General features: G+C 66.6%; 58 protein-coding genes (1 of these 58 running past the window's edge). 25 read left to right on the top strand and 33 right to left on the bottom strand.

Annotated elements, in window-relative coordinates:
• Together ACFC0O_RS15835 and ACFC0O_RS15830 are read right to left on the bottom strand one after the other, a co-directional pair.
• Positions 1 to 136: the start of a nuclear transport factor 2 family protein gene (locus tag ACFC0O_RS15835; RefSeq protein WP_375958303.1), read on the bottom strand. The gene continues 248 nt to the left of window position 1, outside the view; 136 of the gene's 384 nt are visible here — the first part of the coding sequence; the start codon lies at positions 134 to 136; the stop codon falls past the left edge of the window.
• A gap of 16 nt (positions 137 to 152) precedes the next feature.
• A complete protein-coding gene (locus tag ACFC0O_RS15830; protein ID WP_375958301.1) occupies positions 153 to 689 on the bottom strand; it encodes a MarR family winged helix-turn-helix transcriptional regulator in 537 nt (178 codons plus the stop codon).
• Positions 690 to 812: 123 nt separating this feature from the next.
• Here ACFC0O_RS15830 and ACFC0O_RS15825 point away from each other — a divergent pair, with 123 nt between their 5' ends.
• Positions 813 to 1,160 carry an antibiotic biosynthesis monooxygenase gene (locus ACFC0O_RS15825; RefSeq protein WP_364645071.1) on the top strand — a complete coding sequence of 116 codons (348 nt, stop codon included), beginning with the start codon at positions 813 to 815 and terminating at the stop codon, positions 1,158 to 1,160.
• Positions 1,161 to 1,167: 7 nt separating this feature from the next.
• Here ACFC0O_RS15825 and ACFC0O_RS15820 read toward each other — a convergent pair whose 3' ends face one another.
• Positions 1,168 to 1,974, bottom strand: coding sequence for a LysR family transcriptional regulator (locus ACFC0O_RS15820; protein ID WP_375958299.1), 807 nt, complete (start codon positions 1,972 to 1,974; stop codon positions 1,168 to 1,170).
• Positions 1,975 to 2,041: 67 nt separating this feature from the next.
• Between ACFC0O_RS15820 and ACFC0O_RS15815 the strand changes: the two genes are divergently transcribed.
• The gene (locus tag ACFC0O_RS15815; RefSeq protein WP_375958297.1) at positions 2,042 to 2,935 is read left to right on the top strand and encodes an NAD(P)H-binding protein; all 894 of its coding nucleotides are present in this window, start codon (positions 2,042 to 2,044) and stop codon (positions 2,933 to 2,935) included.
• A 61-nt stretch (positions 2,936 to 2,996) separates the two neighbouring features.
• On the opposite strand, the gene ACFC0O_RS15810 is transcribed toward ACFC0O_RS15815, so the two are convergent.
• Positions 2,997 to 3,341, bottom strand: a complete 345-nt coding sequence (locus ACFC0O_RS15810; protein ID WP_375958295.1) for a hypothetical protein — start codon at positions 3,339 to 3,341, stop codon at positions 2,997 to 2,999.
• A gap of 76 nt (positions 3,342 to 3,417) precedes the next feature.
• On the opposite strand from ACFC0O_RS15810, the gene ACFC0O_RS15805 reads away from it, so the two are divergent.
• Genes ACFC0O_RS15805 through ACFC0O_RS15795 form a run of 3 tightly spaced genes read left to right on the top strand, consistent with a single transcriptional unit; the run spans position 3,418 to position 4,743 of the window.
• On the top strand, positions 3,418 to 3,729 hold the full coding sequence (locus tag ACFC0O_RS15805) for an ArsR/SmtB family transcription factor (protein WP_375958293.1): 312 nt from the start codon (positions 3,418 to 3,420) through the stop codon (positions 3,727 to 3,729).
• Positions 3,726 to 4,265 carry an SRPBCC domain-containing protein gene (locus tag ACFC0O_RS15800; protein WP_375958291.1) on the top strand — a complete coding sequence of 180 codons (540 nt, stop codon included), beginning with the start codon at positions 3,726 to 3,728 and terminating at the stop codon, positions 4,263 to 4,265. The genes ACFC0O_RS15805 and ACFC0O_RS15800 overlap by 4 nt, the downstream gene beginning before the upstream one ends.
• Before the next feature lie 46 nt (positions 4,266 to 4,311).
• Positions 4,312 to 4,743: a hypothetical protein gene (locus tag ACFC0O_RS15795; RefSeq protein WP_375958290.1), complete on the top strand. Its 432-nt coding sequence runs from the start codon at positions 4,312 to 4,314 to the stop codon at positions 4,741 to 4,743.
• A gap of 349 nt (positions 4,744 to 5,092) precedes the next feature.
• Here the strand turns inward: ACFC0O_RS15795 and ACFC0O_RS15790 are convergent, their stop codons facing one another.
• From ACFC0O_RS15790 to ACFC0O_RS15770, 5 genes are read right to left on the bottom strand one after another with little or no spacing between them, the layout of a single operon-like run.
• Entirely contained in the window at positions 5,093 to 5,635 is a 543-nt protein-coding gene (locus tag ACFC0O_RS15790) for a carboxymuconolactone decarboxylase family protein (protein WP_375958288.1), read from the bottom strand.
• Positions 5,632 to 5,925: an FAD-dependent monooxygenase gene (locus ACFC0O_RS15785; protein ID WP_375958286.1), complete on the bottom strand. Its 294-nt coding sequence runs from the start codon at positions 5,923 to 5,925 to the stop codon at positions 5,632 to 5,634. Before ACFC0O_RS15785 ends, ACFC0O_RS15790 begins: the two co-directional genes overlap by 4 nt.
• Positions 5,926 to 5,969: 44 nt before the next feature.
• Positions 5,970 to 7,601, bottom strand: a complete 1,632-nt coding sequence (locus ACFC0O_RS15780; protein ID WP_375958284.1) for a bifunctional 3-(3-hydroxy-phenyl)propionate/3-hydroxycinnamic acid hydroxylase — start codon at positions 7,599 to 7,601, stop codon at positions 5,970 to 5,972.
• Positions 7,602 to 7,617: 16 nt separating this feature from the next.
• A complete protein-coding gene (locus ACFC0O_RS15775; RefSeq protein WP_375958282.1) occupies positions 7,618 to 8,541 on the bottom strand; it encodes a VOC family protein in 924 nt (307 codons plus the stop codon).
• 31 nt (positions 8,542 to 8,572) lie between these two features.
• Positions 8,573 to 9,427, bottom strand: coding sequence for a fumarylacetoacetate hydrolase family protein (locus ACFC0O_RS15770; RefSeq protein ID WP_375958280.1), 855 nt, complete (start codon positions 9,425 to 9,427; stop codon positions 8,573 to 8,575).
• Positions 9,428 to 9,546: 119 nt separating this feature from the next.
• Here ACFC0O_RS15770 and ACFC0O_RS15765 point away from each other — a divergent pair, with 119 nt between their 5' ends.
• From ACFC0O_RS15765 to ACFC0O_RS15755, 3 genes are read left to right on the top strand one after another with little or no spacing between them, the layout of a single operon-like run.
• Complete coding sequence (locus ACFC0O_RS15765) at positions 9,547 to 10,248, top strand: GntR family transcriptional regulator (RefSeq protein WP_375958278.1); 702 nt, start codon at positions 9,547 to 9,549, stop codon at positions 10,246 to 10,248.
• Positions 10,249 to 10,264: 16 nt separating this feature from the next.
• Entirely contained in the window at positions 10,265 to 11,023 is a 759-nt protein-coding gene (locus tag ACFC0O_RS15760) for a CoA transferase subunit A (RefSeq protein ID WP_375960734.1), read from the top strand.
• A gap of 35 nt (positions 11,024 to 11,058) precedes the next feature.
• Positions 11,059 to 11,784 (top strand): 3-oxoacid CoA-transferase subunit B, encoded by a 726-nt coding sequence (locus ACFC0O_RS15755; RefSeq protein ID WP_375958276.1) that lies wholly within the window; start codon positions 11,059 to 11,061, stop codon positions 11,782 to 11,784.
• On the opposite strand, the gene ACFC0O_RS15750 is transcribed toward ACFC0O_RS15755, so the two are convergent.
• From ACFC0O_RS15750 to ACFC0O_RS15740, 3 genes are all read right to left on the bottom strand, one after another.
• Positions 11,686 to 12,228 (bottom strand): hypothetical protein, encoded by a 543-nt coding sequence (locus tag ACFC0O_RS15750; RefSeq protein ID WP_375958274.1) that lies wholly within the window; start codon positions 12,226 to 12,228, stop codon positions 11,686 to 11,688. The genes ACFC0O_RS15755 and ACFC0O_RS15750 overlap by 99 nt on opposite strands.
• A 109-nt stretch (positions 12,229 to 12,337) precedes the next feature.
• A complete protein-coding gene (locus tag ACFC0O_RS15745; RefSeq protein WP_375958272.1) occupies positions 12,338 to 12,553 on the bottom strand; it encodes a hypothetical protein in 216 nt (71 codons plus the stop codon).
• Positions 12,550 to 13,188, bottom strand: a complete 639-nt coding sequence (locus tag ACFC0O_RS15740) for a TetR/AcrR family transcriptional regulator (RefSeq protein WP_375958270.1) — start codon at positions 13,186 to 13,188, stop codon at positions 12,550 to 12,552. The genes ACFC0O_RS15745 and ACFC0O_RS15740 overlap by 4 nt, the downstream gene beginning before the upstream one ends.
• Before the next feature lie 67 nt (positions 13,189 to 13,255).
• Between ACFC0O_RS15740 and ACFC0O_RS15735 the strand changes: the two genes are divergently transcribed.
• Positions 13,256 to 13,675 (top strand): hypothetical protein, encoded by a 420-nt coding sequence (locus tag ACFC0O_RS15735; RefSeq protein WP_375958268.1) that lies wholly within the window; start codon positions 13,256 to 13,258, stop codon positions 13,673 to 13,675.
• Here the strand turns inward: ACFC0O_RS15735 and ACFC0O_RS15730 are convergent.
• Positions 13,666 to 14,394 (bottom strand): hypothetical protein, encoded by a 729-nt coding sequence (locus ACFC0O_RS15730; RefSeq protein WP_375958266.1) that lies wholly within the window; start codon positions 14,392 to 14,394, stop codon positions 13,666 to 13,668. The genes ACFC0O_RS15735 and ACFC0O_RS15730 overlap by 10 nt on opposite strands.
• Complete coding sequence (locus tag ACFC0O_RS15725) at positions 14,391 to 18,362, bottom strand: hypothetical protein (RefSeq protein ID WP_375958264.1); 3,972 nt, start codon at positions 18,360 to 18,362, stop codon at positions 14,391 to 14,393. Before ACFC0O_RS15725 ends, ACFC0O_RS15730 begins: the two co-directional genes overlap by 4 nt.
• A gap of 177 nt (positions 18,363 to 18,539) precedes the next feature.
• Here ACFC0O_RS15725 and ACFC0O_RS15720 point away from each other — a divergent pair, with 177 nt between their 5' ends.
• Complete coding sequence (locus ACFC0O_RS15720; RefSeq protein WP_375958262.1) at positions 18,540 to 19,394, top strand: hypothetical protein; 855 nt, start codon at positions 18,540 to 18,542, stop codon at positions 19,392 to 19,394.
• 248 nt (positions 19,395 to 19,642) lie between these two features.
• A complete protein-coding gene (locus ACFC0O_RS15715; RefSeq protein WP_375958260.1) occupies positions 19,643 to 21,166 on the top strand; it encodes a catalase in 1,524 nt (507 codons plus the stop codon).
• Between the two features lie 15 nt (positions 21,167 to 21,181).
• On the opposite strand, the gene ACFC0O_RS15710 is transcribed toward ACFC0O_RS15715, so the two are convergent.
• Genes ACFC0O_RS15710 through ACFC0O_RS15695 form a run of 4 tightly spaced genes read right to left on the bottom strand, consistent with a single transcriptional unit; the run spans position 21,182 to position 25,817 of the window.
• The gene (locus ACFC0O_RS15710) at positions 21,182 to 22,513 is read right to left on the bottom strand and encodes an alpha/beta hydrolase (protein ID WP_375958258.1); all 1,332 of its coding nucleotides are present in this window, start codon (positions 22,511 to 22,513) and stop codon (positions 21,182 to 21,184) included.
• Positions 22,514 to 22,563: 50 nt separating this feature from the next.
• Positions 22,564 to 23,832 (bottom strand): MFS transporter, encoded by a 1,269-nt coding sequence (locus ACFC0O_RS15705; protein ID WP_375958256.1) that lies wholly within the window; start codon positions 23,830 to 23,832, stop codon positions 22,564 to 22,566.
• A gap of 29 nt (positions 23,833 to 23,861) precedes the next feature.
• Positions 23,862 to 24,806, bottom strand: a complete 945-nt coding sequence (locus ACFC0O_RS15700; RefSeq protein ID WP_375958254.1) for an alpha/beta hydrolase fold domain-containing protein — start codon at positions 24,804 to 24,806, stop codon at positions 23,862 to 23,864.
• A 12-nt stretch (positions 24,807 to 24,818) separates the two neighbouring features.
• Complete coding sequence (locus ACFC0O_RS15695; protein WP_375958252.1) at positions 24,819 to 25,817, bottom strand: alpha/beta hydrolase fold domain-containing protein; 999 nt, start codon at positions 25,815 to 25,817, stop codon at positions 24,819 to 24,821.
• 104 nt (positions 25,818 to 25,921) lie between these two features.
• On the opposite strand from ACFC0O_RS15695, the gene ACFC0O_RS15690 reads away from it, so the two are divergent.
• The 6 genes from ACFC0O_RS15690 (at position 25,922) to ACFC0O_RS15665 (ending at position 33,375) form a co-directional block, all read left to right on the top strand.
• Positions 25,922 to 26,923 (top strand): LacI family DNA-binding transcriptional regulator, encoded by a 1,002-nt coding sequence (locus tag ACFC0O_RS15690; protein WP_375958250.1) that lies wholly within the window; start codon positions 25,922 to 25,924, stop codon positions 26,921 to 26,923.
• 175 nt (positions 26,924 to 27,098) lie between these two features.
• Complete coding sequence (locus ACFC0O_RS15685; RefSeq protein ID WP_375958248.1) at positions 27,099 to 27,242, top strand: hypothetical protein; 144 nt, start codon at positions 27,099 to 27,101, stop codon at positions 27,240 to 27,242.
• Positions 27,243 to 27,283: 41 nt separating this feature from the next.
• Positions 27,284 to 27,604, top strand: coding sequence for a hypothetical protein (locus ACFC0O_RS15680; protein WP_375958246.1), 321 nt, complete (start codon positions 27,284 to 27,286; stop codon positions 27,602 to 27,604).
• Between the two features lie 305 nt (positions 27,605 to 27,909).
• Complete coding sequence (locus tag ACFC0O_RS15675) at positions 27,910 to 32,067, top strand: SpoIIE family protein phosphatase (RefSeq protein WP_375958244.1); 4,158 nt, start codon at positions 27,910 to 27,912, stop codon at positions 32,065 to 32,067.
• A complete protein-coding gene (locus ACFC0O_RS15670; protein ID WP_375958242.1) occupies positions 32,064 to 32,372 on the top strand; it encodes an STAS domain-containing protein in 309 nt (102 codons plus the stop codon). Before ACFC0O_RS15675 ends, ACFC0O_RS15670 begins: the two co-directional genes overlap by 4 nt.
• 163 nt (positions 32,373 to 32,535) lie before the next feature.
• A complete protein-coding gene (locus ACFC0O_RS15665; RefSeq protein WP_375958240.1) occupies positions 32,536 to 33,375 on the top strand; it encodes an alpha/beta fold hydrolase in 840 nt (279 codons plus the stop codon).
• A 21-nt stretch (positions 33,376 to 33,396) separates the two neighbouring features.
• Here the strand turns inward: ACFC0O_RS15665 and ACFC0O_RS15660 are convergent, their stop codons facing one another.
• The 7 genes from ACFC0O_RS15660 to ACFC0O_RS15630 all read right to left on the bottom strand — a co-directional run bounded on the left by ACFC0O_RS15660 (position 33,397) and on the right by ACFC0O_RS15630 (position 40,161).
• Entirely contained in the window at positions 33,397 to 34,593 is a 1,197-nt protein-coding gene (locus tag ACFC0O_RS15660) for an EF-hand domain-containing protein (protein ID WP_375958238.1), read from the bottom strand.
• 494 nt (positions 34,594 to 35,087) lie between these two features.
• Entirely contained in the window at positions 35,088 to 36,578 is a 1,491-nt protein-coding gene (locus tag ACFC0O_RS15655; protein WP_375958236.1) for a patatin-like phospholipase family protein, read from the bottom strand.
• A gap of 28 nt (positions 36,579 to 36,606) precedes the next feature.
• Positions 36,607 to 37,623 (bottom strand): 1-acyl-sn-glycerol-3-phosphate acyltransferase, encoded by a 1,017-nt coding sequence (locus ACFC0O_RS15650; RefSeq protein WP_375958234.1) that lies wholly within the window; start codon positions 37,621 to 37,623, stop codon positions 36,607 to 36,609.
• An 85-nt stretch (positions 37,624 to 37,708) separates the two neighbouring features.
• Positions 37,709 to 38,350 carry a hypothetical protein gene (locus tag ACFC0O_RS15645; protein WP_375958232.1) on the bottom strand — a complete coding sequence of 214 codons (642 nt, stop codon included), beginning with the start codon at positions 38,348 to 38,350 and terminating at the stop codon, positions 37,709 to 37,711.
• A 142-nt stretch (positions 38,351 to 38,492) separates the two neighbouring features.
• Positions 38,493 to 39,044, bottom strand: a complete 552-nt coding sequence (locus ACFC0O_RS15640; RefSeq protein WP_375958230.1) for a MepB family protein — start codon at positions 39,042 to 39,044, stop codon at positions 38,493 to 38,495.
• A 524-nt stretch (positions 39,045 to 39,568) separates the two neighbouring features.
• Positions 39,569 to 39,979, bottom strand: coding sequence for a hypothetical protein (locus ACFC0O_RS15635; protein WP_375958228.1), 411 nt, complete (start codon positions 39,977 to 39,979; stop codon positions 39,569 to 39,571).
• Positions 39,980 to 39,981: 2 nt separating this feature from the next.
• Positions 39,982 to 40,161 carry a hypothetical protein gene (locus tag ACFC0O_RS15630; RefSeq protein WP_375958226.1) on the bottom strand — a complete coding sequence of 60 codons (180 nt, stop codon included), beginning with the start codon at positions 40,159 to 40,161 and terminating at the stop codon, positions 39,982 to 39,984.
• A gap of 231 nt (positions 40,162 to 40,392) precedes the next feature.
• Between ACFC0O_RS15630 and ACFC0O_RS15625 the strand changes: the two genes are divergently transcribed.
• Positions 40,393 to 40,947 carry an AAA family ATPase gene (locus ACFC0O_RS15625; protein ID WP_375958224.1) on the top strand — a complete coding sequence of 185 codons (555 nt, stop codon included), beginning with the start codon at positions 40,393 to 40,395 and terminating at the stop codon, positions 40,945 to 40,947.
• Positions 40,948 to 40,955: 8 nt separating this feature from the next.
• Here the strand turns inward: ACFC0O_RS15625 and ACFC0O_RS15620 are convergent, their stop codons facing one another.
• Positions 40,956 to 41,330: an inorganic diphosphatase gene (locus ACFC0O_RS15620; RefSeq protein ID WP_375958222.1), complete on the bottom strand. Its 375-nt coding sequence runs from the start codon at positions 41,328 to 41,330 to the stop codon at positions 40,956 to 40,958.
• A gap of 339 nt (positions 41,331 to 41,669) precedes the next feature.
• Between ACFC0O_RS15620 and ACFC0O_RS15615 the strand changes: the two genes are divergently transcribed.
• A complete protein-coding gene (locus ACFC0O_RS15615) occupies positions 41,670 to 41,813 on the top strand; it encodes a hypothetical protein (RefSeq protein WP_375958220.1) in 144 nt (47 codons plus the stop codon).
• A 674-nt stretch (positions 41,814 to 42,487) separates the two neighbouring features.
• Here the strand turns inward: ACFC0O_RS15615 and ACFC0O_RS15610 are convergent.
• From ACFC0O_RS15610 to ACFC0O_RS15600, 3 genes are read right to left on the bottom strand one after another with little or no spacing between them, the layout of a single operon-like run.
• On the bottom strand, positions 42,488 to 43,336 hold the full coding sequence (locus ACFC0O_RS15610) for a helix-turn-helix domain-containing protein (protein ID WP_375958218.1): 849 nt from the start codon (positions 43,334 to 43,336) through the stop codon (positions 42,488 to 42,490).
• Positions 43,333 to 43,851: a DUF6879 family protein gene (locus ACFC0O_RS15605; RefSeq protein WP_375958216.1), complete on the bottom strand. Its 519-nt coding sequence runs from the start codon at positions 43,849 to 43,851 to the stop codon at positions 43,333 to 43,335. The genes ACFC0O_RS15610 and ACFC0O_RS15605 overlap by 4 nt, the downstream gene beginning before the upstream one ends.
• Complete coding sequence (locus tag ACFC0O_RS15600; protein WP_375958214.1) at positions 43,832 to 44,203, bottom strand: hypothetical protein; 372 nt, start codon at positions 44,201 to 44,203, stop codon at positions 43,832 to 43,834. The genes ACFC0O_RS15605 and ACFC0O_RS15600 overlap by 20 nt, the downstream gene beginning before the upstream one ends.
• 787 nt (positions 44,204 to 44,990) lie before the next feature.
• Between ACFC0O_RS15600 and ACFC0O_RS15595 the strand changes: the two genes are divergently transcribed.
• The 5 genes from ACFC0O_RS15595 (at position 44,991) to ACFC0O_RS15575 (ending at position 50,863) form a co-directional block, all read left to right on the top strand.
• A complete protein-coding gene (locus ACFC0O_RS15595) occupies positions 44,991 to 45,572 on the top strand; it encodes a TetR/AcrR family transcriptional regulator (protein WP_375958213.1) in 582 nt (193 codons plus the stop codon).
• A complete protein-coding gene (locus ACFC0O_RS15590; RefSeq protein WP_375958211.1) occupies positions 45,569 to 46,765 on the top strand; it encodes an NADH:flavin oxidoreductase in 1,197 nt (398 codons plus the stop codon). Before ACFC0O_RS15595 ends, ACFC0O_RS15590 begins: the two co-directional genes overlap by 4 nt.
• A gap of 44 nt (positions 46,766 to 46,809) precedes the next feature.
• Positions 46,810 to 47,550 (top strand): SDR family oxidoreductase, encoded by a 741-nt coding sequence (locus ACFC0O_RS15585; protein WP_364644918.1) that lies wholly within the window; start codon positions 46,810 to 46,812, stop codon positions 47,548 to 47,550.
• Between the two features lie 128 nt (positions 47,551 to 47,678).
• Positions 47,679 to 49,781: a serine/threonine-protein kinase gene (locus ACFC0O_RS15580; protein WP_375958209.1), complete on the top strand. Its 2,103-nt coding sequence runs from the start codon at positions 47,679 to 47,681 to the stop codon at positions 49,779 to 49,781.
• A 554-nt stretch (positions 49,782 to 50,335) separates the two neighbouring features.
• On the top strand, positions 50,336 to 50,863 hold the full coding sequence (locus ACFC0O_RS15575) for a hypothetical protein (protein ID WP_375958207.1): 528 nt from the start codon (positions 50,336 to 50,338) through the stop codon (positions 50,861 to 50,863).
• A gap of 30 nt (positions 50,864 to 50,893) precedes the next feature.
• On the opposite strand, the gene ACFC0O_RS15570 is transcribed toward ACFC0O_RS15575, so the two are convergent.
• The 3 genes from ACFC0O_RS15570 to ACFC0O_RS15560 form a co-directional block, all read right to left on the bottom strand.
• Positions 50,894 to 52,198: a hypothetical protein gene (locus ACFC0O_RS15570; protein ID WP_375958205.1), complete on the bottom strand. Its 1,305-nt coding sequence runs from the start codon at positions 52,196 to 52,198 to the stop codon at positions 50,894 to 50,896.
• Positions 52,199 to 52,277: 79 nt separating this feature from the next.
• Positions 52,278 to 52,712, bottom strand: coding sequence for a hypothetical protein (locus ACFC0O_RS15565; protein ID WP_375958203.1), 435 nt, complete (start codon positions 52,710 to 52,712; stop codon positions 52,278 to 52,280).
• Between the two features lie 324 nt (positions 52,713 to 53,036).
• Positions 53,037 to 53,612, bottom strand: a complete 576-nt coding sequence (locus tag ACFC0O_RS15560) for a dihydrofolate reductase family protein (RefSeq protein ID WP_375958201.1) — start codon at positions 53,610 to 53,612, stop codon at positions 53,037 to 53,039.
• Between the two features lie 72 nt (positions 53,613 to 53,684).
• On the opposite strand from ACFC0O_RS15560, the gene ACFC0O_RS15555 reads away from it, so the two are divergent.
• Positions 53,685 to 54,176 (top strand): TetR/AcrR family transcriptional regulator, encoded by a 492-nt coding sequence (locus ACFC0O_RS15555; protein WP_375958199.1) that lies wholly within the window; start codon positions 53,685 to 53,687, stop codon positions 54,174 to 54,176.
• 288 nt (positions 54,177 to 54,464) lie between these two features.
• Here ACFC0O_RS15555 and ACFC0O_RS15550 read toward each other — a convergent pair whose 3' ends face one another.
• On the bottom strand, positions 54,465 to 55,304 hold the full coding sequence (locus ACFC0O_RS15550) for a helix-turn-helix domain-containing protein (RefSeq protein ID WP_375958197.1): 840 nt from the start codon (positions 55,302 to 55,304) through the stop codon (positions 54,465 to 54,467).
• Between the last annotated feature and the right edge of the window lie 282 nt (positions 55,305 to 55,586).

The following is a 55,586-nucleotide window of genomic DNA, read 5'->3' as shown; positions in this document are numbered from 1 at the left end:
GACTGTCGGATTCGATGAATGGGCTGCGGAAGGAGAAATCTGGCGCCAGCTGTTCGGCCGCGGCGGGGATGTCGGCGCGCAAACGTGCGCGGTGGTATGCCTGGACGATGTCGCGAGTGGATGGGATGGTGGGCATGGTTTCCTTTGTGGCGCTATGACGTTGAGGGTTCGGAGTTGTCGAGGTAGTGCTGGATTCGGCGTTGGTTCTGTACCACCCGCAGGGACAGGTGGCGTAGCTGGGCGAGGTCGTCGGGGGTGAATCCGGCGAAGATGGCTGCCATGGCTCGGCGGGTCGGTTCGCGGAAGGATTCGAGCCATTCGTGGCCGGCCGGGGTGATGGCGACTCGGACGCCGCGTCGATCGTGTGGGTCGGGGGTGCGTTCGGCCAGGTCTTTGGCGGCGAGGGTGTCGACCAGGCCGGTGATATTGCGGGAGCTGACTCCGCACATTCGCGCCAGTTCACCGATGCTCAGGTCGTGATCGGAAACCGCCAGTCGTCCAAGGACATCCAGGGCTCCGGTGCTGAGTCCGCGGCCGCCCGCGCCGCTGGTTCGCAGCTTGTCCACGGCCTGCCAGGCCAGTCGCAGCGCGGCGGCGGCTTCCATCGCGCTGTCTTGCCCGTCGGCGAGTACGTGCATCGACTGCCGGACGCCGGGGTCGTAGATGAGGCCGTCGTCGCCGCTGGCCATGCCGGAATCAGAAGTATGTACGTCATTCATTATGTATGACTACGCTATTGGCTCGGCGACCGCGCTGCAACCCGAAGTCGCACAGCCCGTTGATCTTCGGCCGTGGCGTTGATGGAATGGGGCATGAGCTTTTTCGTGCGAGCGCGGTTCGATGTCCGGGAAGGTCGGCAGGCGGAATTCGAGGAGGCCGCGCTCGCCTTGCGTGCGCAGGCGGCCGAGGAGCCCGAAACCCTCACGTATCGATGGTTTTCCACGGTGCCGGGAAGCTATGTGGCCCTCGAGGAGTATGTCGATTCCGATGCCGCGCAGGCACATAACGAGCGGGGCGCGAAATGGCTCGAGAGCGTGTTCGACTGTGCTGAGCTGGTGTCGGCCGAGATCTACGGACCGACGGGAGCGTGGCTGCGCGAGTGGGCGGCCGAGCGGCCACAGGTGACGCTGTTCCCGGAATTCGGTTCCGAGACCGCGTAATCCACGCCTAACGGCGCAGCATCGCCAGGGCGATATCGAGGAATTCGCTCACCAGCTTGTCGCGGTTGTCCGCGGCCACCACCAGGCAGGTTTCGGTGCCGGGGGCGTCGGTGACCGGGCGGTGCGCCAGGTCGGGGCGGACGTAGGCGCGGGCGACGCTGACCGGGACCAGCACCAGTCCGTGTCCCGAGGCGACGAGTTCGAACTTCTCCTCCAGCGAGGTGGTCTTGCGTTTGGCGATATCGAGCATCGGCTCGGTGTCGAGGTCGGCCATGGTGAGTTCGGTGCGCGCGGCCAGCGGGTGCGCGGCGGGCATGCACACGACCCGGGGTTCGATATCGACCGGGATGACGCGCATGCCGGATTCGTCGAAAGGCCGTCGCAGGTAACCGATTCGGGCGCGGCCGTCGCGCAGTGGCGCGTCGCCTTCGCGCCAGCGCGCCGGGACCACGTCGGTCTCCACCTCGGGGTGGCGCCGGGAGAATTCCCGGATCGCTTCGGAGACATGGAGTCCGGTGGAGAAGGCGACCACGAGGCGGCGTACGCCGAGGTCGGCATCCTGCACGCGCCGCACGGCGGTGTCGACGGTGTCGAAGATCCGCTGTGCCTCGCGGTAGAGCTGTTCCCCGGCGGCGGTCAGCTCGACGCTGCGGGTGGTGCGCACCAGCAGTTCGCAGTCGAGCTCGTGCTCGAACGCCTTGATCTGACGGCTCAGGACGGGCTGGGCGATGAAGAGCTTGTCCGCGGCCCGGCCGAAATGCCTGTGCTCGGCCACCGCGGCGAAGTAGCGGAGCTTGCGCAGATCCAGATCCATACCCTCAGGGTATCAATTGATGGAAAGGGTCTTGGACGGCGCGGGGTTCTCTCAGCAGACTCGAATCATGATCGTCATTACCTCTCCCACCGGGAGCATCGGCAGTCAAGTTCTGCGCAACCTGCTCGAAAACCCCACTCACACTGAGGAATTGCGCGTCGTCGCGCGCGATCCCGACAGGCTCCCCGCGCAGGTTCGCGCCCGCGCGGAGATCGTCGCCGGATCACATCGCGATCCCGACACCGTGGACCGCGCCTTCGCCGGTGCGGACGCGGTGCTGTGGCTCATCCCGCCGGATATGCGGGCCCCGAGCCTGGAGGCCGCGTTCTCCGGATTCACCAGCGCGGCGGCGAAGGCGTTCACCGCCCACCAGGTCGGGCACGTCGTGGGCATTTCGGCGTTGGGTCGCGGGACTGCCGTGGCCGGTACCGCCGGGCATGTGACGGGGTCGCTGGCGATGGACGATCTCATCGCGAGCACGGGTGTAGCCTATCGGGCGCTGGCGAACCCGTCCTTCATGGATAACCTGCTCTGGCAGGCGATTTCGATCCGGGATGCGGGCGTCTTCACCGGCACCACGCCCGCCGACTTCGCGGCCCCGATGGTCGCCACCCGCGATATCGCCGCCGCGGCCGCGCGCCTGCTCGTGGATCGCTCGTGGTCCGGCACCGGCGAGGTCGCGCTGCTGGGGCCGCAGGATCTGTCGCCGAACGATATGGCGCACACGCTGTCCGAGGCGCTCGGTCGCGAAATCCGTTATGAGCGAGAGTCTCTCGACGACTTCCGTGCCACTCTCGCCGCGCGAGGGGCCAGCGCGGCGATCGCGACCGCGTTTGTCGACATGATGCGCGCCAAGAACGAAGGCTTGGACAACGGCGTACTGCGCACCGAGGCGACCGCGAGTCCGACGAGCTTCCGCGAATGGTGTGAATTGGTTCTCGTCCCGGCCGTCCAGGGCTGAACGTCCAGAGCGCTGACGAACGCCCTGTGGTCGGCGAGCCGATGTCGTCGACGCTCGGATGTCAGTGCTGCAGTTCGGGAATCGGCTGCTCTTCCAGGACGACGATCTCGCACTGCTCGGCCCAGTGCAGGTGGTGGTGATCGCCGACCAGCTCGAGCGCCTCGTCCATGGACTCGGCCTGCAGGATGGACATGCCGATCACGCCGCTGTCGGTCTCGGAGGTGCCCGTCGGGGTGATGCGGCGGGCGTTGCCGAGGGGCTTGCCGCCGTCGACGAGGCCGGTGCCGATGCGCCGGCTCCATTCGACCCACAGCTGCATGCCTTCCGCGGCTTCGGCGGGTGTGGCCTGGGCAAATCGTTGCGCGACCGACAGGGGTGCGAGGTACAGGACTATGTATCGCTTCATGGTCCGGAACGATAGGTGACCAAAAGGTCACATGTCAACGGTCATGTGACCTTTTGGTCTCGTATAGGGTGGAGGTGTGGACGAGGACGCGGTGTTCAAGGCGCTGGCCGATCCCACCCGGCGGCACCTGCTGGACGCGTTGTTCGCCCGGGACGGGCAGACGCTGACCGAGCTGGAGACCGGGGTGGAGATGACCCGGTTCGGCATCAGCAAGCATTTGCGCCTGCTCGAGGATGCGGGCCTGGTGACCGTGGCGCGCAGCGGGCGCAAGAAGCTGCACTATCTGAACCCCGTGCCCATCCGGCTGATCCACGATCGCTGGATCGACAAATTCACCGAACAGCAGATCACCGCGCTGGCCGATCTGAAGAAGGATCTGGAATCGTGAGCCTGGACGATATCCGCTCGCGCGCCCGCCCGGAGACGACCCAGATCCATCGCGTCATCATTGCCGCACCGGCGCAACGCATTTGGGCCGCGATCACCGATCCGGACTGGACTGTGCGCTACGGCTTCGGCGGCCGCAGCGTCATCGAACCTCGAATCGGCGGGGCCTTCACGGTTTTCGCGCCCTCCGGGCCCCGGCAGATCGACGCCGCACCTGTGATCATCATTCGCGGCACGGTGACCGACTACGATCCGCCGACTCTGCTGGCCGCGCGCATCCGGTTCCTGGGCGATGAGAATCTCGTCGCGGAACCGGAAACATACTTACGCTACGAGATTCGCGACCGTGGCGATGACACCTGCGCCCTCACGATCATCCACGACGTCTCCGGTGCACCGCTGATCTCGGTCCTGATCTCGGGCGACCTCGAACCCGAAGGCTTCGGCGGCGGTTACCCCTTCATGCTCAGCGACCTCAAATCCCTCCTGGAGACCGGTCACTCGCTCCCGGTGAGCCGCCCCGGCCGCAAGGACTGATCCACCCGGCACGAAACCCGGTGTGGTGTGTGCCAGGATTCCCCCAGTGTCCCTCGAATTCTTCAACGGCCTGTCCGGTACGTTGCGCATCACCCTCACCGAGCCTCCCGAGCCCATCTCGCCGACCCTGTCGAACCAGCGCACCACCGCAACGGCCGAGATCGCCGACATGACTCTCGCGGTACAGGTGTGGCACGACGACAACGCGGACTTCCGCGACCCCACCGCCGACGAACTACAGCAGGTGGTGCTGACCACGCCCGAACTCACCCTGCGCGGGCTGGGAGACCCGGTCACCCACCGCGCTCCCAACGGCCAATGGTTCACCGTCTCAGACCTGCTCGACGCGATCGTGCAGACCGAACGCGCCACCCGGCACCACACGTCCTGGTTCGACGGAATCGACGTGCACCACATCTTCTTCGAAGGCATCGGGTTCGGCAGCGATGGAGTCGGGGAGATCTACTGGGGGTCGTGAGGGGTCACGAATGGATGGGCCGGCGACACCGATCCCGAAGGCGGGGACCGTGCAGGTGATCGCGGGGTGTATCGAGGACGGTGAGCGCCGGTGAGGGTTCCCAGCCAATTGCCAGGCTCGGCAGGGGATTTAGTGAGGACGGGGGCGCGAGAGTGGTCGTGTCGGTCGTGGTGCGACCGGCCGGGCATCGTGGTGTTCGACTCCGCAGGAAGCGGTGCCCGTTCGAGTCGGCGGATCGATGTCGCACTGCCCGTGACGTTCGCCGTGCTCGATGAGTGGCCGGGTGGGATGCCGCCTTGCCCGGCCACTTCCGAGTCGACCCTGCAGGCGAATGCCGTTGTGCGAGTCGTTAATCGCGCAGTTCGGGTGCGCCGATGCCGAAGATGCCCATGAGTTGGGACAGGGTTCGGTAGTAACCGGCGAGCGTTGTCACCTCGATGACCGAGGCTCGGTCCAGGATGTCGGTGGCGGGTAGGTCGGCGGGGGTGGTGAGGGGGTGGGTGGTGAGTTGTGCGGACAGGGTGGCGATCGCTTGTTCTCGGGGGTCGGGGGTGGTGAAGGTTCCTTCGCGCAGGGCGGTGAGTTCGGTGTCGGTCAGGCCGATGGCGCGGCCGACGGCTTCGTGGGCGTAGCGTTCGAAATCGCTTGCGGTGCAGCGGGCTACGGTGAGGATGGCGATTTCGCGTTCGCGGGCGGTCAGGGCGGTGTGGTAGCGCAGGGCGGCGCCGAGTTCTTGCAGGGGGCCGCCGATGTCGGGGACTTCGACCATGAGACCGAAGGGCCCTTGAAGGTGGCCTTGCGCGTCGAGCAGGGGGAAGTGCTGGGGGCCGGTGGAGCGTTGGCCGTGCACTATGGCCTGGTAGACCGCGCGTTGCTGGGGTGTCAGGGTCATGGTTGTGCAACGTACCGGCGGGCGGTGGTCAGGTAGCTGCGGCCCTGGGCGTCCTTGGAGGTGACGGTGATTCGCACGCCGTTGTCGTCGACGGCGGTGACTTCGCGACCGAAGCGGATGTCGATTCCGTGTTCCCCGGCCCAGGCGGGCACGGGGGAATTCGGGTCGAGGGGGTGTTTGTCCAGGATGCGGACGCGGGCACCGCGGGAGGCGATCTCGGCGGCCGCGGTGAGGCCGGGCGGGTCGGCGCCCACGACGATGACATCGACGTCGAAGGTGTTGTAGCCCATGATGTTTCTCCTGTCGATAGGACGGGGCTCGGAGGCCTCCGGCGCTACCGGGGCTCGGTGCTGGGATGCAGGAGTTCGGCGAGGGCTCCGGTGACCGGGGCGGTGGTGCGGTAGGCGGGGCGCAGGTGGGCGCGGAGTTCGTCGATGAGGTCGCCGAGGGCGGGTGGGGTGGGGGCGCTTGCGTAGAGGTAGAAGTCCGGGCGCAGGATGGCCGCGACGGCGTGGTGTTCGCGGAGCCAGGGCAGGTAGGCGTTGTCGAGGTCGGCGAAGGTGCCGTAGCGGCCGTCGGTGCTCAATTGCAGGACGGTGGCTTCGATTTCGTCGAGGAAGGCCCATTGGTCGTCGGTGAGGACGATGTCGGCGACGGGGCCGTCGGTGAGGATTTTGAAGCCGGAGCCGGCGATATCGTCGAGTAGACCGATGGCCTGGCCTTGGGAGATGCGGTGCTGGGGGACGAGTTGGCCGACGCCGGGGGCCAGGGTGCCGTCGGGTTCGCGGTGCAGCACGCCGTGGCCCAGCACCGGTGGGGCGCCCGCGGGCAGGACCCGGGCGGGATCGGCGTCACCGGCGATCATGCGCAGATCGCGTTGTGCGGCAACGTGTTCGTCCAGGACGCAGATGACTTCGCCCAGGGCGATGGACATCTCGATCGCGTGGCGCACGTGCGCGGAGCGTTCGGTGGAGTAGGTGTCCAGCAGTGCCGGGTCGGCGATGTTGTGCAGGACCAGGTTCAGTTTCCAGGACAGGTTCAGTGCGTCGCGCAGGCCCGAGCACATGCCCTGTCCGGCGAACGGCGGCATGAGGTGCGCGGCGTCCCCGGCCAGCAGTAGTCGTCCCGCGCGCCAGGTGTCCACGCAGCGGGCTTGGAAGGTGTAGACGGTGTGGCGTTCGATGCCGGTGTTGGCGGGGGTGCGGCCCCACGGCTCGAGCAGTCGCCATGCCGTCTCGGTGGTGTTGAGATCGGCGACGGTTTCGGTGGGCAGGCGCATGAATTCCCACCGGCGTCTGCCGGGTCCGCCCGAGACGATGGTGGTGGGGCGGGCCGGATCGCACAGTTGCCAGTTCATCGGCGACCAGCGCAGATCGTCGTGCGGGAGGGTGTCGACGATGAGCCAGTCGAAGAAGAAGCCCAGATCGGTGATCGGCACGCCCATGGCGCGGCGTACGAAACTGTTCGCGCCGTCCGCGCCGATCACCCAGCGCGCGGCGAACGCTCGCTCGCCGTCGGCGCTGCCCGCGGTGATCTCGACGTGTTCGCCATGTTCGGCGAGGTCGATGACCTCGTGCCCGCGCAGCACGGTAACCGAGGAGATCCCCTCCGCGACCTGCGCCAGTACGCGTTCGAGGTCGGGTTGGGAGAAGAAATTGGCTGTGGGCCAGCCGCTTTCGCCGGTGCCGCTCCAGTCGATGCGCAGCAGCGACTCTCCCGCGCGGTTGCGCCATTCGTAGAAGTCGGGCACCGGGTCGGTGATGGCCATGACCTGCTCGGCGACGCCGGCGGCTTGGAAGATGCGCCCGATCTCGTGATCGAAGTGCACCGCACGGGGTTTGGGGTAGGGCTCGGGCCAGCGTTCCAGGACCAGCACATCGTGACCCGCCCGGCCCAGCAGGATGGCCAGCAGTTGTCCGACCGGACCGAAGCCCACTACGGCGACATCGTGAATCTTGTTCGGCATCAGTGGTTCTCCCCGTTCAGCCCGCGTGGTGGGCGCCGGTCATGAGGGCCGCGAGGTCCTCGGGGTGCAGGAACGAGGGCGGGGGCGGGGGTCCCCAGTTGAACAGCCCTTGCGCGCCGTGGAAGACCTCGGGTTTCCAGAGTTGGTCATCGACGATGGCGTCCATGTCGGAGTAGTACTCGCTGAAGTTCCCGGCCGGATCCTTGAGGTACCAGAAGAAATTGGACCCCGCATGATGACGGCCCAGACCCCACACGTGGCGTTCGGGATTGCCCTCGAGCATGGCGGTGGCTCCGCGTCCGACCTCGTCGATGTCCTGGACCTGCCAGGAGGTGTGGTGCAGGAAGTTGACCGGGGCGCGCAGCACCAGCACGTTGTGGTGATCGGTCGAGCAGCGCAGGAACGCGCCCTCACCTTTGATCTCGTCGCTGAGTTTGAAACCCAGACCGTCGCGCAGGAATCGGCGGGTGGCCTCGTAGTCGACCGAGCCCATCACCACGTGCCCGAGCTTGCGCGGGCGTACCGGCCCGGTGCGCAGTACCCCGGGCGCGCGAGCCCCGACGCGTTCGAGGCGACCGGGTCCGTTGTAGGCGGTGGCGGGGGTTTCGGATTGGATGAGCCGCGCGGCCACACGCACCACGGCGGTGAATCCGGCGATCGGTTCCACGGTGGTGAGCGCGTCGGGGGTGCGGGTCACCGGCAGGTCGAGGCGGCGCAGGCGCGCGGTGATGGCGTCGAGATCATCGGGATCGTCTGCGCCCAAGGTGATTTCGACCAGCCGCCGGGTGGGCGTGCAGACCAGGCGCAGCTGGTCGCCGCCGTCGCGGGTGCCCAGCCAGCCATCCGGGCGCGGGGCGAGGCCGAAATCGGTGTAGTAGTCGCGGGTGAGGTTCGGGTCGGGCACCCCGATGGTGACCGAGGACAGTGCGTGCAGCGCCATGGTCCGGCTCCTTCAAAAACGTTGTGCGGGTTCAGTGCTCGGCGACCATGACGTGCCGCATCTGCCCGACGCCGCGCACGTAGCTGACCAGTTCGTCCCCCGGGGCCAGATAGCGTTCGGGGGTGCGGCCCAGGCCCACGCCCGCGGGGGTGCCGGTGAAGATGACATCGCCGGGGCTCAGCGCGGTGATGGCGGACAGGCGCGCGATGAGTTCGCCCACGGGGAAGACCATGTCGCGGGTGCGGCCCTTCTGCATCTGCTCACCGTTGATCAGGCAGCCCAGTTCGATGTCGTCGGGATTGTCGAACTCGTCGGGGGTGACCAGCAGCGGGCCGATGGGACCGAAACCGGGGAAGGACTTGCCCATGCTGAACTGCGGTGCCGGGCCCACGCGCTGGCGGTCGCGTTCGGAAAGGTCCTGTCCCACAGAGAGTCCCGCGACATACGCCCAGCCGTCGGCGGCGGCGACCCGGTGGGCGGGGCGACCGATCACGACGACGAGTTCGACCTCCCAGTCGACCTTGCCCGGGGGCAGGGTCACGGTGCCGTAGGGCCCGGCCAGGCACGAGGCGAACTTGGTGAACACCGGCGGCTCCTCGGGCACCGCGAACGCGGATTCGGCGGCGTGGTCGGCGTAGTTGAGGCCGATGGCGAAGATCTGGCGTGGCGCGGGGGCGGGATTGCCGAACTCCTCGGGCGCGATATCGGCCAGTGGCACACCGGAGTTGGGGTCGAGGTCCGCGCAGAACCGCACCAGCTCATCCCAGCGCGCGTAGGCGTCCGCGATCGCGGGACCGAAGGTGCCACCGCTGGCCTGCTCGATATCCACGATCCGGTCGGCGGTGGTGACCAGGGACAGTCGATCGGAAATGGTGGCGAATCGCACGAGGGAACTCCTGTTTCGAGAATGCGGCCCGAACCGGGCCTGTGCACTGGATCACTTTCGAAAGTAGACGTATAGTTTCGATTCTGCAAGATTGTTTCGTATAGTGATACCGTGTTTGCATGGCGAAGAGTGGCGGAACGACCCGTACCGATGGCATCTACCAGGCGTTACGAGCCGACATCCTGGGCGGGCGCCTGGTACCGGGCGAGCGGCTGAAATTCCCGGACCTGTCCGAGCGGTACAAGGTCAGCGTCGGGGCCACGCGTGAGGCGCTGACGAAACTGACCGCCGAGGGCTTGGTGAGCACCAAAGCCCATCAGGGCTATGTGGTGCGCCCGCTCTCGCATCAGGATCTGGCCGATCTGACCCAGGCCCGGGTCGAGGTCGAATCCCTGGTGCTCAAGCTCTCGGTGCAGGACGGTGATCTGCAATGGGAATCCAATGCCGTTGCCGCACACCACCTGCTCGAGCGCACCCCGTTCCGGGATGCGGCCGATCCGGACCATCCCACCGATGAGTGGTCCGCCGCGCACGCGGCGTTCCATATCGCGCTGCTCAATGGCTGCGGCAATCGCCGCCTGCTCGAGACCGCGCGGGCGCTGCGCCAGGAGGCCGAGCTGTATCTGCAGTGGTCGGTCTCGTTCGGCAATGAACCCGACCGGGATCTGCCCGCCGAGCATCGCGCGCTGCTCGACGCGGCGGTGGGCCGCGATGCCGCACTGGCACAGGAGCTTTTGCGCGATCACATCGCGCACACCGCGCAGCTGTTGATCAGTTGCGCACCCGATCAACCGAATTCGGCGGAGGCCGATATCGAGTAGAAGGAGAACGTCCGTGATGGACAAGACGATCACCGATCCGGCGGCCGCGATCGCCGATATCGCTCACGGGGCATCGCTGGCCGTGGGCGGTTTCGGATTGTGCGGTATCCCCGAAACCCTCATCGAGGCACTCGAATCGGCCGGGGTGGGCGATCTGGATGTCGTGTCCAACAATTGCGGAGTCGACGACTGGGGGCTGGGGCGACTGCTGGGGGCGGGGCGCATCCGGCGGGTGACGGCCTCCTATGTCGGGGAGAACAAGGAATTCGCGCGCCAGTATCTGGCCGGTGAGCTCGAGGTCGAGCTCACCCCGCAGGGCAGCCTGGCCGAGCGCCTGCGCGCCGGGGGATGCGGTATCCCGGCGTTTTACACCCCCGCGGGTCTGGGCACACCGGTCGCCGATGGGTCAATGCCGTTGCGCTACAGCGCCGATGGCTCGGTGGGCGTGCACGCGCCCGCCAAGGAGGTGCGCGCGTTCGCGGGCCGCGATTATCTGCTCGAGCACGCGATCACCACCGACTACGCGCTGGTGCACGCCGCGATCGGCGATCGGCACGGCAATCTCGTATTCCATGCTTCGGCAGGCAATTTCAATGCCCTGTGCGCTATGGCGGGCCGGATCACCATCGCCGAGGTGGAGCGCCTGGTCGAGCCGGGGGAGATTCCCGCCGATCAGGTGCATGTGCCCGGGGTGTTCGTGCAGCGCGTGGTGCCGGTCGCGGCAAGCGACAAGCGCATCGAGAAACTCACTGTGCGCCAGCCGATCTCGGCCTGATTCACCATCCCTTCCGACCTATTCGAGGAATACCCATGCCCTGGACCCGCCATGAGATGGCCGCCCGCGCCGCCGCCGAACTCGCCGACGGCCAATACGTCAACCTCGGGATCGGGCTGCCGACCCTGGTCCCCAACTATGTCCCCGACGGCATCACCGTGGTGCTGCACAGCGAGAACGGCATCCTGGGCGTCGGACCGTATCCGATTGCCGGACAGCAGGATCCGGATCTGATCAATGCCGGGAAGGAAACGGTCACCCTGCGTCCGGGCGCGAGCTATATCGATTCGGCGCTCTCGTTCGGCATCATTCGCGGCGGGCATCTGGATGTGGCGATCCTGGGCGCGATCCAGGTCTCGGCCACGGGTGATCTGGCCAACTGGTCGATCCCGGGCAAGATGATCAAGGGCATGGGCGGGGCCATGGATCTGGTGCACGGCGCGCGCCGGGTGATCGTGCTGACCGAGCACACCGCCAAGGACGGCACGCCCAAGATCGTCGAGCAGTGCACGCTGCCGTTGACCGGGGTGGGCGTGGTGCATCGCATCATCACCGACCTGGCCGTGCTGGAGGTGACCGACAACGGTTTGGTCCTGGTCGAACTCGCCCCCGAGGTCACCGAAGAGCAGGTCCGTGCCCGCACCGGCGCCGCGGTGCGCACCTCAGACCATGGCGCGCACGTGGACGGTGACCGCGGTGTCGGTACCGGTGATCAGCACCGTGCGGGCCGCACGCAACTCGCTCAGGAGCAACTGTTGTGAGGCGGCGCAGTCGATGCCGAGTTCTGATACCACCCCCAGGAGAGAGCGGGCCGCAAGGTCTGCGCAAGTGACGGGCCGGGCGGCGGGTTGGTCGGCGGTCTCGGGCGGCTGGGCCCGGAAAACTGTTGGGTACCGGTCGAATTCGGCGGCCGGACCGGTGAACGACCCTCGATAGGAGCAGGTATTGAGGGTTGTTCCGACATTGCAGATCGTGGTCATTCGCACCAATGGCCAATTGCCGGGGATGTGCAGGTGGAAGTATCGGGCCAGATCGGCTCTGGCTTGACCTTCGGCCAGTTCGGTTGTCACATACTTGTCGTCGACCGTCACGTCGAGTTTGGACAGCATCGACACACAGCCTGTGACAACGACTGCCATCACCAGCGCGAAAAGTGCCGCCACCCCGACGCAGGTGTATGCCAGCGCCCTGGCTCGACGCCGCATCACCGCACCGGTTGACACATGCTCTCGTGTAGCCGATCCCACCCCGACCCCCTTCTTTTCCGCACCCTACCAACGAATTGGCCGCGGTCCGAGGCGGGAGATACCCCGCTTACACTGCGGCTGCGGAGAATTCGACGACCACGTCGTACAGGCCGGTGCTGGAGGTGACCGGGGTGGTCCGGTCGTCGCGGGCGGTGGCGGCCTGGTTCTCGAAGGCGGGGTCGGCGGTGGCCGCGTCCCAGGCCTCTCGGGTGTCCCAGTGGGAGACGTTGATGAAGGTGATGGGGGAGGCGGGCGCGGCTTCCGGGGTGGGGTGGGCGGTCATGAAAGCTCCTGGGGGGTCGCGGAATTCGGGTGGTCGGTGCGATCCAGGCCGGCGGCCAGGGCGCGTGCGGCGTCGGCGAAGTACTGCTCGTCGGCGTCGGGGGCCAGGCCGAGGATGACGCCCTGGGTCAGGCCGACGAACAGTGCGCGCAGCGCGGTGGCCAGGCGCTGGGCCTGTGCCGGGGTCACGGTGTGCGCGTTGTGGGATCGGCCGGTGAACAGTGCGGTCAGGTGATGTTCCTGCGCGCGGATGGATTCGGCGAGCTGGGTGCCGAGGTCGGGGTCGTGAACGGCCATGTCCAGCAACGTGATTTGCAGGGTCAGGCCCGAGAGGGCGTCGGGGGCGTCGCAACTGCGGCGGTAATAGCGGGCGAAGGCCTCGACCGCGCCGAGCAGGTCCATCTCGGCGGTGATCGCCTGTTCGATCTCGGTGTAGTGCGGGCTCAGGTAGTCGGTGATCATCGCGACCACCAGGCCGTTCTTACTGCCGAACAGGGAGTAGATCGCGCCGGTGGTCACCTCGGCGCGCGCGGCGATCTCCTCGAGCTTGGCGCGGTAGCCGTCGCGGGACACGATCCCGAACGCGGCATCGAGCAGCGCGCGCCGATTGCGTTCCTTGGTCTCCGCCCTCGTCATTCGCATAATTTGATTATTACCGTAATCTGATTATGGAACAAGGTGGCAGGCTTCAGGAGGAACGGTCATGACACTGACCAGGGAATCGACTCCGCTGATGACGGCGGGAATCGTCGCCGACGGAGTGTTCAAGGTGCTGCTGGGAGCGGGCGCGCTGCTCGGCGCAGGACCGCTGGGTGATCTGCTCGACGTGCCGGTGTGGCTGCTGATCGTCGCGGGTGTCGCGCTGATGAGCGGTGGCGCAGTGGAGATCCGGTATGTGAGCAAACGTCCGGCGCGAGTGTTCACACCGTTCATGGTGGCTTACGACAGCGGCTGGGCACTCACGGCGATCGCTGGGCAGGTGCTGGCGCGACAAGGCAGCAGCTCCGGCGGTGAGATCTGGGTCGGATACCAGGTCATCGCACCCATTGTCTTTGCCGCACTACTGATTTCGTCTTCGCCCGGACCGGATCGGGCCGCGGAACTCCTGGCCGATCACAGGTGAAAGCCTGCGCCGATGCCGCCGCGGCGGTCGAGGTCGGCCAGGATGGCGGGCAGGGATGTGCCTGCGCCCCAGGACCATTGGTTGCCGATGAGGGTGTCGCCCATGACCACCGGGGAGCCGGAGTCGCCCGGGTATACCGGGACTGTGGTGAGCAGGTAGGGGCCGGCGGTGGTGAGGGTGTGTCCGCAGGTGCGGGCGCTGGTGGCGCCTTGTTTGCAGACCGAGGTGCCGGTGGGGGGTGGGGCGCCCAGGGTGCGGATGGTGGTGTCGCCGACGGTGGCGACCGGTTCGACCTGGGTTTTGTCGAAGACGATGACCGCGTAGTCCAGGCCGGGGCCATTGGGGCCGGGCCCGACGGGGTTGCCGCCGCTGATGTAGTCGACTCGGCCCAGTTGATGCAGGTCGCGGGCTTTTGCACCCGGGGTGAGGGCTTCGGATTCGAGTAGGACCAGATCGCCCGGCCATTGATGGTCGCCGTCGTATTCGCAGTGCGCGTTGGTCAATCCGATCAGGTTGTCCGCGGCGTCGTAGCCGATGGCGGTGAGTGTGCATACGAAGATGATCGAATGGTCGGTGAGCGCCGCGCCGCGCAGCAGGGCCAGGCCGGTGCCGCCGCCGACGTGGGCGCGCGGGCGCGGGGTGTCCGCGGTGGCCGCGGCAGTGCCGGTGAGGGTGAGCAGGGCCGCGACAGACAGGGCCCACATACGGTGTCGGGTCACGACGCTCCTGGGCATGGTGGCTGGTAGGGGAGTCGGGGTAGGTGTGCGGCCCAGATCTCGCGGGTCAGCACGCCACGAGTCACAGCGCAGATGCGTTGGCGCGCATGGTTTTCGTCCAGATCCCAGATGCTCATGACGCTGTTGCCGACGCCGATCAGTCGCCCGCCGGCGGGGTCGAAACTCACATTCCAGGTGGTGCGGCTGGGCATGGTGAGGGTTTGTCCGATGGGGCGCGGGTGCGCGCGGTCGCGAAAGTCCCACAGCCGCACCGTGGAATCGGCGCCCGCGGTGGCCATGAGGGTGCCGTCGGGGCTGAAGTCGACGGACTGGATATTGAACGCGTGCCCGATGATCGGCTCCGTGAGCGGGTGGGTGCGTGCGGGATCGCTGATATCCCAGACGCGAAAAGTGTTCGCGGACAAGGTGACCATGGTGCGCTCGTCGAGGGTGAGACCGAATCCGGCCGGGGGGTGCGCGGGATCGCCGGTGATGCGGTGGATCTCGCTGGCGCTGCCGCGATGGGAGATATCCCAGAGTTTGATCAAGTACTCCGGATCACCCGCGGCGTTCTTATCCGGGGCCAGGGACACCAAGAGGCGGCCGCTGTGCGGGACGGCCACCGCCGCCAAACCGGTGGGGGCCGAACCCACATCGATCGCGGGACCCAGGGCGACCGGATGCGCGGGATCGGACAGATCCCACAGGCGCGCGTCCCACAGCGACTGCAGGGTGATCATGAGGCGCCCGCCTTGGCCGAACCAGCCCCCGATCGCGTCGGGGAAACGCGATAGCTGGCGGATGTGCGCGGGATCGCTGGCGTCGAGCAGTTGCACACCCTGGTGCGGTCCGGCGGTGGTGATCGTCAGGCGGCCGTCATCGCTGAGTGAGGGGGTGGCGGCCAGGTCCCGGCCGGGGCCGGGGCCGAGATCGGCGAGCAGGCGCACCGAGCGGCGATCGCCGATGTCCCACAACTCGATTCGGCCGTCCACCACGCTGGTGACCATGGTGCCGACCGCGCTCATGGCCCCGGAATTGGCGGACCAGCCGATGCGGCCGCCGATCACCGCGGGCGGCAGCGACCACAGGCGCAGTCCACCCTGCGCGCCGCCGACCGCGACGGTGTGCCCGTCCGCGGCGAACGCCACGGCGCTGGGGCTGTCGCGGCAGGGTTGAAAACTGTTGGCGTTGCGGCACGGTGGCGACGGGGCGGCCAGCGGTTCACCCAGGCGGGTGGGGTGGGCGCGGTCCACGACGGTCCACAGCGTGACCGCGTCACGGTCGCCGGTGGCCAAGATGGTGCCCTCGGAATCGAAAGCGAGCGAGCGCAGTTCGGATTTGGTGGCGACGACCAGCGGGCTGCCGAGCTGGGTGGGCTGGGCGGTGCTCAGGTCCCACAGGGTGAGGGTGGCGTCGGCGTTCCCGGTGGCCACGAACGCGTCATCGCCGCCACCGACCGCCAGGGTGCGACCGTCGCGACTCAACGCCATCGCTTGAATCTGCGGGCCCGGCACCGCGATCGGTGCGCCCACCGCGGCGGGAACCGGGCCGGGGGAGAACAGTCGCACGGTATGCGCGCCCGCCACCACCAGCTGTCCGGTCGGTGCGAAGGCGAGTGCGGTCACCGGATCGGCAGCGGGCAGGTGCGCGGACACGGTGGGGGCGGCGGGGTTCTCGATACGCCACAGGGCCACGGCCGCACCGTCACTCACGGCCAAGGTCTTGCCGTCCGGGCTCATGGCGAGCGCGGTGATCGTGCCCGCCGCCGGGGAGGACAGCTGCCGCGGATGCGCCGGGTCGGTGAGGTTCCAGAGCCGGATCTCGGTGCCGCACGCGGCGGCCAGCAGTGTGCCGTCGGGGCTGAATGCCGTTGCGGTGGAACCGTTCACGCACGCCAGCGGCGCTCCCAGGGGTGTGGTGCGGGACGGGTCGGCCACATCCCACAGTCGCACGGTGCCGTCTCGGCCGGCCGTGGCCAGCACGCGCCCGTCGGGTCGGTAGGTCACCTGTGTCACCGCGTCCTGGTGTCCGGGCAGGGGTGCGGCCAGGGGCAGGTTCTGGGTGCGTAGCAGGCGCGAGCGGATATCGGGATCGCCGGGATGCAGGCGATCGGCGACCAGGTCGAGCTGGGCCGAGAGGGAGGGATCGGTGGCGCGCACACTGTCGGCCTCGGCCAAAATGGCCACCAGATCGGCATTGTCGCGTTCCTGAGCCGAGAGCCGGGTCTGGGCGTACGCCGCCACACCCAGGACCAGCACACCGACACCCAGCAGCGCGAGCACGGTGCGGGTGGCCACGGCGAGGCGGCGGGTACGGGTGCGGGTGGCCTGTGCGGCGGTGAGGAATTCACCGATCACCCCGGTAGGCGTGCCGCCCACCTGCTCGGCGGTGCTCAACCGCGCACCCTGATACAGCAGCGCCGGATCGCGGTGTGTGCCAGCCCATTCGGCGGCATCGAGTTCCAGGCGCTGGCGGATCAGATGATCGACGCGGCCTTCATCGATCCAGGCGCGCAGGCGCGGCCACGCCTCGAGCACGATTTCGTGGGTGAACCAGACGATTTCGCGTGCGGGCGCACCGTCGGGCTCACCGTCCGTCGCGGGGGAGGTGCCCGGTGTGGTTCGGTCGGTTGTGGCGTCGGCGGTGATGAGTCGGGCATCGATCAGCCGGGTCAGGGCGGTGTGCGCGTCCTCGGAATCGCCGGTGCGGGTGAGCAATTCGGTGCGCGGTACGCGTCGGCGGGTATCGCGGCTGTCCACTCCGACGGTCACCAGATGCAGTAGCAGTTCCTTGGCCGCGCTCTGTTCGCCCGGTGTCAGGCTCTGCCATGCTTGTTCGGCGGTGGCGGCGACCGATCCGGCGACCCCGCCGGCTTTGCGATATCCCGCGACCGTGAGGCGCGCCCCGGTGCGATGCTGCCAGGTCGCGGCCATGACATGGGAGAAGAGGGGCAGGCCGCCGGGGTCGTAGCTGTGGCGGTCATGTCCGGCGCCCATTCCGCACAGTTCGGTCAGCACAAGTTCGGGCAGTCCCGGTTCGAAGTTCAATCCCGTGACGCGGGCGGGTCCGGCGATCGCTTCGCTCAGCTCATCGGTGCGCATCGGGCCCAGGGCGTAGCAGCGCGCGTTGATCGCGTCCTCGAGGACCGGATAGGCCAGGCATTGCGGATAGAAGTCCGCGCGTACCGCCACGATCACCGCGGTGCCGGTGCGTTCGTGCAGGGCGGCGATCTGTGCCAGGAAGTCCTCGCGTTCGGGTTCATCGCGGCAGAGGGTGAACGTCTCCTCGAATTGGTCGATCACCACCAGGTCCAGGCGCGCGGCCTGCGGCGAATCCACCAGCTCGGCCAGGGTCTTGCTCGGGCGCACGCCGGGAGTCATGGTGCCCACCCGCCATTGCCGGTCGGTGCGCAGCGCCGGGATCACCCCCGCGTGCAGCACCGAGGACTTCCCGGCACCCGATGCCCCGATGAGCACCACCGGTCCCGGGTCGGGACCAGTGACCGTCCGGCGCACCAGCTCTGCGATCTCGGCGCTCGCGCGGGTGCGGCCGAAGAACCACTCCCGGTCGTCGGGGCCGTAGGCGGCTAATCCCAGATAGGGACACGCGGTGTCGACTTCGGTGCCGCGGGCTTGGGCCGCGCGCCAAATGACGCGCCACGCAGTCACTTTGGTCAACTCGGGCGCGGGGTCACCCGCGGTGGTCGCCTTCTCGATGAGGGTGAGCAGGACCGGAAGTAGCGAATCGAAGTCGGCCGGAACGGCTTTGCCCGAACGCCAGTCGCTGATTCGCTGCATCGTGGCCGGGCTACCCGTGCCTGTTCCCGCCATCCGGGCCGCGGCACCCGAGGCGACGACCCGCAGCGTCGGATTGCCCGCCGCTTCGAACAATGCGGTCAATCGCTCCGCGAACACCCTGCGCGGCGCCACACCGGCGCGCCGCCTCGGGACCTCGCCCGCACCGCTCGACACGCGCCCATGATCTCCCGAAACCGGTGCCACACCAAACCGTTCGAGACCGTACTGTGCGCGAATACGTCACCTGAGCTGCATAACCTCGAATCTGTGGGGTCTGGCAGGACTCGAGGTGCTCGCCTCGGGCGAGATGATTATTCGCCGCCACCCCAGCGCGCGCTGGGGTGGCGCGGTGTGCTGGGTGAGATTGCCGCGAACCTGGGCATCGCGGTGGCGATGTGCCTGGGGTGGTCGCTCGTGGTCGTCGCGGTGGGTCTGGTGATCGGGCCCGCCAGTCGCGGCGCCACGCACGAGACCGAGGGTTGCGTGTTGATCGCTGCCTCGCCCGGAATGCTCGATCTGGACAGCACTTTCGTGTTCACCGCGACCGTGGACAGCCGCACGTGTGCTCTGCAGTCCGCCTTGAGCAGGCAGGCGTTGCGGGTTCAGGATGTGCCCGCCGGGCGGACGGTGGAGCTCGAATTGACCGCGCGCACAGAACTGTTGGTCCGTGCGCGCGGATCCTCGGGCACATCGCTGCTCGGGCAGCGCTCGACGAGCTGGACGTGGGAGCTTCGACCGAGTGTGGCCACTTCGTATGAGCTGTCGCTGGTGGTCATCGTGCGCGATGGCGACACCGGCGTGGTCGTCGACGAGAGCGAGCCGCTCTACCTGTGGTTCGATGCGGTGCCGTCGAATCTGCGGATCGTGGCGACCTCGTGGGACCGGCTCGGCACGATTCCCGGTGCGATCGCGGCGCTGGTCGCGCTGCTGGTGATCGCGGGTCCACTGTGGCTGCGGGTCCCCGCGCCCGCGCTGCCGGGGACGCGGGCACCGGAGTCGGCGATACGGATCGATGAGAGTCAGGGTGCGGCGCGCCAGTGCGCCGCGTGCAGGGGGACGATCGATCGGGGTGTGGCGTCCGGAGCGCCGCGCGCGCCCGCTACTTGCGGCGGCGGTATTCGGCGATTTCGCGGGCGCGGAAGTCCATATTGTCGCGGTTGTGGAAGAACCCGAATACGCCCGCTGTCGCAATGCCCGCGAGAATGAGCATGGTCATGATGTACCGCCCTTCGTCGTTCGGAATCAGCAGACCTGTGCAGAGCGTAGGTGCGTGCGCGGCCGGTGGGCAATGAGATGGGATCGACGGCACAACCGCTCGTGAGCAGCTCACATAGGGCATCGACTGTGACGTGCGCCTACCGGGAGGGCGAGAAATAGTTCCCGAATCCGATTCGACTCCGCCGCAGCGGGCATATGCCAGTCAGTCCGGAAATACAGCGGTGCGGAGGAGGAACATGTCCGAGCGACGCGAGTACACGACCGATGACGCCGGGATCCCGGTCCCCAGTGACGAGCATTCCCTGACGGTCGGGCCCGATGGGCCGATCCTGTTGCACGATGCCTATCTGATCGAGAAGATGGCGCAGTTCAATCGCGAGCGCGTGCCCGAGCGCCAGCCGCACGCCAAGGGCGGCGGTGCGTTCGGGGAGTTCGAGGTGACCGCGGACGTGAGCGCGTACACGCGCGCCGATGTGTTCCAGCCGGGGAAGAAAACCGAAGTCCTGGCGAGATTCTCCACGGTGGCCGGGGAGCGCGGCAGCCCGGACACCTGGCGTGATCCGCGTGGCTTCGCGCTCAAGTTCTATACCGAGCAGGGCAATTTCGACATGGTCGGCAACAACACCCCGGTGTTCTTCGTGCGCGACCCGATGAAATTCCAGGACTTCATCCGTTCGCAGAAGCGGCGCGCGGACAACAATCTGCGCGATCACGATATGCAGTGGGACTTCTGGACCTTGTCACCGGAGTCTGCGCATCAGGTGACCTGGTTGATGGGCGACCGCGGTATTCCGCGCACCTGGCGGCATATGAACGGGTATTCCAGCCATACCTATCTCTGGTATAACGCTGCCGGAGAACGTTTCTGGGTGAAATACCATTTCAAGACCGATCAGGGTATCGAGTTCTTCACCCAGGACGAGGCCGATCAGATGGCCGCCATCGACACCGACTATCACACCCGGGATCTGTTCGAGCACATCGCCGGTGGCCAATTCCCGAGCTGGACGCTGCACATGCAGATCATGCCGTTCGAGCAGGCCACGACCTACCGGTTCAATCCGTTCGATCTGACCAAGGTGTGGCCGCACGCGGACTATCCACTCATCGAGGTGGGCCGAATGACGTTGAACCGCAACCCTTCCGACTATCACACCGAGATCGAGCAGGCCGCGTTCGAACCCAGCAACTCCGTGCCCGGCACCGGACCCAGTCCGGACAAGATGCTGCTGGGGCGCTGGTTCTCCTATCCGGACGCGCACCGGCATCGCATCGGCGCCAATTACAAACTGCTGCCGGTGAATTCGCCGCACGCCGCACCCGCGCACTCGTATTCCAAAGACGGCCAGATGCGGTACACCAATGTCTCGGACCCGGTGTACGTGCCCAATTCCAAGGGCGGCCCGCACGCCGATCCGCAGGTCTCCGGGCCGGTGGTCGGCTGGCACAACGATGGTGAGATGGTGCGCACCGCATACACGTTGCGCGCCGAGGACGACGATTGGGGCCAGGCCCGCACCATGGTCCGCGAGGTCCTCGACGATGCCGCGCGCGAGCGCCTGGTCGACAATATCGTCGGCCATCTGCTCAACGGTGTCAGCGCCCCGGTGCTGACCCGCGCGTTCGAGTACTGGCGCAATGTCGACAAGGAACTCGGGGATCGGATCGAGGCGGGCGTGCGAGCCAAGGCGGACGAGCTCGATCCCAAGGCCGAGCAACAGTCCAATCCGGCGCGCACCTCGGCTCAGCACAAGGCGTGAGCCGGTCGGGGCTGGTCAGCGGTGCAGGATCCGTACCTCGGCCGAGCGCACCGGGGTGCTCGCGCCGGGGGTGAATTGCTGCTGCGCATTGGCGGGGCCGAGGTCGACGGTGAGGGTGAGTCGGCCGTGTTCGTCCCTGCTCACCGCGGTGGGTTGTCCGTCGACGGTGACCGTGGGCAGCGCTGGCGCGGGGGCGAGCGCGGGTGTGGTGATCGTGGTGGTGCCCGAGCCGGTGAGAGTGAATCCGTCGGCGTCGGCCGAGCCGAGTTCGAGGAACTCGACCGCGCGAGTCGGATCCGCGCGCACGGACCAGCCCCGGATCTCGAATGCCGGGTCGATCGAACGAAAATCGAAGGACCGCAGCGTCGGTGGCGGATCGGTGAAGACCTGTTCGAACCGTGCGATGGCGTGGCGCATCTCGGTTTCGAACAGTGCGACACCGTGGCATCCCCATGCCAGCTCCATCCAGCGATGGGCGATGCCCAGATCGGTCAGCACGGTGTGCATGCTGCGGCTCGCGGGGTTGATGATGCCGCCTTCGACGGGGCATCCCAGCGATGCCTCGAGCTGGGTTTCCCCACCGGCGGGGTCGTAGACGCCGTTGCCGGTGTAGAGCTGCAGGTCCAGTCCGGCGAGGTTGGCGGCCAGATCGGCGGGATTGTGTCCGCGCCACCGGATTTCCTGATCCGCGCGGGATCCGTAGATCGCGTCACCGACCCCGCCCTGTAGCAGCGGGGACTGGGACAGCACGGTCCAGGTGGCGGGGGTGTTGATGTCGACATCGCCGGAAAGGCTTGCCACGGCGGCGAATCGGTCGGGGTGGCGGGCGCTGAGCATCATGGCCCCGAATCCGCCCATGGATTCGCCCATGATCGCGCGGTGCGCGCGATCGGGCACGGTGCGGAAGGTCGCGTCGATCAGCGCGATGAGCTGGCCGGTGACGAATGATTCGTACTTGGGCGCGAACGTGCCCGGGGCGCCCAGCCAGTCCGACCAGTAGCCCGCGTCGCCCCGGGGTGAGACGACCAGCGACGGATAGGACTCGGTGACGGCCTCGCCGTTGTAGGAGCGGAAGGTGGTTTCGTCGTGCGCGGTTCCGCCCAGGTAATAGGTCACCGGCCAGCGCCGCGCGCTCTCGGCGGCATAGTCGAGCGGCAGGGTGACCTCCACCGGGACCGGGGCGGCGAAGGCATCGGTGGCCACGGTGAGCCGCAGCGTGCGCGGTGTCAGCCACTGCTGGTCGATGATCACCGCATCCGCCGCGGGTGGTTGCGCGGGTGCGGGCACGACGGTGCACGCGAGCGCCACACCCGTCAGCGCGGCACCGATCCACCCGCGTGAACGCACCGAAACCGTTGCGCCCCTGCGATTTTCCGTAGTTGTTCGAATTCTGGTCATCAGCGCACCGTCCGTATCGGAAGTACGACGAGCCCACCGAGCACCGCCGCGACAATGGCGCCGATGAACAGCGCGGAATAGTTGGGCCCGGCGTTGCCGAGCGCGAGCAGCGGTGTGGCCGACAGCGGGAGCAACAGTTGCGGCAGTTGATAGGACAGGGCGATGACCGCGAGCCCGGCTCCGGCTCCGGTCTCGGCGGAATCGGGCAGCAGCTCGGTCATCATGGCAACATCGACGCAGACGAACGCGCCCTGCCCCATACCGACCAGCGCGATGCCGAGGGTGAACACGACCAGTTCCTGCGCGGACATGGTGACCAGCAGACCCAGTGCGGTGAACAGCGCCGAGCAGTACACGATCGGTTTCCGCCGTCCGGTGCGGTCGGAGAGCCAGCTGAACACCACGCTGGTGAGCACGCTGGCGGCGAACATGACCCCGATGACCGCGCCCTGGGTGGTGGTCGCGTCGGCATCGCTTAGGCCGAGGCGGTCGGTGAGCAGATACAGCAGATAGGTCGCCACCGAGACCAGTGACAGCGTCACCAGCAGTCGGCACAGCCACGCCCAGGCGAAATCGGAATGACGGATCGGATTGATCCAATAGCTGCGCAGCAGGCTCTGCCAGCCGATCGGCACCGGTTCGGTGCGCACGATATCGTGCAGCACCGCCACCATGGCGAGGCTGGTGAGCAGCGCGAGCAGCGCCGGGATACCGAACCAGAGCACCGCGTTATCCGGCAGCGCGCCGATCATCCAGCTGCCCAGCGCGGGCGCGAGCGCGGTGCTCATCCCGAACGCCGCGGCGACCCTGGCCCGGATGCGGGCGCGGATCTGTTCTGCCAGCAGGGCGTTGAGCGCCATGGTGGTGGCACCGAAACCGGCTTGGGTGATGGCCCATCCGGCGATCACGGCGGGCACGCTCGGGGCGACCGCGAGCACGGCCATGCCGATCGTGCTGACGATGGCGCCGCCGAGGATGAACGGGCGGCGCCTGCCCGCCCGGGAGGTGGACACGTCGCTGATGCGGCCGAGCGGGGCCGAGACCGCGATGATCACGATGCCGCCGACGGCGACGGTCAGCGAGAGGGTGTGGGCTTTGTCGGCGGGATCGAGTTCGGCCAGGCGCAGCGGGATACTGACGAACCCCGCGGACAACGCGGCCAGTGCGGCGCCGAAGTAGGCCAGTACCAGCGTGGGCAGGAAGAGCCGGGACTGCGCGCGGGCCGGGGGATCGGCGGCGGTGGCAGGCATCGATTCGGTTTCAGACATCATTGTCTTCCCATGGGTGGAGCGGATTTTCAGTTGTGCAGGTCGCGCAGTGCGGCCACCACGGCCGCGTGCGCGGTGCGGGCGGTAGGCGAGACGCGCTCGAAGAGCGCGCCGTTGTGCGGCAGGCCCAGCAGCTCGATCGCCGAGACCGGCACCCCGGCCTGAGCCAGCGCCGCGGCGTAGCGTGCGCCGTCGTGGCGAAGCGGGTCGCAGCCGGCGGTGACGATGTAGGTCGGCGGCTGACCGGTGAGATCTGGTGCGCGCAAAGGAGATACGAGCGGATCGCGCCAGAGCTCGGGGTCGGGCAGATACCAGCGCAGCACCGTTGCCAGCGACGCAAGTTCGGCCTCGCCGACATCGCCGACCTCACGCTCGGCCGGATCGGCGGTCAGATCCAGGAAGGGCACTTCCAGAATCTGCTGGGTGAGATGATGTTGTGCGCGTTCACGATTGAGCAGTGCCAGCGCCGCGGCGAGATTGCCGCCCGCGGATTGCCCCCACAGTCCCACGCGCGCGGGATCGATCCCGAGCGAATCCGCCTCGCGCAGTAGCCATTCCAGCGCGGCATAGCCCTGCTCGAGCGCGGCAGGGAAAGGATGTTCGGGGGCGGGGGCGTAGTCCACGGCCGCGACGATCACCTCGGCGTGCGCTGCGCGACGGGCACACTGGGCCTGGGTGGCGGGGTGGTGCAGTCCGCCCTGGATGAATCCGCCACCGTAGAAGAACAACGACACCGGCAGCACCGCCGCGTCGGTGTCGGGGTAGTACAGGCGCACCGTGACATCGGGATGGTCCTGGACCGCGACGCGATGGTCGCGGGTGCGCAGCGCCGGGCCGGGCAGGCCGATGTGCGGGAAGATCGCCTGCTCGAATTCCCAAGCCCGCGTGCGTTGTTCGTGCGGGTCGGTCGAGGGTTCGGGCAGGGCGATGCCCAGTTCGGTGAAGGCGCGAACGATGGCGGCATCGAGGGGCATGACGGAGTCCGATCAGAGGGTTGCGGGCACGGTCGGTTCGCAGCGGCTGCGCAGGAACATCGCGATGCGGTCCTGCCATTGCCGGGCGGTCGCGGAGGTCTCGGTGATCGCGGCACTGCCGTGCAGTTGGCCTGGGGCACACCAGGTCTGCACCGGGACACCCGCGGCGGCCAGGCGCGCGGCATAGGCGATTCCGCAGTCGCGCAGCGGGTCGAGTTCGGCGGTGATGATCAGCGCGGGCGGCAGATTCGTCAGGTCGGGTACGAGCGCGGGCGCGGTCCAGCCGCGCGGCGGCGCGGCGCCGAGGTAGTCGGTGCGCAGGGTGGCCAGTTCGGCGAGGTTGTTGAGATCGGCGTAGGCCCGGTAGGACTCGTCGTTCTCGATATCGAAGCTCGCCGCGGGCACCTCGAGCACCTGATGATCGAGCCGGATGCCGCGCTCGCGCGCATGGATCGCGACCAGGGCCGCGAGATTGCCGCCCGCGGACGCGCCGCCCACCCCCACGTGCGCGGGATCGATGCCGAACTCGGGTGCGGTGTCCAGCAGCCAGCTCAGCGCGTCGATACCGTCCTCGAGCCCGGCGGGGAACCGATGTTCGGGTGCGAGACGGTAGTCGACGTCGAAGATGTCCATGCCGGCAGCGACCGCGCGGGTACGCCAGAGTCGATCGTTGATCGATTCACGCACGCTGCCCAGCACGAAACCGCCGCCGTGGAAGCCCAGATGCGCGCGCCGGGCCCGGTCGGTGACCGGTGGCCGGTAGTGCACGACGGTGATGTACTCGGCGCGGGTGGGCACCGAATACTCGGTGACCGCACAGTCTTTCGGGCCGGGGGTGGTGAATCGCTCGGCGAGCGCATCGGACAGTTCCCGCGCCGCCGCGCGGCGCTCGGTCCAGTCCGGGGAGGTCAATCCGGGCAGGTCGGCCATGATTCGCAGGTTCGCCGCGAGCCATTCGATGACGGGCGGCTCGCATCCCGCCGATTCGGCCGAACGGAGGTAATCTGTCATTCAATCCCTATCGAAGTGCTTCTACGAAGGACTCTATTACCGAAGGTGATGTGCGTCAACACACGCGAATCGGGCACGCTGGGGCCATGGAATAGGGTGAGAATGTGGGGCAGACGGGCGTGACGATCTATCAGGTAGCCGAGGCGGCGGGGGTGAGCATCTCCACGGTGTCGCTCGCGCTCAACCACCCCGATCGGGTCAAACCCGCCACGCGCGAACGGATCATCGACGTCGCCGGCGAGCTCGGATATCGCCCCGGCGCGACCGCGTCCGAACGCGCCCGCAAACGCGTCGGCCGGATCGCGGTACTGGCCCCGTTCAGCAGTTATGAGAGTTACCGCGCCCGGCTGATCGGAATCCTGGACACCTTCGGACCCGACGACGTCGAAATCGTCGTCTACGACGCGCCCTCGGCAGCGCAAACCAGCACCCCGCTACTGGAAACGCTGCCCGTGCGCGGTGACGTGGACGGGCTGTTGATCATGGGCGTGCCGCTGGGCGAACAGGGCGCGGACCGATTGCAGCGCTGGGGTCCGCCCACCGTGCTGGTGGATTCGGCGCATCCGGGGTTCAGCTCGGTCACCTTCGATGACGAACAGGCCGGATACGAGCTGACCACCCATCTGCTCGACCGCGGCCATCAGCGACTGGCCTATCTGCACGAACCGCAGCGCGCGGGCGGTTTCGTCTCCGCGGCGATGCTGCGGCGCGAGGGAATACAGCGCGCGCTGCGCACCGCCGGGAAAGGCGAGTTCGAGGAACTGGTGTTGTCGGACAACCACTTCGACGCGGCGCGGGAGTTCGCGGCCGAGTTCGTCACCCGCGCGGACCATCCGTCCGCGGTCATCGCCCACCACGATGTGCTGGCCGCGGGGTTCCTGGCCGGTCTGCGCGCGGGCGGGGTCGCGGTGCCCGGCACGGTCGCGGTGGCGGGGTTCGACGACGGCCCGCTCGCCCAGGGCCTGGCGCTGACCACCATCCGCCAGCAGTTCGCCGACTCCGGGCGGCGCGCGTCGGAAATACTGCGCGCGCTGATCGAGACCGGCCGCCACGCACCCACCCGCACACTACTGCTCCCGGAATTGATCATCCGCGAAACTGCTTGAGCAGCACGTGATCCGGGCAGTCGGGCGCTACCCGCGGTGCCACAGTGATGTCGCCGAGACCGGCTTGGCGCCGATGCCGACCGCACGAGCCACTGACCAATCCTTCGCGATGGGCAGTGACTGATCATGAAATGAGTCGGGCGAGCTGGCGATCTCCTGGGTTACCATCGAAGCCGTGACCATGAGCACGTCGAGCAGCGCTACCGTACTGGCTGCCTGGTACCACGACAACGGGCTGGACAGCGATGACGCCTATGCGGCGCTGGCCGCTGAAGATGCGGCCGCGTTCGCCGAGATCGACGCCGACGCCGCCCGGTGACCTTCCCTCATGCTGATGCCGCCCGCCCGCGGCAGGGTGAGGTGTGGGCGTTCACGCCCTCGATCGCTGGTCGCGATGCCCCCTCGTCTCTGGGCCCGGATCTGGTTCTGGTGGTGTCCAATTCGCGTGACAACGCGGCACTGCCGCATGTGGCGGTGTTGGCCTTGGCCGGAGCACCGGCAACCGATCTGACGGTCTTGATGGAAGCGGGCGATCCACGACCGGGAATGACGGTGGATGTGACGAAGAATCGAACCATCCCGAAACGGTGGCTCGTCAGCTGCGAAGGCAGCATCACCCGCAAGAAGATGCGTGAGGTCTTCGCCGCTGAAATCCAATATCGTTGCCCTGAACCGGAATAGACCGCGCCGATTCAGCTGGTCGGCGAATTACGCTGCACCGCAAGCGCTGCGGGCCAGATCGCGGAGCCTGGTGTGTGCGGGTCGGTGTCCTTGTCGTCGATTCCGTTGCCCCACACGATGTTCGGACCGCACATGCGCGCGCCCGCGCCTGCCGAGCTCACTGCGGATCGGCGGGTCGAACCTTCGTGTCCGCAGTCGGCCGCTCACCGATATCCCCAGGTCGAGGCGGTCTTTGTCTGGTAGCATCCGCGCGGGAACGCCAGCGCAGGCTGCACGAGAACGAGGGAACCGAGGACGGGAACGCGGTGGTATCGGCGGAGTCGTTCGGTGTCGACGATGAGGTAGGTCCGGATCTGGCGGTCGTGGACTGGGCCGCGACCCCGCTGGGTGTGCCGGCGAAGTGGCCGCAGAGTTTGCGGACCGCGGTGGATATTCTGCTGTCGTCACGGTTTTCGATGTGGATGGCGTGGGGTCCGGAGCTGACGTTCTTCTGCAACGCCGCCTACCGGCACGACACTCTCGGGCAGAAGTATCCGTGGGCGTTGGGACGCCCGGCCGCGGAGGTGTGGGCCGAGATCTGGGACGATATCGGCCCGCGTATCGACGGCGTGCTGAAGACGGGCCAAGCGACCTGGGATAAGGGTCTGCTGCTGTTTCTGGAGCGTTCGGGATATCCCGAGGAGACCTATCACACGTTCTCCTACAGTCCGCTGCGCGATGAGCACGGTGTGGTGGTCGGCATGTTGTGTGTGGTCACCGAGGACACCGACCGCGTCATCGGCGAGCGGCGCATGGCGACGCTGCGTGATCTGGGCTCGGATCCGAGCGTGATCAGCACCGAACAGGAGATTCTCGAGTTCCTCGGCGATCAACTGAACCGCAATCGCAGCGATCTTCCCTTCACCGCGACCTATCTGTTCGAGCCCGACACCACCGCACGGTTGGTCGCGACCACCGGAATCGAGGGCGGGCACGCGGCGGCACCGACGCGCATACGCGCCCGGGACCTCGATCAGGTGTGGCCGCTCGCGGCGGCGGCGCAGGGCGAGCCGGCGCTCGTGGACCTCAGCCCGGAGGTGTTCGCGGGGTTGCCCACCGGATCCTGGTCTCAGCCTCCTCGCCAGGCCTTGGTGATGCCGCTGGCGCAGCAGGGCGCGCTGCCGGTCGGGTTCGTGGTGGCCGCGCTCAATCCGTATCGGCTGTTGGACGAGGCGTACCGCGGGTTCGTGGAGTTGGTCGCCGGGCATATCGCGACCGGGATTCTGGTGGCCCGCAGTTATCAGGCCCAGCAACGGCGGGCCGAGGAGCTGGCCGCGTTGGACCGGGCCAAGACCACGTTCTTCTCCAATATCAGCCATGAGTTCCGCACACCGTTGACCTTGATCTCGGGTCCGGTGCAGGAGTTGCGGACCCGTCTGGCCGGCGCTGAGCCCGAGGTGCGCGAAGAGGTGGAGGTGATCCACCGCAACGGGCTGCGACTGGGCAAACTCGTCAACGCGCTGCTGGATTTCTCCCGCATCGAGGCCGGGCGCATGCAGGCTCGCTACGAGCCGGTCGATCTGGCGACGGTGACCGGTGAGCTGGCCAGTGTGTTCCGCTCGGCGATCGAGCGGGCGGGGCTGCGGTTCGAGGTGGACTGCCCCGCCATGCCCGCGCCGGTCTACCTCGATCGCGGCATGTGGGAGAAGGTGGTGTTGAACCTGCTCTCGAACGCGGTGAAGTTCACCTTCGACGGCACCATCACCGTGCGGCTGCGCGACCAAGGCGAGCACGCGGTGCTGACGGTGATCGATACCGGTGTCGGGATCGCGCAGGCGGAGATGCCGCGCTTGTTCGACCGATTCCATCGGGTCGAGCACGCGCGCTCGCGCTCGACCGAGGGCAGCGGTATCGGCCTGGCACTGGTGAAGGAACTGATCGGCCTGCACGGCGGCACCATCGAGGCGCAGTCGCAGGTGAACCACGGCACCACCTTCACTATCGCACTGCGCTACGGTCACGCACACCTGCCACCGGAGGCGGTGATCGACGCCCAACCGCTCACCCCGGAGATCGCGGCGGGCTCGGCCGAACCGTTCGTCCAAGAAGCGCTGCGGTGGCTGCCCAGCACCGAACCGGACCCCAACACCGACGCCATCACCGGCTCGGAGACGCCCCCGATCGCCGGCACCCCCGTGCCGGGGTCGCCCGCGCGCGTGCTGGTCGCCGACGACAACGCCGATATGCGTGAGTACCTCACGCGTCTGCTGCGCGGTGCGGGTCATCAGGTCGAGAGCGTCGCCGATGGGCAGGCCGCATGGGAGGCGATCGGTGTCCGGCTACCGGATCTGGTGGTCAGCGATGTCATGATGCCCCGGCTGGACGGGTTGGCGCTGGTGGCGGCGTTGCGCGCGGATCGGCGCACCGCCGGTGTGCCGGTGCTGTTGCTGTCCGCGCGTGCGGGCCAGGAGGCCTCGATCCAGGGACTGGACGCGGGCGCGGACGACTATCTGGTCAAACCGTTCTCCGCCGCCGAACTGCTGGCCAAGGTCCGCGCCGGAGTACAGCTGGCGCGCCTGCGCGCTCAGCACGCCCGATGGAGCACCGCGCTGATCGATTCGTTGCAGGAGGGGTTCTTCGTCTGCGACGCCGACGGCAGCGTGGTCGAGATCAACTCCACATTCACCGAGATTCTCGGCTACGGCACCGACGCGCTGCCGTATCGCCCGCCCCTGCCATGGTGGCCCGCCTCCGAGACCGATCCGCAAGCCCATCAGCAGGCCCTGCACGAGTTCACCCGGCTGGTGGAGACCGACAGCGGTGAGGCGACGATGCCGCTGGTGCACCGCGACGGGCACCGAGTCTGGGTGCGCATCACCTACAACCGGGTCCAGGATCCGACCGCGGGCCGCCACGCCATCGTGGGCACGGTCCGCGATATCACCGCCGAGCATTACACCGCCCAACGCGATACCGCCCTGGCCGCCCTGGCCGAAGCCCTGACAGCAGCCGATACGGTGCCGGACGCGCTGCGGGCCGCGGCGCGCGAGCTGCGCCGCATCTGTTCAGCGCACCGGGTCATCCTGGCCACCTTCGCCGACCCGCCCGGGCTCGACCCGGAGCCGGAACTGATCCACGGCAGCGACGCCTGGGACCGGCTCGAGGTGAGCCTGCGCGAGTCTCTGGTGGGCCTGGTTAACGCACCGGTGTCAACACCACAGCTCGATCAGCCCGGATGTGTCGGAGTCAGCGCGAGCTATCCCCGGCGGCGGCTGGTCGCCTGGCTCGATCTGGGCGTGCGACCGCCGATCGAGCCGCAGGATCTGACCCTGCTGTCGGTGCTGGCCGCGCGACTGGGCCAGGGCCTGCACCGGGTGCAGGAGATCGATCAGCAACGCGAGGCAGCGGTGGCTTTGCAGCACGCCATCCTCGGTCCCGCCCGGCTGCCCGCCGGATTCGCGGTGCGCTACCAACCGGCCACCCGCCCCTTGCAGGTGGGCGGCGACTGGTACGACATCGTGCCGTTGTCGGACCAGCGGATCGGCATCGTGGTCGGGGACTGCGTCGGGCACGGGCTGGACGCGGCGACCGTAATGGGCCAGCTGCGCAGCGCCTGCCGGGCCCTGCTGCTCGAACACGCCCGGCCCGCCCCCGCGCTGGCCGGACTCGACCGGTTCGCCGCGCTACTACCCGGGGCGCGGTGCACGACCGTGTTCTGCGCGGTGCTGGATCCGATCAGCGGGGAACTCCTGTACAGCAGCGCCGGGCATCCTCCGCCGATCCTGGTCCACGCGGACGGCGCGATCACCACTCTCGAAGGCCCGGTCCACGGTCTTCCACTGGGAGTGCGCGTCGACCGGCCCCGAACCCAGGACCATCTGGTGCTGCCCGCGCGCGCGACGCTGCTGCTCTACACCGACGGGCTCGTCGAACGCCGCCGCCGATCCCTGGACGAAGGGATCGCCCGGGCGGGCACCGCGGTGCACGGTGGCCGCAACCAACCGGTCGAGGACCTCGCCGGGCACGTGATGAGCACCTTGACCCCGACCGACGGCTACGAGGACGACGTCGCACTGTTGCTGTATCGCCAGCCCGGACCGCTGGAAATCGACTTCCGCGCCGATCCGGGCGAGCTGGCCCCGGTCCGGCACGCCCTGCGCGACTGGCTCAAGTCGTGCGGACTGGACCCGCAGCAGATCAGCGATGTGGTGATCGCCATCGGCGAAGCCTGCGTCAACGCGGTCGAGCACGGCCACCGCGACCGCCCCACCGGAGTGATCCGCCTGCGCGCCACCGCATTAGCCGACCAGTTGTGGTTGCGGGTCACCGACAGCGGCACCTGGAAGAACCCCGATCCCGTCGCCACCGCGGTCGGGCGGCGTGGGCGCGGCATCACCCTGATGCGCGGCCTGATGGACCGGGTCACCATCGTTCCCGGCCGGACCGGGACCACCGTCGAGATGTACGCGAGGATCGCCCCATGAGCACTCCGCTGACCCTGCGCACCGGCCAGCACCGCGACGGCCGCCCGATGCTGATCGTGCAGGGCGAGATCGACATGAGCAACCTCGCCGCGTTCGACGACGCGCTGGTAGCCACCCTCGCCGAGGCCACCTCTATCGTGGTCGACCTCAGCGGCGTCGACTATCTCGACAGCGGCGCCATCAACGCCTTGTTCGCCCACGCCGAGCGCCTGCACCTGCTGTGCAACCCGCTGCTGGTGTCCGCGCTACGAATCAGCGGACTCACCGAACTGGCCACCGTCGAGCCCCTGGGCACCGGGTCCTAGCCGAGTGGCCAATATCGTTGCCCTGCACAGGAATTGGCAGCACCCGCTCGGCACGCTGGCGGAATTCTTCGCCCCACAGGTAGTGCGCTGACTCTCGTGCCGCCGTCCAGTTGCGGGAGGGCAACACCGTTCACCTGAGTTCGCCGAACGATGGGAGGTCCGCATGTGGAACGAACGCATGGTCCGCGGCGACATCGATTCGTTCGTGGCCTGGGCGGGCGAGGCCGGTGGGCGGACCTTGCTGGTGGTGCACGGTGGTCCGGATTGGGACCACAGCTATCTGCGGGAACCGTTGGGCAGCATGGCCGGTGCGCGCCGACTGCTGTTACCGGACCTGCGCGGGTGTGGTCGTTCGACCCGGGGGTTGGGTGCGGCCGCGCTCACTCCGGACGCGGTGGTCGGGGATCTGCTCGCGGTGCTCGACGCGTTCGATGTCGACCGGGCCGATGTGCTGGGGTTCTCCTTCGGCGGGTTGCTGGCTCAGCGTCTGGCGGTCGCCGCGCCGACGCGGGTGCGCTCGCTGATCGTCGCTTCGAGCAGTGTGCTCCCGGTTCCGGAGAACGCGTTCGAGGGTTGGCCGCTGCGAGAACAACTCCGGGCCGCTGAACACGCTGTGTGGGCCGATGATTCACTGTCCGGCGCAGCGCGGACCCGCGCCGCCGCGGTGGCGGGAGCACGAGCCAATCTGTGGCGGGCGACGGCGATCGCGGAGTATGTCGATCGCGTCGAGCGGATCCGGTTCTCGGCGGACTGGGACTGTGCGCGAGCCTCAGCACTGTGGCGGTCACCGCGGCTGACCGATCCCGTCGCGCGATTGACGGCGACGGGTATCGCGATCCTGCTGGTGCACGGCCGCTACGACATGATCTTCCCGTCGTGGCTGGCCACCGAGGCCGCGGCCCGTATCCCGACCGCGCGAGCCGAGATACTCGATCGCGCAGGCCATATGGCCCATATCGACCGACCTCGGCAATGGCTCGGGGCCATCTCCGAATTCCTGTGATACCAGCAGGTTTGGTCGGTCTCAGCCCACGCGGCCGAAGAGCCAGGCGCCGGGTTTGTCGGGGGTGGGGTCGAGGCAGAAGTCGCGGATGGCGGTGATGAGTTCGTCGGTGGTGATGGTGTCGGAGTGGTCGGTGTCGAGGCGGTCGAACAGGGCGCAGGCTTCGGTGCGGGTGTGCTCGCACCCGGTGAGCAGGGCGATGAATTCCTCGCGGTCCAGCACGCCGTTGCGGTCGGTGTCGGCCAGGTCGATGACCGCTTGGGCCAGGGGAGTGATGTCGCGGTCGAAACCGTCGTCGTCCCAGTGGGTGTGGAGCCAGATGAGGAATTCGGTGGCGGTGATGCGCTGGTCGCGGTTGGTGTCCGCGCGTGCGGCCATCGAGTGCCACAGGGCGCGGTAGCCTTCGCGCACGGCCAGGGCACGGGGTGAGCCGGGGGCTTCTCCGAAGGCTTGCACCAGGCGCAGGCCGAACGCTTCGTAGTCGTCGATGGTGAGGTAGCCGTCGCCGGTGGTGTCCAGCAGCCCGAAACCCCTTCGGGTAAGCGGTGTTTCGGCAGTGCCAGGGGCGTTCATGCGTTCGGCGACCCAGGCGAGCATGTGCGGGGCCGCGCACAGCATGCCGGTGTGGTCAGCTCCGGCACAGGAAATCAACTCGATATCTGTTCCGGCCCTGCGTATTTCGGCGGCGAAGTGCTCAACCGCGGCCAGGGGCAGTACCTCGTCGGCGGTGCCCGCGGCCAGCAGCACCGGTTGATCGAAGCGCGCGCACGGGACTCGGCAGTCGCTGAGCATGGCCTCGATTCCGGGGCGCGCGCTCAATCCGGTGGTGCCGATGTCCTGGTTGGTCAATACCGCGACCGCGTAATGGATATCGCGCACCGGGGCGTGTTCGGCCAGCTCGAGCAGGCGCTGGCCCAGGCCGGTCATGAACTCTGCGGTGGCCAGCCCGCGGGTGGTGCGCAGCCCGGCGAGCAGATATGGCAGGAACAGGGTGACCGCGGCGGTGTCCTCGGCGGTTTGCAGGTCGATGATCAGCGGCAGCTCCACGGGCGGGGCGAGCGCGACCGTGCCGCGAAAGTCGAGTTCGGGAGCGTATTTGCTGGCCATCAGCCCGGTGAACAGGGCCGCGTGCCCGCCCTGGGAGAACCCGACCGCGACCCAGCGCGGGCTCACCCCGATGGCCGAGCCCGTGTGCGGCGCGCACGATATCGACCACATCGTCGGCGGCGGCCTCACCGTTGAAGTACGGGTGCGGCCCGGGGGAGGCCAGGCCTTCGTAGTCGGTGACGGTGACCAGGTATCCGGCCTGCAACCACAGGCCCACGTGCCGGGCTTCGGGCCGCGAGAGTCCCGCGATCGAGGGTGCGGTGCGATCCGACAGGCCCGTCGTGCCATGCGCGTAACTGACCACCGGCCAGCCCTCGAGTGGGGGATCGCCTTCGGGCACGAATACCGAGCCCGAGACGATGCGGCCCGACCCGTCATAGCCCACGCCCTGATACCAGATGCGATAGGCCGCGCCGGTGTGCTGCGGCCGGAACGAGACCGGCAGATCCTCGCTGCGCACCAGGGTTCCGGCACGAAAGGCGGTGTCGGGCACCAGAGTTCGGGCTGTGATCATCGTCCGCTCCGTTTCATGACCGATAGAGTCGATGCCTGGAACTGCGGTAACGCGATCGTGTAGAAGCAGTGTAGAGCCGGGGGCACAGGCGTCAGTGCGCGGCACCGAACAGCAGGTTTCCCGGGGCTCCGGGTTCGTCGCTGGTGAAGTAGTCGCAGAATGCCTCGTCGAGTTCGTCCAGGCTCAGCACACCGTCGTTGTTGGTGTCCAGGCGCAGTGAGACCGCGTGGATATCGGCGGTGTCCACGCGCAGCGCGGTCAGCAGCGCCCGCAACTCGTCCACATTGAGCACCGCGTCGCGATCCTGATCCGCGGCGGCCAGGATCGCCGCGATCGCGGGCAGCACATTGCGCTCGTATCCGGCGGTATCGGTGGTGAGCCGGGCCAGCGCCGCGACATACCGGTCGCGATCGAGTTCGACGCAGTCCGTGACCCCGGCTTCGCGGCACAGTCCGGTCCAGAAGTCGGTGAATGCGCCATGCACGCGCGCCCCGGTGCCGCTCTCGGGCGCGACACCGAACGCGGCGCAGATGCGGTCCGCGGCGCGGGCGTATTCGCGGTCGGTGACGCGCTGGTCGCCGTCGAGATCGAACAGGTCGAAGAAGCGGGTGAGTTTGGCGCGCACCAGCGGGGACGCCGAGGGCGAGGCATCGCGCACCCGGCGGGAGCGGCGGGTGAGGGTGCGCGAGCGGATGGTCGCGGTCTTGCGTTCCTCGGTGGCCTCGAGATAGGCCACGGTGCTCTCATAGCCGGCTCGCACGCGCCGGTCGAATACTTCCAACTGCTGCGCGAGGGTGGTGTGCAGGCCCGTATCGGGCGGCTCGAGCAGATCCTCGCCGGTGGGCAGCAGATGCACCGTGACCCCGGCCGGGCGCATATTGATCACCTGCCCGAGACGATGACGGCGCGACACCTCGAACACGGTCTGCCCGAGCTGCCACGGCAGGCGCGGGGGTTTCAGGGCCAGCTCGCGCTGGCGCAGGCGCAGCACATAGATCTCGCTCGCGCCGAAGGACACCGCGCGCGTCAACGGCACCGTCTCCACCACGCCACCGTCGATATAGTGCTCGGCGCCGATCCGCAGCGGCCGCCACAGCCCCGGGATACAACTCGAGGCCAGCAATGCCGGCACCACGGGCCCGTAGTCGAAGTAGCGGGCGGTGGAGCGTTCGATCGAGGCCGCTACGCATTGGAACGGCACCGCGAGGTCTTCGATGCGGGTGTGCGCGCCGATATGGCGAATCAGTACCTCGCGCAACGCATCCTGGGTCGCCAGCGCTGGGCGCAACCGGACCAGATTCGCCAGCAGCGCCCGCACGGGCACACCCATGACCTTGTGGGTGAGCGCGTCCTGCCAGAACGAGGTCAGCGCCTGCACCACACTCGGGGTCGGGTCCGCGGCCAGGATCGCGCCCTGGATCGACCCGACCGAGGTGCCGATGATCAGATCCGGGGTGATGTGGTGTTCGAGCAGTGCGCGCAGCATCCCCACCTGATAGCCGCCCAGCATGCCGCCGCCGCCGAGCACGAACGCGGTGTGCGGCACGCCATCTCGCCGCGTGCTCGGGATCGCCTCTGCCATGGGTGGTTTCCCTTCGCCGGGAGCGGTGTCAGGTTCGGATCGAGGGCGCGGCAGGCTCGGTGAGCGCGGGTGCGGTGGGGTGCTCGCCGCGCCGGGCCGCGGCGATCCACGCGTCGACCTCGCACCAGCGCTGGCTCAGCCACAGCGCGAAGACATCGCGTTCACGCGGTATCTGATCGGCGCGAAAATGCCACCAGCCGACCTCGACCACGCCGCGGCCGCTGGGTGGATAGCCCAAACCTGTTGTCCCCGAATCCAAGTCCTCGAGCCCGGTCTGGGCCAGCACCACCACGTCCGCGGTGGGAGCGCTGGTGACCAGCGCCCACGCACCGCCGGGATGAATCGGCATCACATGCGGGCACTGCTCGGCGCGGTGCGCGTGGGCGTCGCGGCCCGCGGCGCGCAACGCGGCGATGGCCTCGCGCCAGCGTTTGGCCGAATAGTTGGTGCCTTCAGGAAACAGCAGCAGCGCATCGGTCGGCAGCGCACCGACGGCCTGGTCCCGAAGTTGTTGCACCGCTTTGGTTTTGCCCTGTTCATCGAACCGGCAGAACACCACTCCCGAGGCCTCATACGCGCGGCGCAGGCCCGGGGTGAACGCGGCGCACCGTTTGGCGATGGTGTAGGTGTCGCGGCCCAGATCGCGGGCGATCAGATGAGCCATCAGGGCGCTGTTGAACGCCCCGGCATGGCGCGCGAGCACGATCACCGGCCGATCCGGTGCCACGCGCGGGGGCGGCGCACACTCGAGGCGGACTCCGGCGGCCGCGAAACCCCAGCCGTAGAAGCGCCGGTTCAACGCCGCCAGGCGATCGCATCCGCCCTGGCGTCCCGCGCGCTGCCCGGGGACCCCCACGCTGCCCCCGAGTTCGTACACGAGCACGAACGCCGCCGCGAGCATCACCAGCCGGGCTCTGTTGCGCACCGTGATCGGGACTCCCGGTATCGCTACCGCCAGTCGCGCCATCGCCAGCACGGGTGCGCCGATGACCAACGAGATTCCGCCGATAACTGCCGCCACCAGACGCAGTAAGACCGGAGTCATACCCAAGTGATATCAACGCTGGTAGGGCAAGCGCGGGACCCGAAGGCGGGATCGCGTGTCGCAGCCCAGACGTGTACTGGTCCGCCTACGGCGACACCAGCGCACCGCCACGACGCGCAAGCAGCAACTCGACCGTGTGAGCGGCAGCAGCGATGTTATGGACCGCGGCCTGCAACTCCGCGCCGATCGCACGGATCGCGGCATGGCTGCTCAAGAAGATGCTGTCGACGGGATGGCGAGCCAGCAGCACCTCATAGGCCCGATCCGCACGCCCCGCCAGCTCGGCCAACTCGACCCAATACGGCCGCACCGACGCCGAAACCTCCAGCGGCGGAAGCGATTGCGCGGTAATCCACGCACAGTCCACGACCAGATCGATCAGCACGCACACCTCCTCCGAGAGCACTACCAGCCCGTAATCGCGCGCGATCCGCCCCGCGGTGGCCAAGCGATCAACCGCATGGGCGAACAGGCTCCCGACCCGAAACAGATCCGTCCGATCCCCCGCGGACATCGCACCCCCGTGCAACGACCGAACCAGCCGCGTGACCGCTTCCCGGCCACCCGCATCGAGCGTGCCCAGCCGATCCTGCATCTGATCGAGATCCATCGCGCGCAGCCGATGACTGCTCCACACCATCGCCGCTGCCACCACGGTATTGGCCCCGGCCCGCAGGCACAGCTCGGTGTCGGAAGGACAAACATCCTGCATAGCGGTTCCTGTCATCGAGGCATCTGTGCGGCAACCGAATGCCCTGGCGAGACACGCGATCGCGATCAGTCCACGACACCAACCTCAGGGCAAACCACCTCTGAAACTGAGAACGTGGGACAGTACCCGGCGCCGAGACAAGTTCCCGCCAGCGCGGCTATGGCGAATTACGTTGCGGCACAAGCGGCCACACGAGGTCGTACAACCTGCGCGCCCGCGCCAGATCACTCCGCTGCGCATCATGAAGGTCGAGAAAGTACTCGCACTGCCATGCCTGCGACCGACTCGCTTGCCCCTTCGCGGTCACCGACCACGGCGGGTACACCCGAAATCCTCGCTTACCCCCTCTGCCCGCAGTGGACACGATCCCGTGCTCGGCCAACGCGGAGGTGGGAAACACGAACTCCCCGAACCGCTTCCCCTCACGGACCGTCACCACCACGACATCGGTGCCATCCTCGGCAGCGAACGGCTCGGTCGACCCGTCGGCGGCGCGCCGCCATACTGCCACGAACAACCCTACCTTGGTAGGGGTCAGCTTGCCCACTCGGAATCTCGCAGTCCCACAACCAATTTCGGCCACACACGCCCCGTACTCGGAGTTCGTTGCCTCAGGAACCGCACCCGAGAACTCCACACCCAACCGCTCGAAAAGCCTGCTCGCCTCAGCAATATCAGCATGCACACCCACAGACCCCACAAGCACCATCTCCCGCCGATATCCACCTCATAGAACCACGAGCAACTCGGTCAGCGTCGCACGATTCGGTTCCGACCCGCGATTTCAGAAATGGCACTGCGGCAGCGATGTCGGTGTCGTCGAGTTGGCAAACCCCGGGGACAACGACGAGTTTGTCGTCATCGTCTCCACCCAGGAGTGGGGTGCAGGCTCCCGACAGGCCGGTCGATGATGAGCTCCACTATCCGCCCGGATAAGCGCGTGCCAGTTACAGGGACTGTGAGCCCGAGGCGTCAACGGCGCGATACATCGCTCGAGGATATCGGCCTGCTATCGGGCGATCCCGCCGCCGAAACCAAACCACAACACTATGGCGGCCCAGCGAAACCGCCTGGCGATCGTGACGGCTGCGGCGCGCTCCGCTAACGAACGCATCGGGTGGGTGATGGATCCGCTTCCGCAACCTCCGCTGCCCGCGCAGGTTCACCAGGCCTGGCCGATGTCTCGGTGGATGATGCCGCAGGGTACGAGAAACCGAGATGTACTGGTGATGTTCAGGGTTCGTCGGTCAGCTCGACGAGCGGGATGCGGCATTGCAGCTGTTGCTCGAGATCCCGCCAGCGTGCGGTGTCGAGGGTGACGATCTCCATGTCCTGTTTGCGTGCCGCAGCCAGGACATGCGCGGCGGCCGGGCTGTCGGGGATGCGGGCAAGGATGTCGGCCAGCTCGAGGGCGTCAACAGCGTCAGTCAACGGTTCCACGGCGGTGTTGCTCATTGCCACGATGATGCCCAGCAGTTCCCCATGTTGTTCAGCGGGCAGCTCGGTGAACGCGTAGGACAGGGTGAGCACCGGCACGCATACCCGGATGTCGCGATCGTGCAGAGAAGCCAGCAAAGCGGCAGGACCATGGTCGCCGCGGCCGAGAGACACCAACATAGTGGTGTCGAAGATGTAGCCGAACACCTCTACGAGGCACGGCGCTGGTGAAGGCGCTTCGCCAGGGCATCGGCGTTCTTCTCGGCCCACGCGACAGCGGCTGCGTCGTCCTGGGCCGCGGCAAGCCGTGCCTGCCCGCGGGCCTTCGCTTGCGCGAGGAGTGCCTCGCGATCGCTTGGTGCCGCTGGTGTCGTGATCTTCTCGGCCATCACCCGACTATAGGGCAGACAGCCGACAGTAGTCCGACAACTTGGTCGTGCTGCCGCGCGGGGTACTGCTTCAGATGCTCACAGCGTGGCACGGTGCGGCATTGGATCCACCGAATACGAGAGACCCGAAACGATTGCGGACGGGGCATTGTTTGTCCTGCATGCCAGCACCTTTCGGCATCGAAGCCTGAACTGCCAGACTTCACTATGGCCAATTCCCGAGGGGCGCCGGTGATCGCGATCGTCAGTGGCCCACCGGGTTCGGGTAAGTCGACGCTCGCACACGCCCTCGCCGATGATATCGGCGTTCCGGCGATCATTCGCGACGAGATCAAGCAGGGAATGGTCTTGAACAGCACATCATCTCCGGAGACCGGGTTCGAGGATCTCAATGTTCCTGCGCTGCACGCGTTCTTCGACACCGTGACCGTGCTGGCCAGTGCCGGGGTCAGCCTCATCGCCGAAGCCGCGTTCCAGGACAGGCTGTGGCGCCCCAACCTCGAGCCCCTGGCCGAGTTCGCCGACATTCGCATCATTCATTGCACCGCACCGCAATCGGTGCTGTACGAACGCATAGCCGGCAGGGCGGCGATCAACCCCCATCGGCGCGCCCACAACGACGACGCTCTTATCGCAGCGATGGCCGCCGGCGCGCAGTCGGTCGATCCCTTTGTGCCGGTGAGGATGAATGTCGCGCAGCTGACGGTCGACACCACCGATGGCTATCGACCCGGCCTCGAACACATCGCACGCTTCATCACCCGACCGGGCACGACTTCAGCCTGAGCACCCGATCATTGCCGCACGATCCGATACCGGCCCGCGATCTCCTGAAAGGCCACCGCAGCCGCGATGTCGGTGTCGTCGAGTGGGCACCCCTCAGGGACAACGACGAGTTTGTCATCATCGTCTCCGGTGCGGTGCACGATGGCGATGCAGATCCCGCGGGCACTGCGCAGGGGTACTGAAACACCCAGATAGTAGGCGTCGAGTTCCTCACCGTCCGGTGCGAGAGTTCCGGGTACATAGCCGTAGTTGGCTTCGTACCGAAAGCCGTAGGTGGGATGCAGGCTCCCGCACGGCCGGTCGATGATGAGCTCGACGGTCTGCCCCAGGTACGCGCGTGCCATGCGCAGTGACTGTGAGTCCGGGCAGTCGGCGGCACTCATCGGTCCACGATATCGGCCCGCACTCACACGATCGCGGGCGAGTGACGTGCCGTGCTCTTACATGCTATTCATCGGCCGGGTCCGCAGTGGCAGTCGGTGTGCGGGGGAGCTTTCGGCCCAGTATCTCCTCAACTTTGCGCATGCGCGCCTCCCGCTGCTCCGGAGTCAGATGCCTGCGCACGGGACACAAGGTGTCCTGCGTGAGAGCGCTCATCACACCTCTTTCTGGAGCTGCGCGATGCCGCATACGGTTGTCGCAGCCGCGATGCCATCTATTATGGGCGCCACGGCATTTCGAAGAGTCCGAAGACAGACATCGGTAACCGGGAAGACAGATTCATGAGCGCACTGACACAGGAGTCGTGGCAGCCGATCATGCGCACGCTGACCCCGGAGCAGGCGCAGAGGCGGCGGCGTCAAGCCGAGAAGGCCCTCGGCCGACCGCTGCCGCGGATTCCCGACACCAAGTCCACCACCCGATAGCCGCGCATCGACGTACTCTGCGCTGCGTGAGTCCGATGCTGTCAGTGCAGGTGCCCGCCGACCTCGAGGCTCGTCTTGGACGCACGGGAGGATGCTCGCCGATGGGTTTGTGAGGGCCTGCTACGCGCGTCCGGGATGACCGTTGGAGGACGCTGAAGCAGAGCGCCGTCAAGCTGCGGACATTGCTGCGCGTCAAAGTCAACAAGCTGATGTACGTCGTGTGCAGGCGCAGCAGATAGTTACCGAGTTCATCGAGGGGATGAAGCGGCTAGGCATTGAGCCGAGAGCTCATCGCGGGTACTGCCTTGGATCTGGAAGCATCTCGCCAAAATGGGTGCGGTCCTGGGGGCCACCGGTCCAGGGCTGGCTTGTTACAGATCCTCGTGGGGTCCACCGAAGCAGCTGAATAGGCATCTCCATTGGGATACAGCAGGACACGACGCTGTTGTTACCACTGATGGCGAGGTAGTGGAACTTGGTGTCAGTGGCAAGTGGTCGCGTTTCAAAGCTCCTGTGCCTGTTGACATCACGATGAAGCAGTGGAGTGACGGTCCGCCGGGACGCATCCTCCTACAGCACTGCGGAGATTCTTCGGGCCGGGTTGGTTCGGGCCATGGGGGAAGGTGATCATTGATCACTGATCAGATGACCGGTGCTCGGCTGCACGTTGGAACCTATGTGCGTGGATCATGATCAGACCGCAAGCCGTCCATCGCTGCGGCGATCATGGCGCGTGCTTCCTGTCCGTGGATGGCTTGATCCTTGAGCCGGTGAAATGCTTTGGTGTACAACGCGATCTCGGCGGGCTGGGTGATCGTCAGCTCTGCGGACACGGTCTCGACGCGGACCTCTCGCTCGTCGTAGATGACGAAGTTGTTTGTCGGCGCGAGGTATTCGTGCTCGGACGGGATGATGGCCAGCACGACGCGGGGCAGCGACATCGCCGTGAGCAAGCGGTCCATCTGTTCGAGCATCGTGTCTGCGGTGCCTACGCGGGTGTGGAGAACCTGCTCCGCGAGGATGAAGAAGAACCGGTGATTGCCTCGGTACAACACCTGCTGCCGTTCGAGGCGCGAGGCAAGACTGGCTTCGAGATCGTCACTTGACCCGTCGTAGAAGTCGAGTACCCGGTGAAGGATCGCTTCGGCGTAGGGCGGTGTCTGCAAGAGACCAGGCACTAGAACCGGCTCGTAGCAGCGCATGAGGTTGGTCTTTTCCGCGACAGCTACGGATTGTTTCTGCCTGTGCGGCAAGCGCATCCGACGCCACTCGAGGTATGCGGCTTCGACATTGCGCAGACTGGCAATGAGGTCGGGTACTTGATCGGCACTGCGGGTGTGGATGCACCAGACGCGGATGTCGTCATCGGTCGGCACCTGCCTGCCGTACTCGATCTTCGAGACCTTGGAGCCAGGCCAACCGGCAAGCTCAGCGAGTTGCCTACCGGTCAGCCCAGCATCTTTACGGAGGTTGCGCAGACGCTCACCGAACGCCTCGCGAGCCTGTTTCGCGGTTGTAGTCACGCCCGGATGTACTCAGCGTGGGGGACGGCTTTGTCCCACACCCGATTCCACACGCCACTGATGTAGTCGACTATTGCAGGGTCCGAGGTGACAGCACCGCCACCCGCAGCGCCCGCGGGCGTGAAGGTAGTGAAGGAGACGAGGTTGTCATCGAACAGCCAGAAGTCGTCCGCAGACAGCTCGGACGGGTCGATCAGGTGCCTAGGCAGGTACCGGATGTCCTCGCCGGCCTCGATGTTGCGGTGGGCGACAACGAGACCCCAACGGGTGTAGTCGACGTTCGGCTCCGTGACCACACGAGCCCGGCGCATCTTCGTGCCGGATGCGGTCACCTCGCGGACGAGGTTCGTCCAGTCGTTGAACCATTCGAAGTCGTCGGGCTCTCCGGCGAGGAACCTGCGGAACGGCTCAGACTCTTCGGGTGTGGAGTAGGTGTCGACTACTTCGAGGTGATATGCGCTGTGCTTGCACGAACGGAAGAGGTCGTAGAACGCCTCATGCCGCAGGAGTTGCATACTTCCTGATCTCCTTCCCCTGCGGTACCTCGATGCAGGTCTCGTGGTCCGGGATGTTCATCTCTGCCAGCGCTTCCGGGTCGGTCACCGGCTCACCGCCAAGAATGAAGGTTCCGTGCCCCGTGTCCTGAAGCAGTACGCCCAGGCACGTCCCCGTCCTCAGGAATGCGAGAAGCGGGTGTGAAATCTCCACCTGGTCGTCGCGCCCTGGCACCTTCCAACCCTGGACCACATAGGTCTCTCGGTCGGTGGCGTACAGCGTGGGGGAGTCGCCGCCCTGAGTGTGTTTGCCCAGGAACGTTATGCGCAGAGAGTGGTTGTCTGACGGGAGGTTTCGCATGTTTTCTTCCATGTTATCGATCGTCAGACACCGGGAGAAACCAGTCAACGGAAATCGTCCCGACGAGAAAACAGTAGCAAACCTGTTCAGATTTTCGCACTGAGGTTCTTAGGTTCGACTGCAACGGGTCGGGTGAGGTGAGCTGGACTCCTTCACCCGACTCGGAACCAATCGTTCACCGAAAGGTTCTGGCGTGCAAGACAATCAGTGCCACGTGCGCATCGTGTTCGGGTCTCTCGTCTTCGACTACTGCGCGGCGCGGCAAGCAGCGATTCTGTACGCGCACGACGTAGGCGAGTGGCTCGGGGTTCCCGTGCTCGTAGACGATGAAGTCCGCGACGATATGCCGCATCTGCCTTGTGAGTCGTTATGGTCGTGATCGTCCTCGGTCTCGCCGTAGTCGCGGCATTCGTACTCGGCTTCATGGAGGGTTCGTGTTCCCGGGGCGTACCGACTCCAGAAGGGCATGCGAGTGCGCTTCGTCGGCGGCGAACCGGTGTATTACGACGAGCACGGTTCCTTCTCGGTCAGAGAAGACATCGGGGCGATCTACGGCGGCTCGGGCAGGTACTACGGCGGGTGCGGCCTCTAGCGCTCGCGCTGTCGCACGACGGGCCGCGCGCCCGGGTCGACCACGGGCACCTGGTAAACCCACCATCTGCGTCGGCCACGCCATTGTCGTTGTTTTTCGCGCGAGTACTACCGGGACCCCGACACGCCTGGGGGGGAGCGCGCACCGGTGAATCAACGTTTCAATCACTGATTGAATTATCGATTGAAACGTGTTTCACTGCTGTGCATGGGTGATGGAGCCAGGGCCGGAACGCGGCAGCTACTGCTGACCACCGCCGAATCGTTGCTGCTGAGCGAGCCGTACGACGAGGTATCGGTGCGGGGAATCTGCGCCGCGGCGGGGGCGAACGCGGCCGCGGTGCACTACCACTTCGGGTCGAAGGAGGCCCTGGTCGCCGCTTTGATCGAGGATCGCCTGGGCCCGCTGTGGGCCGAGGGCCTGGCGCAGGCGACCCCGGGACGTAACTCACTGCCCGCGGTGATCGAGGCGATCCTGACACCGTTCGTCGACCTCGCACGAGATCCGTTGGGCCGCTTGCATCTTCGACTGCTGGCGCGCTTCGTGATCGGCCGCCACCTCACCACCTGGCGCGGCCCGTGGTTCCGGATGGACACCTGGGCCGCACTGCTGCCCGAACTCAGCGAAAAAGAAGCCCGCCGCCGATGGATGCTCGCCTTCGATCTGATCATCATGCGGTTCGGCAGCCCGGAAATCGAAGAACACGGTATGGCCGAACCCGAACTCGGGACACTGCGGGACTTCGTGGTGGCCGGTCTGCTCGCGCCGACAGGAAGAGAACGGCAATGAACGACATATTCACACCCGCCCAGCTGGGTCCGATCACGTTGCGCAACAGGGTGATCAAGGCCGCGACCTTCGAAGGCCGCACACCCGACGCCCTGGTGACCGATGAGCTGATCGAGTTCCATCGCGAGGTGGCCGCCGGAGGCGTCGGCATGACCACCGTCGCGTACTGCGCGGTCGCGCCCGGCGGCCGCACCGACCGGCATCAGATCTGGATGCGCCCCGAAGCCGTTGCCGGGCTACGCAAACTCACCGATGCGGTGCACGCCGAAGGCGCCGCGGCGTGCGCGCAGATCGGGCACGCCGGACCGGTCGCCAATGCCGCCTCCAACGGGGTCCCCGCACTCGCACCCAGCCGCATGTTCAACCCGCTGGGCATGAAGTTCACCAAGACTCCCACGATCGCCGATATCGCCGACACCATCGCCGCGCACGCCGATGCCGCGCGCCTGGCCGAGCAGTCCGGATTCGACGCGGTGGAAATTCATTTCGGCCACAACTATCTGGCCAGCTCATTCCTGAGCCCGGCGCTGAACCGGCGCAAGGACGCCTACGGCGGACCACTGCTCAATCGAGCGCGCATGGCACGCGAAATCGCCTGCGCGGTCAAGGACGCGGTGGGCGGCAGGCTCGCGGTCACCGCCAAACTCAATATGGAGGACGGCCAGCACGGCGGTCTCACCATTCCCCAATCACTGCAGGTCGCCGCATGGCTCGAGGCCGACGGCGCGCTCGACGCCCTGGAACTGACCGCGGGCAGTTCCCTGCTGAACCCGATGCTGCTGTTCCACGGCACACCCCCGCGCCGTTCCTTCGCCAAGGCGCTGCCCGGACCGGCCCGCCTGGGCTTTCGACTGATCGGAGGGTCCTTCCTCAAGGACTACCCCTATCAGGAGGCGTACCTGCTCGAGCGCGCCCGTCACTTCCGGCGCGCACTCTCGATGCCACTGATCCTGTTGGGCGGCATCACCACACTCGACACCATGCGCCAAGCCCGCGAGGAGGGATTCGAATTCGTGGCCATGGGCCGCGCCCTGCTGCGTGAACCCGATCTGCTGCATCGCATCCAAGCCGACTCCGCCACCCGCTCGGCGTGTGTGCACTGCAACGAATGCATGCCCACCATCTACTCGGGAACCCGCTGCATGTACCGGCCCACCCTCTCGCGCGAGCCCATCCAACTCACACTCGGCTGACACGCCGCTCGGCAGAACATCGCCGGCACCACAGGAGACACGCAGTGACTGAACGACTCACCGGACGTGTCGCGCTGATCAGCGGCGCGGCATCGGGAATGGGCGCATCGCACGCCCGCGCCTTCATCGCCGAGGGCGCCTGCGTCATGATCGGCGATATCGCCGACACCGCAGGACAGGAACTGGCCGCCGAACTCGGCGACCGCGCCGCCTACATCCATCTCGACGTCACCAGCTCTCGCGACTGGGACGCCGCGGTCGCCGAAACCATCAGGCGCTTCGGCAAACTCGATGTGCTGGTCAACAACGCGGGCATCCTCGATGGCGGACCCCTCGGCGAATACACCGAAAAGCAATGGCAGAACGTGCTTTCCATCAACTTGACCGGACCGTTCCTCGGCTTGACCGCCGCGCGTGACGCCCTGGTGGCGGCCGCTCCCGCCGCCGTGGTGAACATTTCCTCGGCCGCCGGAATCCAGGGCGTTCCGGGCGTGCACGCCTACACCGCCTCCAAATTCGGGGTCCGCGGACTCACCAAATCCGCCGCGCTGGAACTGGCACCGCATGGGGTGCGGGTCAACTCGGTGCACCCCGGAGGCATCCTGACCCCGATGCTCGGCGCGAGCAGCGACGCCACCCTCGATCGGGGCGCGAACCCGCTGGCCCGACTCGGGCTGCCCGAGGAGGTCACTCCGCTCGTGGTCTTCCTCGCCAGCACCGAATCGAGCTACTGCAACGGCGCGGAGTACGTCGTCGACGGCGGAATGACCGCGGGCCGCGCCTGACACGGTGTCCCGCGACCCGACAGCGATCCCAGTCCCGACACCGCATCCCCGCGATTTGCCCAACCGAACAGCACTGACGACGCCGTGACGCTACGGTGAGCGCGAGGTTCATGGGGGGAGGGAGTGACATGGACGGCGGCACGTTCGGTCCGTACCAATTGCGCCGGTTACTCGGCGAAGGCGGTATGGGGCAGGTCTTCGAGGCCTGGGATACAGGCACCGAACGCGCGGTCGCGCTGAAAGTGCTGCCACGGCTACTCAGCGGGGACACCACCTATCGGGCGCGGTTCCGGCGCGAGGCCAATATCGTTGCCGGACTGTCCGACCCGCATGTCGTACCGATTCACACCTTCGGTGAGATCGACGGTCAGCTGTTCCTCGATATGCGACTGGTCGTGGGCCGCACCCTGCAGGAGTTGCTCCTCACCGACGGCGCGCTGGCACCGCGGCGGAGTGTGACCATCGTCGAACAGGTCGCCTCCGCGCTCGATGACGCCCACGCGCACGGGATCATCCATCGCGATGTGAAGCCCTCGAACATCCTCATCGGCACAAGGGATTTCGTCTACCTCATCGACTTCGGCATCGCGCACAGCCTCGAAGCGACGCAGTTGACCACGACCGGCAAAGCCATCGGAACCTTCGCCTATATGGCGCCGGAGCGATTCAGCGGCGGACCGATCGGCGCGCACACCGACGTCTACGCCCTCGCGTGCGTGCTGTACGAATGCCTCACCGGCAGTGGGCCGTTCTCGCACGGCAGTATCGAACAGCAGATCGCCGCACACCTGACTCTGACACCGGTCCCAGCCAGCGAATTGACTGCCAGACTACCTCCGGACATGGATGAGGTGCTGAATCGCGGCTTGGCCAAGGCTCCGGAGGAGCGGTACGGCACCGCCGGGGAACTCGTCGCGGCCGCACACACCGCACTCGCCGAAATGGCAACCCCCAGTGCCGCGATCGAACCTCAGAGACCACACCGCGTCGACACCGAGGTACAGCCCGCACCCTCGGCGAACGCGACGCCGACACCGCGCTCGACCCACCGGGACGCGTCCGATCCGACAGACATCGATTCCACGCTCGGCGATGCGTTGGACCGCACCGTGATCGGTCTCGCCGCCACCGAAATCAACCCGGCAACGCCCGAGACGCCGGGCGACAACGAAGCAGGGGAGAGGCCCACCTCAGCGCGTGGCAGTCAGCTGACCGCCAGCCGACGACGTCTGTACACGCTCGCCGCGCTCGCGACCGCAGGTCTGCTGATAGCGGGCGTCACCGCCTGGCAGTTTCGGCCCTCCGACAGCCGCCACGACGCACCGACGATGGCCGCGCCCGCCTTCGACGTCAGCGCGATCAACACCGGCCGCGAGCCGTACGGCCTGGCCGTCGACCCGACCGCGAAGCGCCTGTACGCCACACACTTGAGCAACAACTCCGTGTCGGTGATCGACACCTCCACCGCAAGCGTGGTCACCACCATGGGACCGTTCGGATGTCAGGGGATTGCCCTCGATTCCAATGCCCATCTGCTGTACCTGTCCGACTTCAACGAGCGCACGATCCGAGTGATCGACCCGGTCCAGAAGACGGCTGTGGGGTCGATGTCCGCACCCGATGGCCCCAACTTCATCGCGCTGAACGCAGCTGCGAAATCTCTCTATGCGCCGATGATCAACAGTGCCAAGCTCGCCGTCTTCGATACCGGAACCCTCGATGCCGCGGCATCGATCACGCTCGATCAGCGCGCACAATTGGTCGCGGTGGACGAGACCTCCCAATTCGCCTGGGCTGTCACGAATTCGAGCACGAGCGGTGCCGCGCTGGTGTGGATCGACGCCGGTCGCAAGGTCGTCGGCACGAAACCGCTGGACCATAAACCCGTATCCATCGCATTGGCGCGGCCACAGTCGACGGCGGGGGACAACCTGTATCTGGTGAACGCGGACGACAATTCGGTGTCGGTGATCTCGACCGACATCTCGAAGTCGGCCAACCGAATCCCGGTCGGCGCCAAACCATCCGGTATCACCGTCGACGACGGAATTCACACCGCGTATGTCGCCAACCACGACGGCAGATCGGTGACAGCCATCGACACTTCCCGCGGATCGGTGACCGCGACCATTCCGCTCAATGACGTGATCGACCAGATCACCGTCGACCCGCTGACCCATACCGTGTACGGCGCGGGCTCCAATGGCGTCGTGGTGATCAAGCCCCGTTGATGTGTACAGCCCGCCAAGGGGAACGGCTTCACCACGATTACTTTACATAAGGTATATTATCGGCGCGCGAATGGAATGGCACCGTAGAACTTTCACCGCCGCATCATCGGCCGGCATGAATGCTCACACAAGCCAGCCCTTGCACTGACGCATGCGGCGCGCGCGATCGAAGCCGTTGCCACACAAGGTCATTGCGATGAGATGAGCGGCAACGAATTGCAGATCTGATATGGAAAGCTACCACTCAGCCATACCCCGCCATTACGTCACTGTGACGTATTATGTTGTGGCGCAGGGTCATTCGGTCATCGAGAACCAACAGACTACGCGATGAATCTGCAACGAATTGTCCCGACCGGTTGGGCGTGATGAGTCCCGCGCCCGCATTCGCAGCTTCCCAGCTGCGGTGAGGCTGTGGCACTCAATTACGCTGGGTATCCAAGTAATTCGCGAATCAATTTATTGAGAGCGTAGTTTGTGTGAGCGGTCCATCGGATGCTCACTGAATTCGAATGTTGTGACATGAGGGCGCAATGAACGCGAGACTGCGAACCATGAGGGTTGTGCAAAACTCCGCCGGTGACGGTGAATCCATATGCGGTGTGTTGGACGGTCGTCAACTATTGCTGGCGATCGCCGGAACCCTGAGGGCCGGTTCGCCATTGATCGGCTGGGCTCGCGAACTGGCCGACCTGCACGCGACCCTGATCACCGCGTCGCTATCGGCGACCAGGCGCCCCGCGGACTTCGACGCCGCAGCGACACGAGACCGCCTCACAACCCTCACCGCCCTCATCGACGACTGGTCCGTCCGCCACCTGCCACGCCCCCAGGGCACTCGTCGTCACACGCATTCCCTCGGCGAAGTGATCAGCCATATCGCCGACGCCTATGCCCAACTCCAATGGACCCTGCGGCACAGCGCCAATACGATCCACCACCATGGCGCCGCACTGCGCTTCGCGCAAATCCAAGAGGGTTACACCGACCTCGTCGACGACATTCGCGCCCTGCGCGTAACCCTCCCGCTGGGCTCGAGCGGAATCATCGCCCTATCCCCCACTACGCCGCACACGCCGTGAGTTACCCAGGCAGCCGAGCAAACTCGAACATCACTTCGGGCGAAGGCTGCCGGTATTGCGGTGGTTGTCCGGGGTGATCGCATCATCACCGTCGCCGCGACTATCGGAGCGATCCTCGCGACCCGGATTCCGGTCCGGCGTCGAGGACGCGACCGTGGTGGCGGTCGAGGGTGGTTGTCCGATGTCCCAGGACACCGTGCGCGTCAAACTGCCATGGGATTCGAACGGTTTGGCCCAGCCGATCTCGGCGAAGCGGCCGTTTGCCGAATCACTCACGCCGGTCGCGATATCGCCCTTGCCCTTGTCGAAGTTGTAGTAGTCCTGCGCCTCCACGGTGACGTCCATGATCACCTTCCCGCCCTCGACCCGAACATTGGCGTGACTCCATTGCTGGTGTCCCCCAATGGTTTTCTGCCAATTCTCGGTGGCAGGACTGCTGACGGTCTTCGGAGCACCGGTGATCTTGAAATTTCGGTCGCCGGACTTCGCGTAGAAATCCGCCGCCAGCGCCGCCCGGCTGATCTGATCGTCCACCGACTGGGCGATGACGCTGTCCTCCCGATACGCCTCGCTGTAGTCGAATTCCTGCGGCTTGCCGTTGTTTTCCCAGTAGTGCCGGTACATCGCGGTGGCATCGTCGAGATCGGATTTGACGTACTCGCCCGCCAGCAGCTTCGCCTGCCACTTCTGCTTGTCCAGAAAATCCTGGAAACCACCCTTCTTCGTGTTGTAGATGAAGGTGTCGTCATGCACCAGCTTCGGCCGCTTCGGGTCCCCGATCTCATAACTGGCGTGCTCGGTGCGCACAGCCTCCAAAACGGCCGTCATCCCCTTGTCCACCTCCGCGGCCGTGTCGTGCAGCGTTTTCATGCCGTCGCGGGTGGTCTGCCAGGCCTTGGCCATCGAGATGATGTTCTTCTTGCCCGGCATGGCGTACAGGCTGTCGGCCTCGGCCTTCCGGAACATCTCCAGGACAGAATTCAATTCGGCACGCCCGCTCTCGTAGCTCTTCTGAGCGGCCTCGAGCGTGTTCGACCAGGCGGTGAGCCCGACATCACCGGCCTGGAACCGCGATTGAAGTCCCTTGGCGCGAGCCACCATGCCATCGACGGACTTACTCGCACCCTCCGCCCCCGCTCCTGTCCACACGGCCGACACCTCCGAGGAGGTCATCTTCTTCATGTGGCCCACGGCGCTGCCGGCTCGCTCGGCCTGCGACTTGTATTTCTTCGCCTGGTCACGAAGCGAGCTCGGCTGCCCGGGCGGCCGCTGAAAAGGCGACGACAGCTTGATCACCGCCGTCAACTGATCAGAGGTGCAGTGATCGCCCGCCATCTGATCGAGTTGATCCAGTAGCGATTTCAGCAGCTCGACATGTCCGGAGTTCCAGACCACCGCCATTGCTCCCCCTCGGTTATTGCGACGGCGGGACGACCACCGGGTCCAGCGCATCGGGTACCGGTGCCGTCACACTCGGTACATCGGGCGCGGGGATCGTCACACCTGGCGCCGGCGCTGTTCCATCGATTGCCGGGGGCGCGATGCCGTCCACAGCGGAGATCGAACTGCCACCACCCACGTCAGTGACGCCATACGATTCCAGACTTGCGGTGATGGATACGCCCAGTTTCTCGGTGTCCGCCGAAGCGTCGTCCATCAGGGTGTTCATCTCGGCATGGAAGTTCCGCGCCTGAAACAGCAGGTCGCCGAACACTTCCGACTCCAAGGTCTCCGCCCGCTGCAGAAGCGCGAACAGATCGTTCGCGGCGGTGAAGACCCCGTTCACCGCCTCGGGCAGATGCTTGGGATCCGTCCAGAGAATGGCCTTCGGGATCGGTTCGGGCGCCACGCCATTCCTTCTGGGTATCTTCTCGGACAAATCGAACGCGACGCTATCAATCTCCCCATCCCAGACCATTCCCTGGGATGGGGAGGATCGATCTTCAAAGCTGTTGCTGGAGCGCAGATTCCACGCACTCTGGTGAGCTGCGCGGCTACCGTGCGCCGGAACGGCCGTGGCGTGGAAAACCGATCTTCGCGTTGGGGATGGTGCGCGGCGGCAGCGGGCGGGCGAAGGGCTGCTGCTTGTTCTGAATGGGGAAGGTACGGCGCTGGTTTCGCATGTGGGGTTCAGCCTTTCGAGATGTTCGGATGTGGGGGTAGGAAGAAGTGATCAGGCTCGGTCGAGCCAGGTGATCTGGCAGCCGTTGTCGAATTCACGGCGTTCGGTGACCTGGAAACGGGTGGGTTGGAAGGCGCCGTCGAAGGCGCGGATGCCGTTGCCCGCGATGACCGGGTAGGTCTTGATGATCAATTGGTCGATCTCCTCGAGGAGCTGGCCCGCCAGGTTTCCGCCGCCGCAGAGCCAGATATCCAGTCCTGCTTGCTGTTTCAGTCCTGCAACGACCTTCGCGGGGTCGCCGTCGACGATCTCCACGTGCGGATAGTCCACCGGCGCGAGCGTGCGGGTGAAGACGTACTGCCTCAGGTGCGGGTAGGGGCTGACGATTCCGGCCGCGAGGCCCGGCTCGTACGTGCCGCGGCCCATCAGGACGGTGTCCCATTCCCTGTTCGGGGTATCGAGCGGCATGCCGAAGTGTCCGCGGATGTGGGCCGGGACCGACTCCGGGTACCGCGCGTTGACCCATTCGGACTGGTCCGCACTGACGGGGTAGAAGTCGAATTCGCCCTGCGGGCCTGCGATGTAGCCGTCGAGGGAGACCGCCACGTAGTAGACAAGATTTCGCATTGCAAACCGCCTCTGTTGTAGTACTCTGCATGAAGTGATTTGAAGATAGTACTACGACTGGAGTGGTGTCAAGTGGTTCGTCACAACCGGATACGCCGACAAGCCCTACTGGATGCGTCGATCGAGGTCCTGGCCGCAAAAGGCGCTCGCGGATTGACCTTTCGCGCGGTCGACGAACAGGCGCGAGTCCCCCGAGGTACCGCCTCGAACTACTTCGCCAACCGCGATGACCTGCTCGCACAGATCGCGTGCGGCCACGTACTCGACTCTCGCAGTGGCTATCTCGCATTCCTCGAGCTCCGACTGGAAGCCACGCGCCGGCCCGGCCTGCAAGCCTTGATCACCGAACGCGTCCGCGCCGAGCTCGACACGACTGCGTCCGACGACGCGAACGCCGTCATCACCTACCTCGTGGTCAACGGGCTGATCCTGGACAACCTCACTCTCCCAGGCATTTTCACCGAGGATCAGATCGAAGAGCTGATTCGCTCGATCACTCCCCCACCGGCCTGCCACCGCGGCCAGGTGGCGCGCGATCACTTCTTTCCAATGGGCTGCCTTTAGTCGAATCTTCGGTTCGGCCTGAGCCGGACGCTGACGCGGCCGGGACACATCGTTGAATGCGCATATTTCCATTTTTTGATCTAATATTGGTGCGACTCCCAGCAGGGTGGTCACCCACACCCGGGTGTACGGATACGCCAGCACCCTGGCTACCGCGGCCGGTGCCGAAGCATCCAGGGACACCAGCACATCCGTTGCCGCACTGAAGCTCTCGTCTCCTTGCGGGCCGAATCGACCTGCACCGGCCAGCAGCTCGCGTTGCATCGAGCCCGATACGGCTGGGCTGGGTTACCAGCCCCAGGCGGTGCTGTCGACGGCGAGGAATGGTTCGTCGATCACGGTCGCGGGGGTCAGGCCGGTGAAGGCGCGGATCTCGCGGTGTAGGTGGGATTGGTCGGTGTAGCCGGTGTCGGCGGCGACCTCGGCGGGCGGGCGGCCCGCGACCAGGCTGTGGACGGCGTGGTCGAAACGGATGAGGGTGGCGGCGCGTTTGGGGGTGAGGCCGAGTTGGGCGTGGAATCGGGACCAGAGGCGTTTGCGGGTCCAGCCGAGTTCGGTTGCCAGGGGTTCGATTCGGATGATGCCGCGTCCGGAGGCGATGCGCTGCCAGGCCCACATCACCTCGGGCTGTATCCGGGATGTGGCTGCCACGTAGCGGCGGGTGAGCCAGGCGTCGGCCCAGGCGAAGCGCTCATCCCAGGATCGGAAGCTGTTGAGCTGCTGGCATATTCGGTCTGCCTCGGGGCCCAGGAGGGCGTCGAGTGGGACGACGGAGTCATCGAGGTCGGCTGCTGCCGGACCCAGTATCGCGCTGGCGATCATCGGGGGCAGGCGGATCTGGAGGCAGTTGGCGACCTGCACCTCCAGGGCGCGCAACACGTCACCAAATCCGGGGCCTATGACGAAGCTGCCCCGATGCCGTTGTCCGGCAGTGTCTTCCACGGCGATCGTGCCACCCAGGACCAGCAGCAGGGTGACCGCCGGATGCGGGATCAGGCGCAGGTCTGGCGGGGTGAGGCCGCGGTCGATGAAACCGGCCATGGCGACTCCGGGCAGGCGACTGGGCCGGGGTGGGCAGGCGATGGCCCACAGCATCGCATCATCCTGCACGGGCGCGCCGAACCCCATTTCGCCATGCTATGCAACCGAACCCTGCGCCCGCCACGTCGACTGACTGAACCCGTGGCCGCCGCCAGGTCGACCGATCGAATTCCGTGGTCGCCACCACCACCGACCGAGCTTCGTGGCCGCCGGTGTCGACCGTTCCGCGATCGTCGCGCCGGATCTCGGGCAGTGTCAGGATCACGCTAGCGCTTACTCGGGCGGTGGGGAACATTTGTCCAATCCACAGGCATAGGTCGCAAGCGACAGTTCAGGTATGACTGTTTCCGGCAATAACTTACGAGGGGC

The organism is Nocardia sp. NPDC056100 (assembly GCF_042266325.1).
In the GTDB taxonomy this organism is placed as follows: Bacteria; Actinomycetota; Actinomycetes; order Mycobacteriales; family Mycobacteriaceae; genus Nocardia.
The sequence above is the reverse complement of the archived record's forward strand: the minus strand, read 5'-3'. Positions and strand labels throughout refer to the sequence as shown.

Bases quoted from the DNA above. Each gene is read 5' to 3' on its own strand.
- ACFC0O_RS15570 (WP_375958205.1), bottom strand. From the start codon at position 52,198: ATGGCGGGCGATCACTGCACCTCTGATCAGTTGACGGCGGTGATCAAG.
- ACFC0O_RS15780 (WP_375958284.1), bottom strand. From the start codon at position 7,601: ATGCCGAACAAGATTCACGATGTCGCCGTAGTGGGCTTCGGTCCGGTC.
- ACFC0O_RS15615 (WP_375958220.1), top strand. From the start codon at position 41,670: ATGAGCGCACTGACACAGGAGTCGTGGCAGCCGATCATGCGCACGCTG.
- ACFC0O_RS15740 (WP_375958270.1), bottom strand. From the start codon at position 13,188: ATGACGAGGGCGGAGACCAAGGAACGCAATCGGCGCGCGCTGCTCGAT.
- ACFC0O_RS15640 (WP_375958230.1), bottom strand. From the start codon at position 39,044: ATGGTGCTTGTGGGGTCTGTGGGTGTGCATGCTGATATTGCTGAGGCG.
- ACFC0O_RS15600 (WP_375958214.1), bottom strand. From the start codon at position 44,203: ATGGAAGAAAACATGCGAAACCTCCCGTCAGACAACCACTCTCTGCGC.
- ACFC0O_RS15760 (WP_375960734.1), top strand. From the start codon at position 10,265: ATGGACAAGACGATCACCGATCCGGCGGCCGCGATCGCCGATATCGCT.
- ACFC0O_RS15825 (WP_364645071.1), top strand. From the start codon at position 813: ATGAGCTTTTTCGTGCGAGCGCGGTTCGATGTCCGGGAAGGTCGGCAG.
- ACFC0O_RS15665 (WP_375958240.1), top strand. From the start codon at position 32,536: ATGTGGAACGAACGCATGGTCCGCGGCGACATCGATTCGTTCGTGGCC.
- ACFC0O_RS15810 (WP_375958295.1), bottom strand. From the start codon at position 3,341: ATGAAGCGATACATAGTCCTGTACCTCGCACCCCTGTCGGTCGCGCAA.
- ACFC0O_RS15580 (WP_375958209.1), top strand. From the start codon at position 47,679: ATGGACGGCGGCACGTTCGGTCCGTACCAATTGCGCCGGTTACTCGGC.
- ACFC0O_RS15820 (WP_375958299.1), bottom strand. From the start codon at position 1,974: ATGGATCTGGATCTGCGCAAGCTCCGCTACTTCGCCGCGGTGGCCGAG.
- ACFC0O_RS15830 (WP_375958301.1), bottom strand. From the start codon at position 689: ATGGCCAGCGGCGACGACGGCCTCATCTACGACCCCGGCGTCCGGCAG.
- ACFC0O_RS15630 (WP_375958226.1), bottom strand. From the start codon at position 40,161: ATGGCCGAGAAGATCACGACACCAGCGGCACCAAGCGATCGCGAGGCA.
- ACFC0O_RS15645 (WP_375958232.1), bottom strand. From the start codon at position 38,350: ATGACAGGAACCGCTATGCAGGATGTTTGTCCTTCCGACACCGAGCTG.
- ACFC0O_RS15765 (WP_375958278.1), top strand. From the start codon at position 9,547: ATGGCGAAGAGTGGCGGAACGACCCGTACCGATGGCATCTACCAGGCG.
- ACFC0O_RS15735 (WP_375958268.1), top strand. From the start codon at position 13,256: ATGACACTGACCAGGGAATCGACTCCGCTGATGACGGCGGGAATCGTC.
- ACFC0O_RS15785 (WP_375958286.1), bottom strand. From the start codon at position 5,925: ATGGGCTACAACACCTTCGACGTCGATGTCATCGTCGTGGGCGCCGAC.
- ACFC0O_RS15655 (WP_375958236.1), bottom strand. From the start codon at position 36,578: ATGGCAGAGGCGATCCCGAGCACGCGGCGAGATGGCGTGCCGCACACC.
- ACFC0O_RS15595 (WP_375958213.1), top strand. From the start codon at position 44,991: ATGGGTGATGGAGCCAGGGCCGGAACGCGGCAGCTACTGCTGACCACC.
- ACFC0O_RS15705 (WP_375958256.1), bottom strand. From the start codon at position 23,832: ATGTCTGAAACCGAATCGATGCCTGCCACCGCCGCCGATCCCCCGGCC.
- ACFC0O_RS15590 (WP_375958211.1), top strand. From the start codon at position 45,569: ATGAACGACATATTCACACCCGCCCAGCTGGGTCCGATCACGTTGCGC.
- ACFC0O_RS15670 (WP_375958242.1), top strand. From the start codon at position 32,064: ATGAGCACTCCGCTGACCCTGCGCACCGGCCAGCACCGCGACGGCCGC.
- ACFC0O_RS15575 (WP_375958207.1), top strand. From the start codon at position 50,336: ATGAGGGTTGTGCAAAACTCCGCCGGTGACGGTGAATCCATATGCGGT.
- ACFC0O_RS15560 (WP_375958201.1), bottom strand. From the start codon at position 53,612: ATGCGAAATCTTGTCTACTACGTGGCGGTCTCCCTCGACGGCTACATC.
- ACFC0O_RS15695 (WP_375958252.1), bottom strand. From the start codon at position 25,817: ATGACAGATTACCTCCGTTCGGCCGAATCGGCGGGATGCGAGCCGCCC.
- ACFC0O_RS15750 (WP_375958274.1), bottom strand. From the start codon at position 12,228: ATGCGGCGTCGAGCCAGGGCGCTGGCATACACCTGCGTCGGGGTGGCG.
- ACFC0O_RS15550 (WP_375958197.1), bottom strand. From the start codon at position 55,304: ATGGGGTTCGGCGCGCCCGTGCAGGATGATGCGATGCTGTGGGCCATC.
- ACFC0O_RS15650 (WP_375958234.1), bottom strand. From the start codon at position 37,623: ATGACTCCGGTCTTACTGCGTCTGGTGGCGGCAGTTATCGGCGGAATC.
- ACFC0O_RS15700 (WP_375958254.1), bottom strand. From the start codon at position 24,806: ATGCCCCTCGATGCCGCCATCGTTCGCGCCTTCACCGAACTGGGCATC.
- ACFC0O_RS15715 (WP_375958260.1), top strand. From the start codon at position 19,643: ATGTCCGAGCGACGCGAGTACACGACCGATGACGCCGGGATCCCGGTC.
- ACFC0O_RS15605 (WP_375958216.1), bottom strand. From the start codon at position 43,851: ATGCAACTCCTGCGGCATGAGGCGTTCTACGACCTCTTCCGTTCGTGC.
- ACFC0O_RS15755 (WP_375958276.1), top strand. From the start codon at position 11,059: ATGCCCTGGACCCGCCATGAGATGGCCGCCCGCGCCGCCGCCGAACTC.
- ACFC0O_RS15790 (WP_375958288.1), bottom strand. From the start codon at position 5,635: ATGACCCTGACACCCCAGCAACGCGCGGTCTACCAGGCCATAGTGCAC.
- ACFC0O_RS15775 (WP_375958282.1), bottom strand. From the start codon at position 8,541: ATGGCGCTGCACGCACTGTCCTCGGTCACCATCGGGGTGCCCGACCCG.
- ACFC0O_RS15815 (WP_375958297.1), top strand. From the start codon at position 2,042: ATGATCGTCATTACCTCTCCCACCGGGAGCATCGGCAGTCAAGTTCTG.
- ACFC0O_RS15620 (WP_375958222.1), bottom strand. From the start codon at position 41,330: ATGAGTGCCGCCGACTGCCCGGACTCACAGTCACTGCGCATGGCACGC.
- ACFC0O_RS15745 (WP_375958272.1), bottom strand. From the start codon at position 12,553: ATGACCGCCCACCCCACCCCGGAAGCCGCGCCCGCCTCCCCCATCACC.
- ACFC0O_RS15660 (WP_375958238.1), bottom strand. From the start codon at position 34,593: ATGTGGTCGATATCGTGCGCGCCGCACACGGGCTCGGCCATCGGGGTG.